This window comes from Paenibacillus sp. J22R3, assembly GCF_056269305.1.
The window spans coordinates 1-57,671 of sequence record NZ_JBWDNS010000012.1; the positions used below are offsets into that span (position 1 = coordinate 1).

Annotated in this window: 59 protein-coding genes, 1 pseudogene and 2 riboswitches (1 of these 62 running past the window's edge); of the genes and pseudogenes, 57 read left to right on the top strand and 3 right to left on the bottom strand. The window is 51.0% G+C overall.

What is annotated here, in order from left to right; translation table 11 throughout:
* Window positions 1-165: 165 nt before the first annotated feature.
* Complete coding sequence (locus AC0YN4_RS29875) at window positions 166-696, bottom strand: transposase (protein ID WP_475784641.1); 531 nt, start codon at window positions 694-696, stop codon at window positions 166-168.
* 222 nt (window positions 697-918) lie between these two features.
* Between AC0YN4_RS29875 and AC0YN4_RS29880 the strand changes: the two genes are divergently transcribed.
* The 10 genes from AC0YN4_RS29880 (at window position 919) to rsmI (ending at window position 8,344) form a co-directional block, all read left to right on the top strand.
* A complete protein-coding gene (locus tag AC0YN4_RS29880; protein ID WP_475784640.1) occupies window positions 919-1,107 on the top strand; it encodes a sigma factor G inhibitor Gin in 189 nt (62 codons plus the stop codon).
* Between the two features lie 177 nt (window positions 1,108-1,284).
* Complete coding sequence (locus AC0YN4_RS29885; RefSeq protein ID WP_475837514.1) at window positions 1,285-2,802, top strand: aminotransferase class I/II-fold pyridoxal phosphate-dependent enzyme; 1,518 nt, start codon at window positions 1,285-1,287, stop codon at window positions 2,800-2,802.
* Window positions 2,803-2,864: 62 nt separating this feature from the next.
* The gene (tmk, locus tag AC0YN4_RS29890; protein ID WP_475784638.1) at window positions 2,865-3,491 is read left to right on the top strand and encodes a dTMP kinase; all 627 of its coding nucleotides are present in this window, start codon (window positions 2,865-2,867) and stop codon (window positions 3,489-3,491) included.
* A 73-nt stretch (window positions 3,492-3,564) separates the two neighbouring features.
* Window positions 3,565-3,894 (top strand): cyclic-di-AMP receptor, encoded by a 330-nt coding sequence (locus tag AC0YN4_RS29895; protein ID WP_090985945.1) that lies wholly within the window; start codon window positions 3,565-3,567, stop codon window positions 3,892-3,894.
* A 16-nt stretch (window positions 3,895-3,910) separates the two neighbouring features.
* On the top strand, window positions 3,911-4,354 hold the full coding sequence (locus AC0YN4_RS29900) for a YaaR family protein (protein WP_475784637.1): 444 nt from the start codon (window positions 3,911-3,913) through the stop codon (window positions 4,352-4,354).
* A 19-nt stretch (window positions 4,355-4,373) separates the two neighbouring features.
* Window positions 4,374-5,351 (top strand): DNA polymerase III subunit delta', encoded by a 978-nt coding sequence (holB, locus tag AC0YN4_RS29905; protein ID WP_475837515.1) that lies wholly within the window; start codon window positions 4,374-4,376, stop codon window positions 5,349-5,351.
* 4 nt (window positions 5,352-5,355) lie between these two features.
* Complete coding sequence (locus tag AC0YN4_RS29910) at window positions 5,356-6,156, top strand: PSP1 domain-containing protein (protein WP_475784635.1); 801 nt, start codon at window positions 5,356-5,358, stop codon at window positions 6,154-6,156.
* Between the two features lie 84 nt (window positions 6,157-6,240).
* Window positions 6,241-6,588 (top strand): initiation-control protein YabA, encoded by a 348-nt coding sequence (locus AC0YN4_RS29915; RefSeq protein WP_475784646.1) that lies wholly within the window; start codon window positions 6,241-6,243, stop codon window positions 6,586-6,588.
* Window positions 6,589-6,662: 74 nt separating this feature from the next.
* A complete protein-coding gene (locus AC0YN4_RS29920) occupies window positions 6,663-7,436 on the top strand; it encodes a tRNA1(Val) (adenine(37)-N6)-methyltransferase (RefSeq protein ID WP_475837516.1) in 774 nt (257 codons plus the stop codon).
* Window positions 7,437-7,441: 5 nt separating this feature from the next.
* Window positions 7,442-8,344: a 16S rRNA (cytidine(1402)-2'-O)-methyltransferase gene (gene rsmI, locus AC0YN4_RS29925; RefSeq protein WP_475837517.1), complete on the top strand. Its 903-nt coding sequence runs from the start codon at window positions 7,442-7,444 to the stop codon at window positions 8,342-8,344.
* Window positions 8,345-8,473: 129 nt separating this feature from the next.
* Here the strand turns inward: rsmI and AC0YN4_RS29930 are convergent, their stop codons facing one another.
* Window positions 8,474-8,728 (bottom strand): AbrB/MazE/SpoVT family DNA-binding domain-containing protein, encoded by a 255-nt coding sequence (locus tag AC0YN4_RS29930; protein WP_090648939.1) that lies wholly within the window; start codon window positions 8,726-8,728, stop codon window positions 8,474-8,476.
* Between the two features lie 274 nt (window positions 8,729-9,002).
* Here AC0YN4_RS29930 and AC0YN4_RS29935 point away from each other — a divergent pair, with 274 nt between their 5' ends.
* The 14 genes and pseudogenes from AC0YN4_RS29935 to AC0YN4_RS30000 all read left to right on the top strand — a co-directional run bounded on the left by AC0YN4_RS29935 (window position 9,003) and on the right by AC0YN4_RS30000 (window position 21,555).
* Entirely contained in the window at window positions 9,003-10,319 is a 1,317-nt protein-coding gene (locus AC0YN4_RS29935; protein WP_475784632.1) for an HD domain-containing protein, read from the top strand.
* Window positions 10,320-10,340: 21 nt separating this feature from the next.
* Window positions 10,341-11,105, top strand: coding sequence for a TatD family hydrolase (locus AC0YN4_RS29940; protein WP_475784631.1), 765 nt, complete (start codon window positions 10,341-10,343; stop codon window positions 11,103-11,105).
* Between the two features lie 187 nt (window positions 11,106-11,292).
* Window positions 11,293-11,579, top strand: a riboswitch (cyclic di-AMP (ydaO/yuaA leader).
* A gap of 222 nt (window positions 11,580-11,801) precedes the next feature.
* Window positions 11,802-12,950 (top strand): G5 domain-containing protein, encoded by a 1,149-nt coding sequence (locus tag AC0YN4_RS29945; RefSeq protein WP_475784630.1) that lies wholly within the window; start codon window positions 11,802-11,804, stop codon window positions 12,948-12,950.
* A gap of 116 nt (window positions 12,951-13,066) precedes the next feature.
* A complete protein-coding gene (rnmV, locus tag AC0YN4_RS29950) occupies window positions 13,067-13,627 on the top strand; it encodes a ribonuclease M5 (protein WP_475837518.1) in 561 nt (186 codons plus the stop codon).
* Entirely contained in the window at window positions 13,627-14,529 is a 903-nt protein-coding gene (gene rsmA / locus AC0YN4_RS29955) for a 16S rRNA (adenine(1518)-N(6)/adenine(1519)-N(6))-dimethyltransferase RsmA (protein ID WP_475784628.1), read from the top strand. Before rnmV ends, rsmA begins: the two co-directional genes overlap by 1 nt.
* Window positions 14,530-14,599: 70 nt before the next feature.
* Window positions 14,600-15,478 (top strand): sporulation peptidase YabG, encoded by an 879-nt coding sequence (gene yabG, locus AC0YN4_RS29960; protein ID WP_475784627.1) that lies wholly within the window; start codon window positions 14,600-14,602, stop codon window positions 15,476-15,478.
* Window positions 15,479-15,629: 151 nt separating this feature from the next.
* On the top strand, window positions 15,630-15,902 hold the full coding sequence (gene veg, locus AC0YN4_RS29965) for a biofilm formation stimulator Veg (protein WP_090985921.1): 273 nt from the start codon (window positions 15,630-15,632) through the stop codon (window positions 15,900-15,902).
* A gap of 165 nt (window positions 15,903-16,067) precedes the next feature.
* A pseudogene (locus AC0YN4_RS29970) lies at window positions 16,068-16,241 on the top strand (small, acid-soluble spore protein, alpha/beta type); the annotation flags it as partial.
* A 343-nt stretch (window positions 16,242-16,584) separates the two neighbouring features.
* The gene (ispE, locus tag AC0YN4_RS29975) at window positions 16,585-17,439 is read left to right on the top strand and encodes a 4-(cytidine 5'-diphospho)-2-C-methyl-D-erythritol kinase (protein ID WP_475837519.1); all 855 of its coding nucleotides are present in this window, start codon (window positions 16,585-16,587) and stop codon (window positions 17,437-17,439) included.
* Between the two features lie 83 nt (window positions 17,440-17,522).
* Window positions 17,523-18,362 carry a pur operon repressor gene (gene purR, locus AC0YN4_RS29980; RefSeq protein WP_475784626.1) on the top strand — a complete coding sequence of 280 codons (840 nt, stop codon included), beginning with the start codon at window positions 17,523-17,525 and terminating at the stop codon, window positions 18,360-18,362.
* A gap of 27 nt (window positions 18,363-18,389) precedes the next feature.
* Entirely contained in the window at window positions 18,390-18,782 is a 393-nt protein-coding gene (locus tag AC0YN4_RS29985; RefSeq protein WP_475784625.1) for a RidA family protein, read from the top strand.
* 129 nt (window positions 18,783-18,911) lie between these two features.
* The gene (gene spoVG / locus AC0YN4_RS29990) at window positions 18,912-19,199 is read left to right on the top strand and encodes a septation regulator SpoVG (protein WP_090985913.1); all 288 of its coding nucleotides are present in this window, start codon (window positions 18,912-18,914) and stop codon (window positions 19,197-19,199) included.
* Between the two features lie 230 nt (window positions 19,200-19,429).
* Complete coding sequence (gene glmU / locus AC0YN4_RS29995) at window positions 19,430-20,821, top strand: bifunctional UDP-N-acetylglucosamine diphosphorylase/glucosamine-1-phosphate N-acetyltransferase GlmU (RefSeq protein ID WP_475784645.1); 1,392 nt, start codon at window positions 19,430-19,432, stop codon at window positions 20,819-20,821.
* An 83-nt stretch (window positions 20,822-20,904) separates the two neighbouring features.
* Window positions 20,905-21,555 carry a 50S ribosomal protein L25 gene (locus AC0YN4_RS30000; protein ID WP_475784624.1) on the top strand — a complete coding sequence of 217 codons (651 nt, stop codon included), beginning with the start codon at window positions 20,905-20,907 and terminating at the stop codon, window positions 21,553-21,555.
* A gap of 45 nt (window positions 21,556-21,600) precedes the next feature.
* Here AC0YN4_RS30000 and AC0YN4_RS30005 read toward each other — a convergent pair whose 3' ends face one another.
* Window positions 21,601-21,801, bottom strand: coding sequence for a hypothetical protein (locus AC0YN4_RS30005; RefSeq protein WP_475784623.1), 201 nt, complete (start codon window positions 21,799-21,801; stop codon window positions 21,601-21,603).
* Window positions 21,802-21,930: 129 nt separating this feature from the next.
* Here AC0YN4_RS30005 and pth point away from each other — a divergent pair, with 129 nt between their 5' ends.
* The 33 genes from pth to nadC form a co-directional block, all read left to right on the top strand.
* Window positions 21,931-22,491, top strand: a complete 561-nt coding sequence (gene pth, locus AC0YN4_RS30010) for an aminoacyl-tRNA hydrolase (RefSeq protein WP_475784622.1) — start codon at window positions 21,931-21,933, stop codon at window positions 22,489-22,491.
* 55 nt (window positions 22,492-22,546) lie between these two features.
* Window positions 22,547-22,777 carry an anti-sigma-F factor Fin family protein gene (locus AC0YN4_RS30015; protein WP_090985905.1) on the top strand — a complete coding sequence of 77 codons (231 nt, stop codon included), beginning with the start codon at window positions 22,547-22,549 and terminating at the stop codon, window positions 22,775-22,777.
* A gap of 159 nt (window positions 22,778-22,936) precedes the next feature.
* Entirely contained in the window at window positions 22,937-26,467 is a 3,531-nt protein-coding gene (gene mfd, locus AC0YN4_RS30020) for a transcription-repair coupling factor (RefSeq protein ID WP_475837520.1), read from the top strand.
* Window positions 26,454-27,548, top strand: coding sequence for a peptidylprolyl isomerase (locus tag AC0YN4_RS30025; protein ID WP_475837521.1), 1,095 nt, complete (start codon window positions 26,454-26,456; stop codon window positions 27,546-27,548). Before mfd ends, AC0YN4_RS30025 begins: the two co-directional genes overlap by 14 nt.
* A 74-nt stretch (window positions 27,549-27,622) precedes the next feature.
* On the top strand, window positions 27,623-28,672 hold the full coding sequence (locus AC0YN4_RS30030) for a lactonase family protein (protein WP_475837522.1): 1,050 nt from the start codon (window positions 27,623-27,625) through the stop codon (window positions 28,670-28,672).
* A gap of 360 nt (window positions 28,673-29,032) precedes the next feature.
* Window positions 29,033-30,280, top strand: coding sequence for an urea ABC transporter substrate-binding protein (gene urtA / locus AC0YN4_RS30035; RefSeq protein WP_475784618.1), 1,248 nt, complete (start codon window positions 29,033-29,035; stop codon window positions 30,278-30,280).
* Window positions 30,281-30,401: 121 nt separating this feature from the next.
* Window positions 30,402-31,310, top strand: a complete 909-nt coding sequence (gene urtB / locus AC0YN4_RS30040) for an urea ABC transporter permease subunit UrtB (protein WP_475837523.1) — start codon at window positions 30,402-30,404, stop codon at window positions 31,308-31,310.
* A gap of 35 nt (window positions 31,311-31,345) precedes the next feature.
* Complete coding sequence (gene urtC / locus AC0YN4_RS30045) at window positions 31,346-32,437, top strand: urea ABC transporter permease subunit UrtC (RefSeq protein WP_475837534.1); 1,092 nt, start codon at window positions 31,346-31,348, stop codon at window positions 32,435-32,437.
* A complete protein-coding gene (urtD, locus tag AC0YN4_RS30050; protein WP_475837524.1) occupies window positions 32,397-33,185 on the top strand; it encodes an urea ABC transporter ATP-binding protein UrtD in 789 nt (262 codons plus the stop codon). The genes urtC and urtD overlap by 41 nt, the downstream gene beginning before the upstream one ends.
* Window positions 33,163-33,858, top strand: coding sequence for an urea ABC transporter ATP-binding subunit UrtE (gene urtE, locus AC0YN4_RS30055; RefSeq protein ID WP_475784615.1), 696 nt, complete (start codon window positions 33,163-33,165; stop codon window positions 33,856-33,858). Before urtD ends, urtE begins: the two co-directional genes overlap by 23 nt.
* A 118-nt stretch (window positions 33,859-33,976) precedes the next feature.
* A riboswitch (guanidine-I (ykkC/yxkD leader) is annotated at window positions 33,977-34,102 on the top strand.
* Window positions 34,103-34,154: 52 nt separating this feature from the next.
* Entirely contained in the window at window positions 34,155-35,168 is a 1,014-nt protein-coding gene (locus AC0YN4_RS30060; protein WP_475784614.1) for an ABC transporter substrate-binding protein, read from the top strand.
* Between the two features lie 5 nt (window positions 35,169-35,173).
* Window positions 35,174-35,989 (top strand): ABC transporter permease, encoded by an 816-nt coding sequence (locus AC0YN4_RS30065; protein WP_090985887.1) that lies wholly within the window; start codon window positions 35,174-35,176, stop codon window positions 35,987-35,989.
* A 61-nt stretch (window positions 35,990-36,050) separates the two neighbouring features.
* Complete coding sequence (locus AC0YN4_RS30070) at window positions 36,051-36,899, top strand: ABC transporter ATP-binding protein (protein ID WP_475784613.1); 849 nt, start codon at window positions 36,051-36,053, stop codon at window positions 36,897-36,899.
* Between the two features lie 32 nt (window positions 36,900-36,931).
* The gene (locus AC0YN4_RS30075; protein ID WP_475784612.1) at window positions 36,932-37,087 is read left to right on the top strand and encodes a hypothetical protein; all 156 of its coding nucleotides are present in this window, start codon (window positions 36,932-36,934) and stop codon (window positions 37,085-37,087) included.
* A 243-nt stretch (window positions 37,088-37,330) separates the two neighbouring features.
* On the top strand, window positions 37,331-37,873 hold the full coding sequence (gene spoVT, locus AC0YN4_RS30080; protein ID WP_475784611.1) for a stage V sporulation protein T: 543 nt from the start codon (window positions 37,331-37,333) through the stop codon (window positions 37,871-37,873).
* 150 nt (window positions 37,874-38,023) lie between these two features.
* Window positions 38,024-39,856, top strand: a complete 1,833-nt coding sequence (locus AC0YN4_RS30085) for a polysaccharide biosynthesis protein (protein ID WP_475837525.1) — start codon at window positions 38,024-38,026, stop codon at window positions 39,854-39,856.
* Window positions 39,857-39,914: 58 nt separating this feature from the next.
* Window positions 39,915-41,396, top strand: coding sequence for a bifunctional methyltransferase/pyrophosphohydrolase YabN (gene yabN / locus AC0YN4_RS30090; protein ID WP_475784609.1), 1,482 nt, complete (start codon window positions 39,915-39,917; stop codon window positions 41,394-41,396).
* Window positions 41,397-41,574: 178 nt separating this feature from the next.
* Window positions 41,575-41,847 carry an HU family DNA-binding protein gene (locus tag AC0YN4_RS30095; protein ID WP_090985878.1) on the top strand — a complete coding sequence of 91 codons (273 nt, stop codon included), beginning with the start codon at window positions 41,575-41,577 and terminating at the stop codon, window positions 41,845-41,847.
* Between the two features lie 2 nt (window positions 41,848-41,849).
* Entirely contained in the window at window positions 41,850-42,134 is a 285-nt protein-coding gene (locus tag AC0YN4_RS30100) for an RNA-binding S4 domain-containing protein (RefSeq protein WP_090985876.1), read from the top strand.
* 496 nt (window positions 42,135-42,630) lie between these two features.
* Window positions 42,631-42,864: a hypothetical protein gene (locus AC0YN4_RS30105; protein WP_475837526.1), complete on the top strand. Its 234-nt coding sequence runs from the start codon at window positions 42,631-42,633 to the stop codon at window positions 42,862-42,864.
* A gap of 91 nt (window positions 42,865-42,955) precedes the next feature.
* On the top strand, window positions 42,956-43,240 hold the full coding sequence (yabP, locus tag AC0YN4_RS30110; protein WP_090985874.1) for a sporulation protein YabP: 285 nt from the start codon (window positions 42,956-42,958) through the stop codon (window positions 43,238-43,240).
* Window positions 43,237-43,878 carry a spore cortex biosynthesis protein YabQ gene (gene yabQ / locus AC0YN4_RS30115; protein ID WP_475837527.1) on the top strand — a complete coding sequence of 214 codons (642 nt, stop codon included), beginning with the start codon at window positions 43,237-43,239 and terminating at the stop codon, window positions 43,876-43,878. Before yabP ends, yabQ begins: the two co-directional genes overlap by 4 nt.
* A gap of 23 nt (window positions 43,879-43,901) precedes the next feature.
* Complete coding sequence (locus AC0YN4_RS30120; protein ID WP_475784606.1) at window positions 43,902-44,231, top strand: FtsB family cell division protein; 330 nt, start codon at window positions 43,902-43,904, stop codon at window positions 44,229-44,231.
* A 242-nt stretch (window positions 44,232-44,473) separates the two neighbouring features.
* Window positions 44,474-45,061, top strand: a complete 588-nt coding sequence (locus AC0YN4_RS30125; protein ID WP_475837528.1) for a S1 domain-containing RNA-binding protein — start codon at window positions 44,474-44,476, stop codon at window positions 45,059-45,061.
* Window positions 45,062-45,480: 419 nt separating this feature from the next.
* On the top strand, window positions 45,481-47,979 hold the full coding sequence (gene spoIIE / locus AC0YN4_RS30130) for a stage II sporulation protein E (protein WP_475784604.1): 2,499 nt from the start codon (window positions 45,481-45,483) through the stop codon (window positions 47,977-47,979).
* A gap of 650 nt (window positions 47,980-48,629) precedes the next feature.
* Window positions 48,630-49,355, top strand: coding sequence for a vWA domain-containing protein (locus tag AC0YN4_RS30135; RefSeq protein ID WP_475784603.1), 726 nt, complete (start codon window positions 48,630-48,632; stop codon window positions 49,353-49,355).
* A complete protein-coding gene (locus tag AC0YN4_RS30140) occupies window positions 49,339-50,277 on the top strand; it encodes a protein kinase domain-containing protein (protein ID WP_475837529.1) in 939 nt (312 codons plus the stop codon). Before AC0YN4_RS30135 ends, AC0YN4_RS30140 begins: the two co-directional genes overlap by 17 nt.
* Window positions 50,278-50,306: 29 nt before the next feature.
* A complete protein-coding gene (tilS, locus tag AC0YN4_RS30145) occupies window positions 50,307-51,755 on the top strand; it encodes a tRNA lysidine(34) synthetase TilS (protein WP_475837530.1) in 1,449 nt (482 codons plus the stop codon).
* Window positions 51,756-51,807: 52 nt separating this feature from the next.
* Window positions 51,808-52,347, top strand: a complete 540-nt coding sequence (hpt, locus tag AC0YN4_RS30150; RefSeq protein ID WP_090985860.1) for a hypoxanthine phosphoribosyltransferase — start codon at window positions 51,808-51,810, stop codon at window positions 52,345-52,347.
* A 106-nt stretch (window positions 52,348-52,453) separates the two neighbouring features.
* The gene (gene ftsH, locus AC0YN4_RS30155) at window positions 52,454-54,466 is read left to right on the top strand and encodes an ATP-dependent zinc metalloprotease FtsH (RefSeq protein WP_475784600.1); all 2,013 of its coding nucleotides are present in this window, start codon (window positions 52,454-52,456) and stop codon (window positions 54,464-54,466) included.
* Between the two features lie 375 nt (window positions 54,467-54,841).
* Window positions 54,842-55,780 carry a quinolinate synthase NadA gene (gene nadA / locus AC0YN4_RS30160; RefSeq protein ID WP_091225489.1) on the top strand — a complete coding sequence of 313 codons (939 nt, stop codon included), beginning with the start codon at window positions 54,842-54,844 and terminating at the stop codon, window positions 55,778-55,780.
* 41 nt (window positions 55,781-55,821) lie between these two features.
* On the top strand, window positions 55,822-57,438 hold the full coding sequence (gene nadB, locus AC0YN4_RS30165; RefSeq protein WP_475837531.1) for an L-aspartate oxidase: 1,617 nt from the start codon (window positions 55,822-55,824) through the stop codon (window positions 57,436-57,438).
* Between the two features lie 40 nt (window positions 57,439-57,478).
* Window positions 57,479-57,671 carry the beginning of a carboxylating nicotinate-nucleotide diphosphorylase gene (gene nadC, locus AC0YN4_RS30170; protein ID WP_475837535.1) on the top strand. Its footprint extends 659 nt past the window's final position, so 193 of the gene's 852 nt are visible here — the first part of the coding sequence; it begins with the start codon at window positions 57,479-57,481; the stop codon falls past the right edge of the window.

Genomic DNA, 57,671 nt, shown 5'->3' on the forward strand with positions numbered 1-57,671 from the left:
ACGACCGTTAAGCCCTCCAGCGCCGATGGTACTTGGACCGCAGGGTCCTGGGAGAGTAGGACGTCGCCAAGCACGATGAACCGACCGTAATTATACGGTCGGTTTTTTGTTGTCTCTAAATCACAAAGTCAGCTGCCATCATCATTCCGTTTCGTTCGAAACGGGTTAACGATGATAGTAGCTGACTTCAGATACAGCGATGCGAAGCACGCCGTTGCGTTTGGCTTTGCGAAGCTTGCGCATGATGACTAGCCGGGGTGCTAATATCCAAACATGGCACATAATTAGACTGATCATTGTAGCTTCATTAGCCCATGGATAGAAGACGCCAATGGCGCATAGACCAAGCCATAATAAATGACGATGCAATCTTCGGTACAAGGCAAGCTCGATGTGAGCTGTTGGAATGTAACCGATCCATGGCGGCATAATGCGCCAGCCCCATCTGCGATCATCCGGCTCGTCAACACGGATAAGCGTTAACCGCGTAATAATGAACTGGATTACGAAGGCGCTAATGAATCCGATTCCGAGTGCTTTCATTCCGTCCATTTGATACATGAGCCAGAGGAAGATAGCAAGAATGGCTAGTATACTGAGATGGCTTCGACGCAGCTCATCTCGTACGAGCACCTTTTGAATGAGTTGGTATTGATAGATTGTTGCTTTCTCTTGTTCAGCAAGTTTACCGCGCATGATGTTCACGCCTTTCTGCGTTCTACACCATGTATCGGTAAAAGGTTGATTAATTTGTAGACTTCCTGCCCGAAAGAAGTGCAAGCCCTTCGTCACCAATCTGGGCGCTTCAACATAAACTGTATTACTATTTGAAATGGGCTATGAAAGTCGTATAGTTTGCTAGACTTTGTGGCATACTAGAAGCAATGACATATTTTCACTTGGATGAGGTGAAACGAAATGATGGAAGAGACTGCGGGAAACTCATGCATTATTTGCGGTCATGAGAAGGAACAAGGCATTCGAATCATTGATGAGTTTATTTGCGAAACTTGCGAGATTGAGATGGTACGTACGGAAGTGCAGGATGCTAAATACCCTTTCTTTATACACCAACTAAAACGGATCTGGATGCAAAATAATGCCTAAACTTTCGTACTGCTACAGTGTAAGGAACAAGTAATCCCTATATCGTCTCGAGTTGTAGAAATACCCGAGAATGGTTAGGGGTTATTTTGTTTACTGGCTGTGTCTTCAGCAGGTTTATGTTGCCTTCATAATGGATTATGATGAGAGAAAGAAGAAGTTTAGCAGGGGGAAAGTTGCTTGGCAGATACTCAGAGCAAACAGTGGCATGCGCCTCTATTCGATACCTTAACAGCCTTGGAGCGGTCTAATCCTGTAAGCTTTCATGTGCCCGGCCATAAATACGGTCAATCTATCGCACATCTGACCGGTATGAACGACAATGCAGTACAGACCTTTCAATCCATAATGAGGATTGATGTGACCGAAATATCGGGGACCGACGACCTTCATGCACCATCGAGTATCATTCAGGAAGCACAGTCTTTAGCTGCTGAGGTGTTTGGAGCGGACCAGACCTTCTTCCTCGTTGGAGGAAGCACAGTCGGTAACTTAGCTATGTTATTAGCCGTATGTAGGCCAGGAGACCTAGTCATCGTGCAGCGTAACGCGCATAAATCGGTTTTAAACGGTTTAAAGCTTGCAGGGGCAAGTGCAGTGTTTATTATGCCTCAGAAGGACGTAGGGAGCAATTTGGACGTTCTCCCGGATATTTCGCAAATAGAAGAGGCTATGACTAAATACCCAGATGCGAAAGCTGTATTTCTGACGAACCCCAGCTACTATGGGTTGAGCATAGACTTGGAGCCATATGCAAAGCAGATTCATGCTCATGGAATGCTGCTGCTTGTTGACGAAGCGCATGGTGCCCATTACGGACTGCATCCGGCATTTCCGCGTTCCGCTATACAAGCAGGCGCGGATGCTGTGGTGCAATCGACACATAAAACATTACCGGCACTGACGATGGGCGCTATGCTGCATGTTCAAGGTCCACGTATCAATACGTTGGAGCTTGCAGATGCACTGCGAATGGTGCAGAGCTCAAGCCCATCGTATCCGATTATGGCTTCACTGGATATGACACGGGCCATGCTGCAAGCGTATGGCAGTGATCTTTTTGAACAAGGCATTCATGCTGCTCGTAGGTTTAGAGCTTGGATCAAAGACCAATCAGCATTTGAGACATTATTATTGGATGAGGAACAGGGGCGATCTTCAGCTGCTGCGATTAGGGTAGATCCGATTCGTGTTGTTTTGCGAGAAGCTTATGGTCGGTTGTCTGGCTTTGACCTGCAGCAACGTTTAGAGCAGTACGGCTGTTATGCCGAGATGGCTGACCTTCGATATGTAGTCTTGTTATTTGGGCTGGCGGCATCCGATTCAGATGTGGATAGACTTCAAGAAGCACTGATTGCGATCGCAGAAGAGATTGAGCGTGAAGGGTTGGAAGCTAAGGAAAACCTCTATATGCCAATCGAGCAACACCGAACATTGTCGGAACCGGTTGTATTCACGCGATCAGGCGTAAAACATGCTTCGAATGGGACAGAAACCATTCTATTGTCGAATTCGGCGGGACGTTACACCGTAGAAGCGGTCATCCCATATCCCCCCGGCATCCCACTGTTATATGAGGGTGAACGCATTACGGAGGAAACGATAAATTACATCCAACAGTTAATGGAGCATGGCGCAAGATGTCAGGGAGCGGCAGATCCAACGATGCAAACAATAACCGTACTACGGACGGGCTAGTCGTTTACGCCTATGATTGGCTTTGATATGATAAGGGTATTAACAGACAGAGGAGTACTGAAGTGGAAAAAGGGTTGTTTTTGACGATAGAAGGCGGCGAAGGAGCAGGTAAAACGACCCTTATAGAGGGCGTTGTACATGCACTTAGAGCCCAAGGCAGAAATGTCATGATGACGAGAGAACCAGGAGGCATCCCGATTGCCGAGCAGATTCGGAATGTGATACTGGATACAGCGAATACATCCATGGATGCACGAACAGAAGCACTACTCTACGCAGCGGCCAGGCGACAGCATCTTGTGGAGAAGGTACTGCCGGCGCTAGCTCAAGGCGATGTGGTCATATGTGACCGTTTTGTCGACAGCAGCCTAGCGTATCAAGGGTATGCGCGCGGACTTGGAATCGAGGAAGTATGGTCGATTAACCAATTTGCGATAGAAGGCTTCATGCCGCAATTGACGATATGGATGGATATCTCTGCGGAAGCGGGCTTAGCACGGATCAATGCTACTTCCGAAAGGGAGATCAACCGACTCGACCTAGAGAGTTTGGCCTTTCATGAGAAGGTGAGAGAAGGGTATCGCAGGTTGATGGCAGCCGATCCGGATCGAATTGTGCGTGTTAATGCCGAACAAACGCAAGAGAACGTGTTGAATGATGTCATTGCTATAATAAATAGACGATTTTAAAGGATTATTTACAAGGGATGTCAAATTAATAATAAGGTAACGATGTCTTTCGAAAATTTTAGGAGGGATATTGATGAAATTAGTTATTGCGATTGTACAGGATAAAGATAGCAACCGGTTGTCGAATGCACTTGTAAGAGAGGGATTCCGGGCAACGAAGCTGGCTAGTACCGGCGGGTTTCTGCGTGCAGGCAACACAACCTTCATGATCGGTATTGAGGATGAACGGGTTCATGAGGTTATGACGGTGATTCGTTCAAACTGTAAAGTCCGCGATCAGCTTGTTTCACCTGTATCTCCGATGGGAAGTACTACGGATGCCTACATTCCGTTCCCTGTTGAAGTGCAAGTTGGCGGCGCTGCCGTATTTGTCGTACCAGTAGAGCGGTTCGAACATTTCTGATTGGACGTGAACTTCAATGAAGATTAATCCGGGCTGGCGTCCTTTAGGGCAAGACCGAGCGCGGCCGGATCTCGGCTCCAAACCGATTGCGCCTAAGAACTTTGCAGATGTGATGAACTTTCAGGACGAACAACGTACGATTGAACAGCTGCAGGAGAAACTGCAGAATATTCATAATCAAGGCGAACGGCTCGCAAGATCGATGACCGTCAGAGAGCTGCGACTTTATCGCCAGATGGTAAAGCAATTCCTCGAGGATACCGTCAGACGGGGTATCGGAATGAAGGAAACGCGCGGATTTGACCGTCGCGGCCGTACGAAACGATATAAGTTATTAGAAGAAATAGATTCTTCCCTCGTATCGATGGGTGAAGAACTGCTTGAAAGTGAAGAAGGACGACTTGATCTGCTGCAAAAAGTCGGGGATATTCGCGGCATTCTCATTAATTTGTTTTTCTAGCATAGAGGGGATCTTTACCATGAGCATTGCACAGCTTGCCGGGCAACCGAAGGCGAAACGCATTTTGTTTTATGCGCTGACAAGCGGCAAAGTTTCACATGCCTATTTATTCAGTGGGCCGCCCGGAAGCGGGCGGATGAACATGGCGATGGCGTTTGCCAAAGCATTGTTCTGTACAGGCGAAGGCGATGACGCTTGCGGCGAATGCTTGGAGTGCCGGAAGTTCGAGCATGGCAACCAGCCTGATTTGCATCTGGTAGAACCAGATGGCAATTTCATTAAAATCGACCAAATTCGCGAGCTTCAAAGAGAGCTTGCCTATCGAAATATAAGCACGTCACGCAAAATCTATATCGTGCAGCGCGTTGAAACCATGACGCTGCAAGCCGCGAACAGCTTGCTAAAGTTTCTGGAGGAGCCGCAGTCGCCGGTTGTCGCGATTCTTCTGACGGAGAATGGACAAGCCGTACTGCCAACCATCCGTTCCCGAACGCAGTGGGTTCCGTTTATGCCGCTTGCACCCGATGACATGCTGCAAACATTGGCGAATGAAGGTGTTCCTCAGCTGCCTGCCCGTGCTGCCGTTCATCTCGCATCGGGATTAGATGCGTGCAGGGCGCTTATCCAGCAGAATGGGTTTGCAGAAATGAGAAACGTAGTGATACAATTAGGAAAGGACAGTCTCACGCGGTTTACTGCGGCGATGATGTCTGCGCAACAGCATATTTTTAAGACAGAGCTTGGTGAGCAGCCTCAGCTTCTGTTGTCATTACTCGTTTTATGGTATAAAGATATGATTCATTTTCAAGCAGGAAGACACGAGGCTCTTGTTTTTATAGATCAGCTTGATTGGATTGGTAAACATGCATTCTCACGTTCGGCTGAGGGCTGGGTGACATGTATGGAGTATACGCTTGAGGCAGGCAAACGCATGCGCGCGCATGTATCGCCGCAATTAGCGCTTGAGCAGCTGCTAATCCGTGTACAGGAGGGGTGAAACGTTGTATAACGTCGTTGGTGTCCGCTTTAAGAAGGCGGGCAAAATCTATTATTTTGACCCGGTTGATTTCCCAATTGATAAGGATCAGCATGTCATTGTTGAGACGGCAAGAGGGATTGAATACGGTAAAGTAGTGGTTGGACAGAAGCAAGTCGGAGAATCAGATGTTGTCCTGCCTCTTAAGAAAGTCATTCGGATCGCCGGTGACAACGACGCCAAAATTGTCGATGAGAACAAGGCGGCCGCACGCAATGCATTTGCGACCTGTCTTGAAAAAATAAGAGATCATCAGCTTAAGATGAAACTCGTTGATGTCGAATTTACGTTCGATCGCAACAAAATTATTTTTTACTTCACAGCTGAAGGCCGCGTCGATTTCCGTGAGCTCGTTAAGGATCTGGCCAGCGTATTCCGTACACGAATTGAACTTAGACAAATCGGTGTGCGGGATGAAGCGAAGATGCTTGGCGGCATTGGACCTTGCGGACGCGTACTATGCTGCTCGACTTGGCTCGGCGATTTTGAACCGGTGTCCATTAAGATGGCGAAGGATCAGAACTTATCGCTTAATCCAACCAAAATTTCCGGCTTGTGCGGACGTCTCATGTGCTGCTTGAAATATGAGCATGACAATTATGAGAGCGTTCGCGAAGAATTGCCGGCAGTAGGTAAGGTTGTTGTCACTTCTTATGGTGAAGGTAAAGTAACCGGAATTAATGCGGGCTCCAAATCGGTTTATGTACAGCTGTTTGATGGCGGCAAACCGAAGGAATTACCGCTTGATGATGTTGTAGTGAAATAAGTAAGCGAATCCGAAGCTGTATAGCCTTGGGGTGGAGACTTGAAAAAAGACATATTTAGTCAAATCAGCGAATTGGAATCCCATATGGGAAGCCTGCATCAGGAGCTGGGAGCGATGAAGCAGAAAATCAAGTCGCTCTTGGAAGAAAACAACCGGCTTAGCATAGAAAATCAGCAGTTGCGCAAAGTATTAAAGCGGGAAACGGCCAGTCAAATACCGAAGCCGGTACCGGCCGCTGCCGTGGAAGATGATTCTCATGCCATGCCAAACGATGAACCCGTGCTGGCAAGTGACGCGATAGGCGTTGGGCAAGGGTATGATAATTTGGCGAGATTGTATCATGAAGGTTTTCATATTTGTAATTTGTATTATGGACATTTGCGAACGGAAGGCGACTGTTTGTTCTGCCTTTCGTTTCTCAATAAGGAATAAGAGACAAGACCCTTCCATAGGGTCTTGTTTGCATATTCAAGCGGTTCGAATTTGGCAAACGTAAGGAGCAATTAATGATGACTAATGAAGTAACTCTGGAGCCGAATGAAAGGCTGGATGATTTACTAACGCATCAGCTGCATATTATCCAGAGCCGGGAAGTATTCAGCTTCTCCATGGATGCCGTATTGCTGGCTCGTTTCGCGGCTGTGCCGCCGCGCGGTAAAATCCTGGATCTGTGCGCGGGGAATGGCGTTATACCACTGCTCTTAACGACAAGGACGAAAGCCCAGATTGACGCTGTTGAAATTCAGCCTCGGCTTGCGGATATGGCAAGGCGAAGTGTGAAGGCGAATGGGCTCGAGGATCGCATTCATATTTATGAAGGCGACCTGCGTGATTTCTATAAACAAAGCGGACATGGAAATTATGATGTCATTACGGTTAATCCACCTTATATGCCTGCTGGAACAGGGGATCAGAATGAGAATGAGCATTTTGCTGCGGCTAGGCATGAGCGTAATGGGACGCTGGATGATATTGTAGCGGCATGTGCGCGACTCGTACGACCAGGCGGGAGGGTCGCCATGGTGCATCGTCCTAATCGGTTGGTTGAAATACTGGAAACGTTCCGTAAATGGAAGCTTGAACCGAAACGGATTCGCTTCGTACATCCGCATGCCGGCGCCGAAGCGAATATGGTACTGATTGAAGCGGCCAGAGATGGCAAACCGGATGTGAAGCTGCTGCCGCCGATGATCGTATATAATGAACAGCGACAATATAATGAAGAGTTAATGCGGATCTATTACGGCGATCAAGCGCCGGAAGCGGGAACGAGGGATTAGGCCAAATGATTGTACAGCGCAGTTTCAGCACAACAGAAGTCAGTAGTAATGGTATTGCAGCCGGAACATTGTATCTAGTTGGAACGCCGATTGGTAACTTAGAGGATATGACTTTTCGGGCGATTCGGATTCTCAAAGAAGTCGATATGATCGCAGCAGAAGATACACGCCAAACACGCAAACTGCTGGCACATTTTGAAATTTCGACTAGGCTTGTCAGTTACCATGAGCATAATAAGGAGAATAGCGGGCCAGAGCTTATCCGATTGCTGGCGAGCGGACAGTCCATTGCACTGGTCAGTGATGCAGGGCTTCCGGCTATATCCGATCCCGGAGCCGATCTTGTTGCAGCCGCCGCTGAAAGTGGAATAGCCATTGTACCGATCCCGGGGGCGAATGCAGCGTTGTCTGCATTAATCATCTCCGGTTTGTCGACAGAGAAGTTTCTGTTTACGGGATTCCCTCCGCGGGAGCGCAAGTCACTTACCGCATGGCTGCAGCAATTACAGAGGCAAGAGGCGACATTAATTTGTTACGAATCGCCGCATCGAATCGTAAAAACCCTTGCAGTGATGCTAGAGCAGCTAGGTGACCGGAAGATGGCGATGGTTCGTGAATTAACAAAACGTCATGAAGAAGCCGCCCGAGGAACAATTACCGAGTGCATCGCGTGGCTGGAAGAGAATCCGCCGCTTGGCGAGTATTGTTTGGTTATTGCAGGTATGAGCAAAGAAGAAGCAGCGCAATTGCAGCAGGATGATCCGGTATGGTGGAGCGGGCTAGAGCTGGAGGAGCATGTGAGCCGATACGAGGAGCAAGGTGAGGATCGGAAGGAAGCCATCAAACGAACAGCACTTGATCGAGGCCTGCAAAAACGAGATGTATATAATGAAGTAATGAAGAAATAGAAGCATGCCGGTAGACAAAAAAAAGACCTTCCTGACCGTTATGGCTCAGGAAGGCATCAAGGAGTATAAAAAGGTTAGAATTAACAGGTTTGATAAATGTATTATAACCTATAAAACTGAATTTGTCTCTTATTTTGTAACAGGAGTCGGCATTTCCGTTAAACAAACGTTACAAACGATTTTGCCTTTGAAATAAGCGACATTCTCTGCGTTGCCACAGAAGATACAAGCCGGCTCATATTTCTTCAGCATGATGCGCTCGCCATCTACGTAGATCTCAAGAGCATCCTTCTCACCGATTCCAAGCGTACGGCGCAATTCAATCGGAATTACTACACGTCCCAGCTCATCTACTTTACGCACAATTCCTGTAGATTTCATCATATCTATTATTCCCCTTCGCAATGGATTAACTCGTCATCATTCGACAAAATTCTATCATATAATGACTTAATAATACCAACGTTTCCCATAATAGTCAACCTGGTTTTAACGGTAATTGTGACCAGTAATAACCGATTACCGTTGTAAATAGGCATTTGTTCAATATATATATAGTACTGCAAACGAAGTCCGGTTGGAAATGATATTGCGACATTATTCGACATTAGTTCGACATTTGTGTCGAATGATTGAACTTTAAGGAGCGTGATTCGACATGAGTGCTGCTCATCGAGAGGATAAACTCGCGGAAGAGAAAGTATTTAAGGACCCTGTACATAAATATATTTACGTTCAGGATCAGCTGATTTGGCAGCTCATAAATACGCGGGAATTTCAACGGCTGCGTCGCATTCGCCAGCTTGGCACTTCGTATCTGACCTTTCATGGAGCAGAGCACAGTCGGTTCTCACATTCCCTGGGCGTCTACGAAATTACTCGCAAAATCATATCTCAGTTTGAGCGCAGCGGTTATACCGATTGGCCAAAGGAGGAGAAGCTCGTTGCCCTATGTGCTGCTTTGCTTCATGACATCGGACATGGCCCATTCTCTCATTCCATAGAGGATGTGTTCGACAGCCACCATGAGGAGTGGACATGCCGCATTTTGCTTGGAAATACGGAAATTAATGCAGTCTTACGCGAATTTGATTCGAGCTATCCGGAGCGCATTGCCGCCGTTATTTGCAAAACCTATCATCAGCCTATAGTGGTCAGTCTGGTCTCCAGTCAGATGGATGCCGATCGCATGGATTACTTGCTTAGAGATGCTTATTTTACGGGAGTGAATTACGGCACCTTTGATCTGGAGCGTATATTGCGAGTGCTGCGGCCTCATCAGGGCAGGATTGTGGTGAAGGAAAGCGGCATGCATGCCGTCGAAGACTATCTCATGTCTCGTTATCAAATGTACTGGCAGGTGTATTTTCACCCGGTCACGAGAAGCTCTGAAATTATATTAAGGCAAATCTTCCGAAGGGCGAAGGAGCTCTTCGCGAATGATTACAAATTTCATACATTAATGAAGCCTATAAAGATGCTGCTTGCGGGCACAATGGACATTGAAGGGTATTTGGATCTGGATGAAGCCCTTGTTCAAACGGCTTTTGCACAATGGGTCCATGAGCCTGATCCCGTGTTGTCGGACCTATGCCGTAGGTTTCTCAATCGCAAGCTGTACAAATATGTTACGATGGATCACCCTGATGAGAAGCTGTGGCAAGAAATCCGTGAGCAGCTGCAAGAAATCGGCCTTCATCCGGACTATCACCTAGAAATTGACTTTCCTTACGACATGCCCTACGATGTTTATCGTCCCGGCTCAACAACTGCTGCAGGCAAGGAAGAAAAACCTCCGATTCTGCTGCTGAGCAGTGATGAACGATTGTCGGAAATCTCAAGCCGCTCGGATATCATTCGTTCCATTACCGGTATCCATCAAGGCAAGTACCATCTTTATTACCCGGAGGAACCGCTTCGCGAATCAGCTCACAGGCTGCCTGCGAAACTCCGCGAATTATTTGCTTTAATGTAGAAAGGGGTTTCCATATCCATCATGTTAATCGACACGCATACGCATTTAGACTCGCCTAAATTCGACGAAGACCGAGCAGAAGTTATCGAAAGAGCGCAGGCTGCCGGCGTACATAAGCTCATCAATATCGGCTTTAACCGTGAGACCATCCCAACTACGATGGCGCTTGCCGAGCAGTATTCCTTTATCTATGCGGCTGTGGGCTGGCATCCGGTTGACAGTATTGATATGCGTCCCGAGGATCTGGATTGGATTGCATCGCTTTGTGACCATCCGAAGGTTGTGGCGATCGGCGAAATTGGTCTGGATTACCACTGGGACACCTCGCCTAAAGATGTTCAGCAGCGAGTATTCCGCGAACAAATCCAATTAGCCAAGCAGAAACGGATGCCAATCGTTATTCATAATCGGGATGCCCACGAGGATGTCGTCCGTTTGCTTCGAGAAGAGGATGCCAAGGACGTTGGCGGGGTCATGCACTGCTTCTCCGGTAGTTGGGAAACGGCGAAACAATGTCTCGATATGAACTTCTATATTTCGTTCGGTGGACCGCTTACATTCACCAATGCAAGGGTGCCAAAGGAAGTGCTTTCACAAGTGCCTCTGGACCGAATTTTGATCGAAACGGATGCTCCTTATTTGGCTCCTCACCCCCATCGCGGAAAACGAAATGAGTCTGCATTCGTCCGTCTTGTAGCAAACACGATCTCGGAGATAACGGGTAAAAGTGTGGAGGAAGTCGGCGAAATAACCACGGAAAACGCAAGGAAATGTTTTGGAATCTGATGAAAACGGCTTTGAAAGCAAGGATTTGGGACTATTCTCGTGATAAAACTGATTTTGATTGAAGAAATTGCTTGCTTTTCGTCTATTTTTCCTTGAAATTCGTTAAAATCGTCATTAATCAGTTCTTTACAATGTGGCGCGGTAGACGGTATGATTCATTTCAGAGCAACAAAACTTGTATTCCTTTTCCAATAAAACGCTTAATCTCCGGAATTCGGAGAGCGGGGGAACCAATTGTTGAAACTGTTTGTATCACGGAGAAACAGCTTGTTCGTTTCTTCTCCTTAAAACGTGTTCGTCGACTAAAGGGCGACACTGTTTTGTACAAGGCAGACAGCGATAGACATGAAATTCTTCTTGGGGTGAATTTTGCGACCGGCACAGCAGCAATTGTTCGAACGTGCCATTAGCGAATAGGGCGACTCTCACGTCCGAATCCGACAGCTAACCTCGTAAGCGTCAATAAGAGAGATCAACCTCGTGCATGCAATTCCATGCTACCATTGTCTAATGGGAAGCCACGAAACAGATCCTCTGTCGTCGGGCTTCTTTTTGTTTGAAAGAAGCATAAACTGACGACAAAAGCTGTATTATGGAAGTGGTCCGGGGCTGAATTTGGAAAGAAAATCTCTATAGTCGCGTCTATGTAATCATGCGTAACAAAGGCGGCGGGGCTATGTAAGGAGGACCGATGAAATGGGAGCACTCCAGCTTAAGGACACCCATGGGAAACGATCATCCAGCATGTCTTTCGCATTGCGATGGAAGCATGAGAACATGCGTTTAATTGTACTAAGCGCTATGATCTCAATCGCTATGACTTTCATGTTTCTGGTGTTGTTGTACGGAACGGCTGACAAGCGCGTGTCCGTAGTAGTGAATGGACGAGAAACCATTGTCTCTACGAAGCAATGGGTCCTTCAACGCCTACTGGATGAACAAGCTATTGCAGTTGGCACTTATGATAAAGTGTCGATGCCGCTGGATGGCGGTATTAAAGACGGTGACCGAATTGTTATTAATCAAGCGGTGCCTCTTATTGTAAAAGCTGACGGCAAAGCAAGAACGTTGTACACGACAGAAAGAACCGTACAGGCGGCGATCGATCAGGCTCATATATCGATACGCAGTCAAGATAAGGTAGTACCTTCGTTATCCTCGGGACTTAAACCGAATATGATTATTTCAATCACTCGGATTGATACGAAGATCTCGGAGAGTACCCACCCCGTTCCCTTCTCCACTGTGAAGAAGGATGATCCCAAGCTAGCGCAAGGGAAAGAACAGCTTGTCCAAACGGGTAAACAAGGCACGGTCGTTAAACGTTATGAAAAGACTTTCGAAGACGGAGTTCTAGTCTCGCAGACATTAGTCGAGAAGTTGACCAAGTCACCTTCTGTCGATCAAATCGTGTCGGTCGGGACGAAGAAACCTGAACCGAAGGTAACGATGCTGCGGGCGAATTCGCCGAGCATATCTACCATGACGAAGCGAGGCGTTACGTTCAGTGCAAAGAAAGTAATAAAGAATGTAACCCTTACGGCTTATTCTGCCGGCTTGGCTTCGACGGGTAAAGGCAAGAACCATCCACAGTACGGTATTACCGCATCGGGAGCACGCGTTCAAGAAGGCCGTACCATTGCGGTCGACCCGAAAGTCATTCCGATCGGCTGGTGGGTGTATATCGAAGGAATCGGTTTCCGCCGAGCTGAGGATACGGGCAGTGCAGTCAAAGGCAACAAGATTGATGTTTACTTTGACAGCGAGTCGTATGCCGATAAATTTGGGCGGAAGCGGGGCTATACGGTTTATGTGCTGGGTCCGAAGAAACCATCAGCAGTGTAGGCAGTATTCCTCGGTATGAACATGCGTATCGTATTTCGCGCGTAAATATGCCATCATAAGAAGAGGCGATGCCTCTTCTTTTTGCATGTTGTACGGAAGGGAAGGAATGGAGTCCCATGATTAAAGAAATCATTGTAGTAGAAGGTAAAGACGATACTGTCGCCATCAAACGCGCCGTTGAAGCAGAAACCATTGAGACCGGTGGGTCGGCGATTGGCGAAGGGGTAATCCGCCGAGTCATGCTGGCGCAGGAGCGCAGAGGCGTTATTATTTTCACCGACCCTGATCATGCAGGCGAGCGAATCCGCAAGATCGTGGCGCAGCGTGTACCAGGCTGCAAGCATGCTTTTCTCCCTCAGGAGGAGGCGCTTTACAAAGGAGACATAGGCGTCGAGAACGCATCACCGGAAGCAATTAAGCGAGCACTCGCTAATTTGCGGACGGAAGCGACGTCTGACACTGCCGGCCTTGCTGAGGTCACGATGGAAGATTTAATGCAAGCAGGTCTGCTCGTACATCCGCAAGCTTCGGATAGACGGCTGAAGATGGGCAATCTGCTCGGAATCGGCTATGCGAATGGCAAGCAGTTCTATAAGCGCTGTTCGATGTTTCGAATTACGCGTGAGGAATTTATGCGGGCTCTAACCACGATGGAGCAGGCGAGCGAAGGAGATTAATGATGACAGAGGGAATGAAGGCAGGTGTCGATGTTGCTTCACCGAAGCGCACGAAAGACATTATCGCCAGATACGGTTTCACATTTAAGAAGAGCCTCGGTCAGAACTTTCTGATCGATCAAAATATTTTGCGTAACATTGTCAGCGCCGCTGAGCTGGATGAGACGAAAGGCGCGCTTGAGATCGGGCCGGGTATCGGCGCATTGACGCAGAAGCTGGCAGACGCTGCAGGACGCGTAGCCGCAGTGGAGATCGACAATCGGCTTATTCCGATTCTTAAGGATGTATTGGCGGATACGCCGAATGTGCACGTCGTACATGGCGACGTGCTGAAGCTCGACCTTGCCCAGCTGCTGAAGGAGCAGTTTGCCGGGCTCTCCGGCGTGAGTGTTGTTGCGAACCTGCCTTATTACGTGACGACTCCGATTCTGATGAAGCTTCTGGAAGAGAAACTGCCGCTTGAGAATATCGTCGTCATGATCCAGAAGGAAGTCGCGCAGCGGATGGCGGCCAAGCCCGGTGGCAAGGAGTACGGCAGCCTTAGCGTTGCTGTGCAGTACTATTGTGTGCCTGAGCTGGTTTGCATTGTCCCGCATACCGTCTTCATTCCGCAGCCGAATGTTGATTCCGCGGTTATAAAGCTTTCGCTGCGGGACAAGCCGGCTGTTGAAGTCGAGAACGAAGCGCATTTCTTCCAAACGGTACAGGCTTGTTTCGCGCAGCGCCGCAAGACCATTGCGAACAATTTGACCGCTTATGTAGGCAAAGTGAATCGCGAGAAGCTCGGACCGCTGCTTGAAGGCATCGGCATAGATCCGTCCCGGCGTGGGGAGACGCTGTCTCTTGAGGAGTTTGCCGCATTGAGCCGTGCACTCCTGGCTGCGGACTTACACAGCAGCTAGACGAAAAAATAAAAGTGAGCGCACCATCAGGGGCGTCTCCCCATAGGATAGACGAAGAGGTGATTTGCCCATGAAGCAAGGGGACCTGGTCGTCCGCAAATCCTATGGCGGGGACGTCCTTTTTCGTGTTGCGACAATTCTAGAAGAACAGACAGCCATCCTAAAGGGCACCGACTATCGTCTGCTTGCAGACGCGCCAATTGTCGATTTGTCCGTTATGAGCGATCCGGAATCTTCCGGCGCAGCGAGGCAGGCACGCATTAAGGCCAGTGAGTCCACGCTAAGGATGCAGGAACAACGCGAGCAGCAGATAATTGAACGTGAACTGCAGCGCGCGCAAAGCCAATCCCAGCCGTACTTTGAGGTGCCCGGAAAAGTACTTCATTTGGACGGGGACAGCAACTATATGAGAAAAAGCATGCAGCTGTATACGCAAATGCGCGTCCCTGCCCACGGGGTATACGTACATGAATCCCAAATGGCCGACGTGGTTTACCGACTGCTTCCACAGATTAAACCGGATATTGTCGTGATAACCGGCCATGACGGCGTGCTGAAGACTCGGAACCAGGATGATCTGCATAACCTGGCCAGCTACAAAAACTCGCAAAATTTCGTTAATGCAGTACGGATAGCGCGTCAGTATGAGAAAAGCAAAGACAGCTTAATTGTCGTAGCCGGCGCATGCCAATCGCATTATGAAGCGCTGCTGCAGAATGGATCGAACTTCGCCAGTTCTCCGGGCCGGGTGCTCATCCATGCGCTGGATCCGGTGTATGTCGCCATTAAAGCCAGCTATACCTCGATACGAGAGACGATCAATTTATCGGATGTCATTCACGGCACAATCAGCGGAATCGATGGAGTCGGGGGCATTGAAACATTAGGGAAGTTCCGGGTTGGTTTGCCTAAGCCTAAAACGCTGACCGGTGTAAAGCCAACTGTATAATATGGCTGCTTCGGGCTAAAATATACGTACCGGAGAAAAAAGTACCCTTTTTTATATTGACACCAAAGTGACTCCACTGTTATAATTATAATTTTTTGACAAACCACCTCCTTTTGGTTATAATGGACAAGGAAAGAGGTGGTAGTGCACAATGGCAAAAAATGCGCTATTGGAAATCAAACGCAGTTTGGAAACCCATGTCGGCTCCAAAATCCGTCTTCGTGCTAACGGTGGTCGTCGAAAGACGATTGAACGGACCGGTGTGTTAGAAGAAATCTACCCTTCTGTATTTATTGTCAGGCTCGACCAGGAGCAGCATGCGTTTAAGCGCGTCTCTTACAGCTACGCCGATATATTAACGGAGTCCGTTGAAGTTACGGTGGACAGTGACGATGGTCAAGTACGCATTACGTATATACAATGAGATAAATAGGAATCGAACATGTGCAGATTTGCGGACGCGGCGAGAGCAGCGTAGGCAGAATCTGCACTTTTTTTGTGCCGATATGGCCGTACCTTTTACTCCGTATGAGAACGACAAAAACAACCATACTAACGGTACTACCCGTTTCAAAGGAGGAGAGTGTATATGTCACGCAGACGCCGCGGTACGATGAGTGAAGAGCTGAAGAAAGAGCTGGCGAAGGATCTGGGCTTCTATGATACCGTGCAGAAGGAAGGCTGGGGAGGCATTAAAGCAAAGGATGCCGGCAATATGGTAAAACGTGCGATTCAAATCGCTGAGCAGGCCGCTGCTAAGCAATATGCCGCGCAGCAGGCGCAATCCCAGCCCTATCAGCCGCAAACGTATCAGTCGGCACAAACTACCTACAGGCCTCAGCCTGCCCGCAGTCCATTCGTGCAGCCGCAAACGCAGCCTAATTATGCGCCACAGCGCCAGCAGGCATCCGGTACGGTTCCGGCTTATATGCATCAAGCCATGCAGGCCGCACAGCAGCAAGCGTCCCAATATCAACCACACTAAGGGGTTATTTCAAGCTAAGGTGTTGAGCAGGCCCGTAGACTGCTCAAAGCATCTTAGCTTTTCTTATGACCTTTTGTTATAATATGTGAAGTTTAACGATAACGGACGGGTGAGCCTACATATGAAGATTTATGAGAAAGCGCCGGCAAAAATCAACCTGCTGCTGGACGTCATGCGTAAGCGTGAGGATGGATTCCACGAGGTTGAAATGATTATGACAATGGTGGATTTAGCAGATCGGCTTGAGATGGAAGAGCTTCCGCGGGACACCATCATTATCTCGAGTCAGGCGGGATATATTCCGCTAGACGAGAAGAATTTAGCCTTTCAGGCAGCAAGACTGATTAAGGATCGCTACAATGTCCGTAAAGGCGTCTATATTCATCTGGATAAGAAGATACCGGTTGCCGCAGGGCTTGCCGGCGGAAGCAGTGATGCAGCCGCTACGCTGCGGGGGCTCAATCGGCTGTGGGGGCTGGGCATCTCCGAAGAAGAGCTGTGTACGCTCGGTGCGGAGCTTGGCTCCGATGTACCGTTCTGTGTAACCGGCGGTACTGCAATCGCACGCGGCCGCGGAGAGAAGCTGGAGCGAATCAGCAACCCGCCGCAATGCTGGGTCATTCTGGCGAAGCCGCCAATCAACGTTTCCACGGCAGACGTGTACGGGAAGCTGCGCGCTTCTGAGCTGAAGCAGCATCCATCAACAGCGGACATGCTGTCCGCAATCTCAAGCGGCTCATTCGGCGGCGTTTGCACGTATCTGGGCAATGTGCTGGAAACGGTAACGCTTCAGCTTCACCCCGAGGTGCTGCAGCTTAAGGAAATTATGCAGCGACTGGGCGCAGATGGCGTGTTAATGTCAGGCAGCGGACCGACGGTTTTTGGCCTTGTAAGCAAGGAAGCGAAGGTCTCGCGCATCTACAATGGACTCCGTGGATTTTGCAAAGAAGTCTATGTGGTAAGAATGCTGACATGAACCCTACGTGCGTCTTGATTAAATCCGTATGAAAATGGTATTATGTCATTATAATATTCGGATTTGGCTGGGGGGAGTACACGTTGAAGAAGTTAAAACGGAGTGCAAGGTTAGTAGAAATGACGCAGTACTTACTTACACGCCCCCATACGTTAATTTCTCTGACAGCATTCGCTGATCGCTACCAATCTGCCAAGTCATCTATTAGTGAGGATCTGGCGATTATTAAAGAGGTATTCGAAGAAGAAGGACTCGGTGAGCTGCATACGTTGGCAGGAGCCGCCGGAGGCGTGAAATATACGCCGAAGATGGGTCAGGCCGAGGCACTTGGCATCATGAACGGCATTTGTCGTCAATTGGAGCAATCGGAGCGGGTACTTGCCGGAGGCTACTTGTACATGACGGATATGCTGGGACAGCCAGGGCTGCTCGCAGATGTTGGACGAATGTTTGCAACCGCATTCGCAGCTTCGGATATCGATGTCATCATGACGGTCGAGACGAAAGGGATCCCTCTTGCTTATGCAACGGCAGCTTGCATGAATTTGCCTGTTGTCATTGTGCGTCGCGACAATAAAGTGACGGAAGGCTCTGCTGTGAGCATCAATTACGTATCGGGCTCCAATAAGCGTATTCAGACGATGTCGCTTGCACGTCGTGCATTGAAGGAACATGCACGCGTATTAATCATTGATGATTTTATGAAGGCCGGCGGAACGATTCAAGGCATGATGGATTTGCTGTTCGAGTTCAACGCAAAGGTAGCCGGTGTCGGCGTATTCGTGGAATCCGGGGAATTGGAAACCGAGGATCGATTGCTAGAGGATTATGTGTCGTTGGCGAAGCTGACGGCTGTAGATATGAAGACCAAACACACAACCGTTGTACCGGGCAACTATTTCACGTCCCGGACATCTGTTTAGCATCTAATCGAGGAGGATTACTTGTTCATGAAAGCACAACCTCAAATCGTGGCGACAACACAAGCGCCAGCTGCAATCGGACCTTACTCCCAAGCTATAAAGATTGGCAACCTGCTGTTTACCTCCGGTCAAATTCCGCTGACAGCGGAAGGCGTTCTTATTGAAGGTGGAATTGAAGAGCAGACGCATCAAGTATTCCGTAATCTACAAGCTGTCCTGGCTGAAGCGGGAGCAACGTTCGCTGACGTGGCGAAGGCGACGGTATTCATTAAAGATATGAATCAGTTCGCAGCGCTCAATGCCATTTATGCATCCTACTTCGGCGACCATAAGCCGGCTCGCTCTACCGTTGAGGTTGCGCGCCTGCCCAAAGACGTTCTTGTCGAAATTGAGCTGATCGTGGCGATTGAAGTCGAATAGAAACGGATAATATTCCGATTTAAAAAATATTTTCAAACTATACAGATATTTTCCAGAATCATGAAGGAATTCGCATTGAAACGTGGAAGTATACACCAAGTCCTTGATAGGCAAAGGTGGTGAACACAGATGCAAATTACCGATGTTAGACTCCGCCGAGTAAATTCCGAAGGCCGGATGAAGGCAATCGCCTCAATTACCATTGACAATGAGTTTGTCGTTCACGATATTCGCGTGATTGACGGTAACAATGGAATGTTTGTGGCAATGCCAAGCAAGCGTACTCCTGATGGAGAATTCCGCGATATCGCACACCCTATTTCTTCGACGACACGGGAGAAAATCCAAGCTGCCGTCCTAGCAGAATACGAACGTGCAGCGACGGAAGAAGATGTAGCAATCGAAGAAGGCGCCTAAATCAAGGTGTTAAGACGTCTAGCAAAGAGAGCCCAACCGGGCTCTCTTTTCTTTTGCCCACAGATACGCTATATTCAGTAGAGCATTTAAGCAAGGTGAATCGGCTGCGGCTATCCGATATGGTGGCGCCGGCGAGGTTCATTTCGGAGAAATATAAGCTGTGTCTATGGTTTATATTTTGAATAACATAGGGATATAGAAGCTGGGAGGGACATCCTTTGAAGAAAGTAATGGCGATCGTATTGGCAGCTGGACAAGGAAAACGAATGAAGTCCAAACTATATAAAGTGTTGCATCCGGTTTGTGGGAAGCCAATGGTGGCGCATGTGCTGCAGACGGTACAAGATGCGGCTTGTGAGCGCACAGTCGTCGTTCTTGGTCATGGCGCGGAAACGGTCCGCACGTATCTCGGAGATGGCGTGGAGTTTGTTCTGCAGGAGCAGCAGCTTGGTACGGGCCATGCCGTACAGCAAGCAGAGCCGCTGCTTGGCGAGGAAGCGGGAACGACGGTCATTCTGTACGGAGATACGCCTCTGGTGACTTCAGAAACGATTGCAGCGCTGCTTGCGCTTCATACGAAGACAGAATCAGCGGCTACCGTGCTGACGGCCATTGTGCCTAATCCACAAGGACTTGGTCGTATCATCCGCGATGAAGCCGGCAATGTACTGCGGATCGTGGAGCAGAAGGACTGTGCGCCTGAGCAAGCGACGATTACGGAGATCAATACAGGCATGTATTGTTTCGACAATAAGAAGCTGTTCCAGGCGCTGAAGAAGGTAACGAATAACAATGCACAAGGTGAGTTCTACCTCACTGACGTGATGGAAATATTGAAGAACGCAGGCGAGACCGTCGGCGCGTATTGCACGCCGGATTATGCCGAAGGCATTGGCGTTAACGACCGTGTCGGCCTTGGAGAAGCGGAAGCGCTCATGCGTGCCCGAATTAACCGGAAGCATCAAATTAACGGCGTGACGATTATCGATCCTGCTGCGACTTACATTGAAGCAGATGTGGTTATCGGCTCGGATACGATTGTTTACCCAGGCACCGTATTGCGCGGTCGTACTGTGATCGGAGAAGACTGCGTGATTGGTCCTCATGCGGATATTACGGATACGGAGATCGGAAACGGTGTAACAGTGAAGCATTCCAACGCTGTGGAGTCGGTTATTGGCGACGAATGTGCAGTAGGACCATATGCCTACTTGCGTCCGGGTGCGAAGCTTGGTGCAGGCTGCAAAATCGGCGATTTCGTCGAGATCAAGAACGCTGAGCTAGGCGAAGGCACGAAGGTTTCCCACCTGAGCTATGTTGGGGACGCGAAAGTAGGTAAAGACGTGAATATCGGCTGCGGCGCGATTACCGTTAATTATGACGGCTATAACAAGTCACTGACCGAAATCGGCGACCGTGCTTTCGTAGGCAGCAACGTGAATTTGATTGCGCCTGTTAAGATCGGTGACGGTGCTTATGTCGTTGCAGGATCTACCATTACGCAGGACGTGCCGGACAATGATGTAGCGATCGCTCGCGAGCGCCAGGTCAACAAACCGGGTTATGCGGAGAAGCTGCGCGGACGCGCCAAAGCGAAGAAGGATAGCAAGGCGAAAGGCTGATTGTGAGAAGTTGTTCGTTTATTTCCGGGGCGGAATGGGTATGAATATATGGAAATCACTACACTCTCAGGAGGTTTCCGACTATGGCGATACCATTTCGAGCAGAAGCACGGACGACAGCCACGCAAGGCCAATTGAGACAAATGAGACAGCAGGGCAACATACCCGGCGTCGTATACGGCACGAAGCTAAGCAAATCGATTTCGATCTCGGTCAATGAGAAGGAGCTGACGCATTTGCTTCGCTCCCATCCCCATGCCTTGCTTGAACTTGATATTCCGGGAGAAGGCAAGCAGCCCGTCATGCTGACGCAAGTGCAGCGCGAGCCGCTGACACGCGAGCTGCTCCATATTGATTTCCATCAGGTGAACATGAATGAAACCATCAAAACGCCGGTTCGGCTGGAGATGGTCGGTGACTCTACCGGGGTGCGCGAAGGCGGAATTCTGCAGGCGATGCTGCATGAGCTTGAGGTGCATTGTTTGCCGGATCGTATACCGGAGGTCATTGAGGTGGATGTGTCCTCACTCGGCATCGGGGAGAACCTGTTAGTCAGTGATTTGAAGCTTCCATCCGGTGTAACGACCAAGCTGGACGCAGACCAAGTCATTGTAACGATTCTGACTCCTCAGAAAGATCTGACGGCGGAAGAAGCAGAGGATGCGGCGGTAGAAACGAAGGAAGCGGAGCAGCGTGCACATGAAGCGGAGATGCATGCGGTTAAGTTCGAATAAAAGAACGATCAGGGCTGCGGGTAAGAGGCAGCCCTTTACTTTTTTTCAATAGCCGGGTCTGGAAACAAAGGTAAACTGCTTGCGGCTGTAGAAAATATTATTCATCTTGATGTACGATGGGCTGAAATATTCGACGTAGCCAATATCATGATGTTCTTGGCCCCAATAGACTTGGACAGGAACTTGATGCTCATGGTGATCCTGGAAATGATAATCGTCGAAGATAGGCTGGCCGTTTACATACATCGAAAGATACGCTCCTTTATGAACGAAGTTCGGCTTTTCTGCCGAATCTATATGTATGACAATTGAAGGCGAAGATTCGTTGCATAAAGAAAAAAGAAATTTGGTTGTAGCAGGAGTTGAGGATTCAGCATGAAATGGATAGTCGGATTAGGCAACCCCGGCACCGCGTATCAAGGGACGCGGCATAATGTGGGCTTTATGGTCGTCGATGCGCTGGCTAAGCGTTGGGGGATTAGCGTTACGCAGAGCAAATGCAAGGGACTTATTGGCGAAGGCAATGTGGCGGGAACGAAAGTTGCACTCATTAAACCGATGACCTTTATGAATTTATCCGGTGAAACGGTAAGAGGCTTCATGGATTATTTTAAAGCGAATTTGGAAGATGCCATTATCGTTTACGATGATATGGATACGGAAACGGGCAAAATCCGTCTGCGTTATCAAGGCAGCGCCGGCGGTCATAATGGGATTAAGTCCATTATTCAGCATACAGGGACCCAGACGTTCGACCGGATTCGAATTGGTATCTCTCGTCCGCAGCCGGGCATGAGCATTTCGGACTATGTGCTCTCGAATTTCCCGAAGAGCGAGCAGGATCTGCTGAAGGTGATGGTGGAAGATAGCTGCGATGCGGCCGAGTTCGCCCTAACGAATCCATTTGAACGCACGATGGCCAAATATAACCGTTAAATTTCAGCTGATGCGGGCATACTGAGGGTATAACGAATACTCAGGAGGCATACATATGGCTGTAAATTATATTTGCCGGCATTGCAAATCGCAGATTGGGTCGATCGACAACGCCCAAATTTCAGAAACACAGCTCGGTTTCCATTTCTTGACCCCCGAAGAGCGCAGCGATATAATAGCGTATAATCCGAACGGCGACGTTACGGTTAACGTGGTTTGCGACTATTGCCGCGAGGCAATCGACAGCAACCCTGAGCTGCTGCTTGTTTCGAACCCGCTGCAATAAGCGGGCTGCAGGAAATGAATGAAGAGCCTTGGCGTACGGCTGAGGCTTCTTTTTGTAGTGATCTCGAATGGAAAATGTGAATTGTACCTTTGCTAGAGGACGGCAGGTGCCGGTTCTTATAGATTGTCTGGTGTGGAAAGAAACGAGGTGCCGCTAACGTTGAAAGCATTACTGGAAGCTTACGCTGCGGATACGGATTTTCAATCTATCGTATCCGGAATCAAGAAAGGGATGCAGGAGCAGCTGATATCGGGGCTCGCCGGTTCTTCGAGGCAGGTCATGATCGCTGCTCTGAAACAGGAGTTTGACAGACCGATGCTGGTGGTCACTCACAATATGTTCGCCGCGCAGAAGATTGCGGAGGATCTGGTGGAGTGCTTGTCCGAGAACGAGGTCCTGCTGTATCCCGCCAATGAATTAGTCGCTGCAGAAGCAGCAATATCGAGCCCGGAAACGCTGGCGCAACGGATGGATGTGCTTATCCGACTGTCGCAAGGGTTTCGCGGGATTGTTGTCGTGCCGTTCTCCGGCGTACGGCGTTTCCTGCCGATAAGCAGCGTGATGGCCGGTGCTCGCATCGAGCTGCGCGTAGGCGAGACGCTATCGTTGGAAGCGTTCTTACGCCAAATGGTAGAGCTTGGCTTTGTGCGCGTCGATAAGGTAGAGGGCAAAGGTGAAATGAGTGTGAGGGGCGGAATCGTCGACTTCTTCCCGCTTACTTCAGCGCATCCGTATCGGGTGGAATGGTTCGACGACGAGATCGATTCGATTCGTTCCTTTGATCAGTCCGATCAACGCTCCATTGAGAAGATGGAGACGTATACCGTACCGCCTTGTCAGGAAATTCTGGCTGATGCGAGAAGGTTTGAGAATGCGGCTCAGCATGCCGCAGAGCTGCTGGAGCAGCAGCTGCTGAAGATGACAGACCGCACAGCGAAGGATCGTCTGCGTTCGGAGATCGGTTCGGAGCTTGAGAAGCTGCGGGAGCATGTGTATTTTCCGGAAATCTATAAATATATTTCGCTGCTCTATCCGGAGCGGCATACGTTATTTGACTATGTACCTAAGGATACGCTGCTTATTTATGACGAGCCGACAAGGCTGATTGAAACCGGTCGCCAGCTGGAGCGGGATGAATCGGAGTGGGCGCTGCATCTCTTAACGAACGGCAAAGCGCTGCCTTCGCTGGCCCTTGCGCGTCCTTCTGACGACGTGCTCTTCCATCGTCCGTTCCCGACGCTGTTTCTTTCCCTTTTCTTAAGGCAAATTCCGCATACGCAGCCGCAAAATATTTTGAACGTAGTGTGCCGCTCCATGCAGAACTTCCACGGTCAAATGAACGTGCTGAAAGCGGAGATGGAACGTTGGCGCAAGACAGGCGCCACGGTTATGATGCTGGCCGGAAACGCGGAGCGGATGGACCGCATGCGCCGGGTGCTGCATGACTATGGCATTGAACCGCCTGTTATCATGGAAGGCAATCTGCAAACGGGCTTCGAGCTGCCTTCGATTCATCTCATCGTAATTACCGAAGGCGAGATGTTCTCGCAGAAGCAGCGCAAGGCGCGCCGCCTCGATAAGAAGATGGACAATGCGGAGCGGATTAAGAGCTATACGGAGCTGAAGGTAGGCGATTACGTCGTCCATCAGAATCATGGTATCGGCAAGTACATGGGGATCGGTACGCTTGAAATTGCCGGTATCCATAAGGACTATATGCATATTTTGTACGCGGGCGGCGACAAGCTGTCTGTACCGATCGAGCAGATTGACCTGATTCAGAAATATGTCGGCTCCGAAGAGAAAGAGCCGAAGGTGTATAAACTTGGCGGCAGCGAATGGACGCGGGTGAAGAGCAAAGCGCAATCGTCGGTCAAAGACATTGCCGATGAGCTCATTAAGCTGTATGCCGAGCGGCAGTCCACGACCGGCTTCGCATTCGGCGCAGATACTTCGTATCAGCAGGATTTCGAGGCGATGTTCCCTTATGACGAAACAGTCGATCAGCTGCGGGCCATAGCCGAAATCAAGAAGGATATGCAAATCGCGCGTCCGATGGATCGCCTGCTCTGCGGAGATGTCGGCTACGGTAAAACCGAGGTAGCAGTAAGGGCAGCATTCAAGTCCGCTATTGAGGGTAAGCAGGTCGCTATTCTGGTACCAACAACGATTCTGGCGCAGCAGCACTATGAAACCTTCCGGGAGCGTTTCTCGGGATTCCCATTCAATGTGCAGGTGCTCAGCCGTTTCCGTTCGAAGAAGGATCAAACAGCCACAATGAAAGGGCTGAAGGCGGGCACGGTCGATGTCGTCATCGGCACACATCGTCTGCTTTCGCAGGATATTATTTTCAAAGACCTGGGACTGCTTATCGTGGATGAGGAGCAGCGTTTCGGCGTGTCGCATAAAGAGAAGCTGAAGCGGCTCAAAACAAACGTCGACGTGCTGACGCTGACGGCAACGCCGATTCCGCGCACGCTTCATATGTCGATGCTCGGTGTGCGGGACTTGTCCGTCATTGAGACGCCGCCGGAGAATCGTTTCCCGGTTCAAACCTATGTGGTGGAATACAGTCCATCGCTTGTGCGGGAGTCCATCGAGCGGGAGCTTGCGCGCGGCGGCCAAGTGTACTATCTATATAATCGCGTACAGGGAATCCACCAGATGGCAGAGCAAATCCATGCGCTTGTGCCGGATGCACGGGTGGCGGTCGGTCATGGCCAAATGTCGGAGCAGGAGCTGGAGAAGACGATTCTGGACTTCCTTGACGGGGAATCCGACGTGCTTGTCAGCACCAGCATCATTGAGACAGGCGTTGATATTCCGAACGTCAATACACTTATCGTCCACGACGCGGACAAGATGGGGCTTTCTCAGCTGTATCAGCTGCGCGGCAGGGTAGGACGATCCAACCGGATCGCTTATGCATACTTCACCTACCAACGTGATAAAGTACTGACAGAAGTGGCCGAGAAGCGGCTGCAGTCGATCAAAGAATTTACGGAGCTCGGCTCCGGATTCAAGATTGCGATGCGCGACTTGTCGATCCGCGGAGCGGGGAACCTGCTTGGTGCGGAGCAGCACGGGTTCATTGCCTCTGTTGGCTTTGATCTGTATTCGCAAATGCTGGCTGATGAGATTAAGAAGCGTAAAGCAGACATGGGCGGCGGCGAAGTCGAGGAGCCTGTGAAAGAAGTCAGCACGATCATAGATATGAGCATCGATGCCTACTTGCCGTCTTCCTATATTTACGATAGCATACAGAAGATAGAGATTTATAAGAAAGTGGCCTCGGTTCGCACCTTCGAGGAAGTGGAAGATTTGCGTGAGGAGTTGATTGACCGGTTTGGCGATCTGCCGCAAGCGGTCGACAACCTGCTTTCTGTAGCTCGTTTGAAGGTGTACGGCGCGATCTGCGGCATTGAGCAAATCGGCGGAAAAGGCGAGGATATCGCCTTGCGTTTCGCGGAACGTGAGAAGCAGCGGTTCGACACGAAGAAGGTTGACCTGTTATGCCTGCAGCTGGAAAACCGGTTCAAGCGTTCGGCCGGACAAGAGCCTTATCCGCTTATGCAATTAAGAGGCAAAGGATTGTCGGTGGAGCAGAAGCTTGAGCTGCTGGAACGTTTTTTGATGCACTATAAAGACACCATTCAATCGAAAGGGGAACTACAGAATGTTACGCACTAACTATTGGAGAAAAGCGACTCTGCTCGCGCTGGCTGCTGTGCTGGTTGTTGTATTGGCAGCAGGCTGCGGCAAGAAGAAAGAGGAGGGCGCGGCTCCGGGTACGGGCGAAGGCAAGACGATCGCTACGTATACAGACGGCACGGTAACGGATAAGGAATTTAAGAAGTACTCGACATTCTTTGGCATCGTACAGCCTCAAACAGAGATGTACCTCAGCATTCCACAGCTGCAGGAACAATTTCTGCGTGAATATATCGGCTACAAAGTGTTGTACAAGCGTCTAGGCGACGTTAAGCAAGATGATGCAACGAAGAAAGAAGTCGACAATTTCTACACGCAAATGAAGCAGCAAATCGACGGTACACCGGAAATCAAGAAGAAAGCCGATGACGCTGGTTTGACTGAAGACGATATTAAATACTTCTACTCCATGATCTCTACGATTATGAAGGAGCAAGAGAAGAAAGTAACCGACGATCAAGTAAAGAAAGAATTCGAAACGACAAAAGCTGATTATAACGTGATTAGCGTTCGTCACATTCTCATTGGCACTGTAGATCCTGCGACAGGCGAAGAGAAGCGTAAAGACGAAGAAGCGCTAAAAATCGCGAAAGAAGTAAAAGCGAAGCTGGATGCAGGCGGCGACTGGAAAGAGCTTGCGAAGAAGTACTCCGACGATACAGGCTCCAAAGAAAACGGCGGTCTGTACGAAGCGCAGCAAGCTAAAGGCTGGGTTGCGGAATTTAAAGACGCAGCCAACAAGCAAGAAATCGGCAAAGTCGGCGAACCGGTTAAATCCCAATTCGGTTACCATGTCATGAAGGTTGAGAAACGCGAAGCTACAGCATTCGATAAATTAACCGCAGAAGACAAGACGCTGCTGAAGCAAGCTGTTGCCTCGGCAAACCTGAATAAATTTATGACGGACGAGCTTCCGAAGCTGATTACGAAGATTGATCTGCCTAAAGCGGAAACGCCTGCTGCAGATGATTCCAAGACGGATGATTCGAAGACGAATGATTCGAAATCAGACAACACGGACAAAGCAACAGACGATAAAGCAACAAACGACAAGAAGTAAGAAGCAACACAACAAGCTCAGCCTCATGGCTGGGCTTGTTTTGAACATATCAGCGAAAAATGGGAGGCGTTTCAATGGGACAGCAGCTATTTTTTGTGGGATCTTATTCAGCGAAAGAGCAAGAAGGCATCTCTGGCATGGTCTTACATACGGAGGACGGCGCAATTACGCGACTTTCAGGTCAAGCAGGCATTCTTAATCCATCCTTTCTAAGAAGCAATGAAGCAGGCACAAGACTCTATGTGGTCAGTGAGACAGGGGCAGAGCCGGGTAGTGTGCACAGCTTTGCCATCCATGCCGATAACGGGGAACTGAAGGCGATCAATGAAGTAACCACTCAAGGCGGTTCACCTTGCCATATTGAATCCGATGCTACAGGGAAGCTGCTTGTGGTGACGAACTATACAGGAGGCAATTTGGCTGTATACGGAATCGAGAGTGAGGATGGTGCGCTCGTGCCGGCGGATTCCGCTGTTCACGAGGGAAGCGGGCCGCGAAAGGATCGCCAGGAAGCGCCGCATCCGCATTCCGCTATTATTGATCCGGCCAACCGTTACGTGTTGATTGCAGACCTCGGTATTGATCAACTCGTTCATTATGAAATCGATCATGCCGCGCAGAAGCTGGTTAGACTAAAGGAGACGGAGATGCCGGCCGGCGCGGGTCCGCGTCACATGGCATTCCACCCGCAGTCGCCTGTGCTGTATGTGATTAATGAGCTGGACAGCACGGTAGGCGTTTACGGCTATGAGGCAGATCAGTCTCAGCTTACGTTGAAGCAAATTATTAGTACGCTGCCGGAAGGATATGACGGAGCGACGACATGTGCCGACATTCATGTGACGGCGGATGGCCGCTTCTTGTATGGCTCCAACAGAGGGCATGATAGTATTGCGGTTTATCGCATAGTTGCCGAAGGGAAGCTGGAGCTTGTCGAGATTACGCCGAGCGGCGGCAGAACACCGCGAAATTTTGCGATCTCGCCGGATGGACAGTACCTGCTGGCAGCTAACCAAGATTCGGATAACATCGTAACTTTCCGAATCGATGAAGCGACAGGCGGACTGACGCCTACGGGCAACGTCATCGAGACGAGCAAGCCGGTTTGTATTTCTTTTGCATAAGTAGGCGAGGTAGAAAGTCGGATGGGCACATGATGCCTGTCCGGCTTTTTTTGTTGTATTCAGGGATGGCTCGTGGGAGTAGTGATAGGGACGAGGATGAAGTTTATGCGTTAAGTAAATGTAATATATATGGCACATACAAACGTGGTTTTTGAATAATTCAATCATAAGAGTGAGTAAATATAACATAAATTCGATCAATTTCGGAGTGTATGCGCTACCACATAAATATTTCCATCATTTATGTAATCTTTGTTGACATCAAACTTGGGCTGATCTTATAATGAAACCACGAACGATGGAAGTTCAATCCAGTAAAACGTTCGGATTAGAGATAAAAAGTGGATAGGGAGTGGGAGAATGAGGAAGAACGTTTGGAAAAGTGGGGTTTTCATTCTGTTTGCCTGTTGTTTGGTGCTGGCAGGCTGCAGCAAGAACGACAATAAGGCCGCATCGACGAATGCAGCCGGTTCCGGCGACAGTGCAAGCGAAATTAAAGTCGGCATTCTTCATTCTCTTAGCGGCACGATGGCAATCAGCGAAGTATCGGTTAAAGATTCGGAAATGATGGCGATTGACGAAATAAACGCTAAAGGCGGTGTATTAGGGAAGAAGATCGTTCCTGTCGTCGAGGATGGCGCGTCCGACTGGCCGACATTCGCGGAGAAAGCGCGGAAGCTGATTTCGGAGGATGAGGTAGCGACTGTTTTTGGCGGATGGACATCTTCCAGCCGTAAAGCGATGCTTCCGGTGTTCGAGGAGCTGAAAGGCTTACTCTGGTATCCGGTTCAGTATGAAGGCTTAGAGCAATCCCCGAACATCATGTACACCGGCGCTACGACCAACCAACAAATCGTTCCGGCCGTCACTTGGCTGCTTGAAAACCACGGCAAGAAATTCTTCCTCCTAGGCTCTGACTACGTATTCCCGCGCACCGCTAACAAAATCATCAAAGAACAGCTGAAAGTTGAAGGCGGCGAGCTCGCCGGTGAAGAATATACCCCTCTTGGACATACCGACTATGCAACAGTCATTGCCAAAATCAAAGAAGCGAAGCCGGATGTGGTGTTCAATACGCTTAACGGCGACAGTAACGTGGCGTTCTTCAAACAATTGAAGGATGCAGGCATCTCCTCAAAAGACCTGACGACCTTATCCGTATCCGTAGCTGAAGAAGAAATTCGCGGTATTGGCGTCGATGTACTGGCTGGTACATATGCCGCTTGGAACTACTACCAAACAACAGATACCCCGGCGAACAAAACCTTCGTTGAAAACTATAAGAAAAAATACGGCGAAGACCGTGTTACGGCCGACCCGATTGAAGCGGGCTATGATGCTGTTTACCTCTGGGCGGCAGCAGTTGAGAAAGCAGGCTCCGCGGACGTAGAGAAAGTGAAAGAAGCGGCCAAAGAGCTGGAGTGGGATGCGCCGGAAGGCAAAGTGAAAATCGACGGCGAAACACAGCATCTGTACAAAACGGTTCGGATCGGCGAGGTTCAAACGGATGGCCAATTCAAGGAAGTATGGAACTCCGGAGAGCCGGTTAAGCCAGACCCTTACCTCAAAGGCTACTCATGGGCTGCCAGCTTGAGCGAAAGCAAATAACAAATCAATAGTCCGGTACTAACGTGAACTGCGCCGCCGCCAGACACAGCAAGGCCCAGCAATTGGGCAGCGCTTGATGTGTTTAGGACGGCGCAGTTTGCATAAGGGGTGAATGCGATCGATGGATGTTATCATAGTGCAGTTGTTTAACGGGATCAGCGTAAGCTCGATTCTGCTGCTTATCGCGCTTGGTCTGGCGATTACTTTTGGCCTGATGAAAGTTATTAATATGGCGCATGGCGAGCTTATTATGATCGGTGCCTACACCGCATACGTCGTGCAAAATCTCTTTACCTCTTATATGCCTGAATCGGCATTCGGCTGGTATTTCGTGCTTGCCATACCGGTAAGCTTCTGCGTTGCTTTCGCGTTTGGCATGATGCTGGAGATGACGCTTATCCGATTTCTCTATGGGCGGCCGCTCGATAGTCTGCTTGCCACCTGGGGTGTCGGACTCATGCTGCAGCAGATCGCACGGAGCATCTTCGGTGCACCGAATGTCGGCGTAACAAGTCCCGAATGGCTCAATGGCGGTGTAACTGCATTGGGCGGCGTTGTATTCCCGTACAAGCGACTATTCATCATTGGTCTGGTGTTGGTCTGTTTGTTCGTCATGTATCTGTACATCTATCGGAGTCACTCCGGACGCAGAATGAGAGCCGTTATGCAAAATCGTGAAATGGCTGCCTGCCTCGGCATTTCAACGCGCAGAGTAGATGCGATGACTTTCGCGATTGGCTCTGGCATTGCGGGTATCGCAGGCTGTGCGCTTACGCTCATTGGTCCGATTGGTCCTTCGATTGGGACGTACTACATCGTGGATGCGTTTATGGTCGTTGTACTCGGTGGTGTAGGGAAGCTGGTAGGAACGGTGTTCGGTGCGCTTGGCATCGGGATGTCGAATACGATCTTTGAATATTGGACGACGGCTTCGCTTGGCAAAGTGCTTGTGTTCCTGTGTATCGTTGCTTTCCTGCAGTGGAAGCCGATGGGGCTTGTGGCGATGCGCTCACGTTCGCTTGATAACTAGACGGGATAGAGTTGCCCTTGAAAGGTGGAGTCATGATGCAGCTTCGAACGATGACGCCTGAGCGGATATGGCTTTTGGCGGGTTATGCGGTTGCCGCTGCTGCGTTATTCTGTGCACCGCTTGTGTTGAGTGATTTTCGTTTAAATTTGCTGGCGAAGTTTCTGGCCTATGCCATTGTAGCGCTGGGGCTTGATTTGATATGGGGGTATACCGGCATTCTCAGCCTGGGACACGGCGTGTTCTTCGGCTTAGGCGGCTATGCGATGGCAATGTATCTGAAGCTTGATGCAAATGGAGGGAAACTGCCCGACTTTATGGATTGGAGCGGCCTAATGGCGCTTCCTTGGTTCTGGAAGCCGTTCGGATCGCTGCCCTTTGCCGTGCTGGCAGGTATATTAATACCGGCGCTGCTGGCTCTGATACTAGGTTACTTTACGTTCCGCAATCGAATTCGCGGCGTGTACTTCACGATTCTAACGCAGGCGCTCGTCATCATTACCGTCACGCTGTTCATTGGGCAGCAGGCGTATACCGGCGGCACGAACGGAGTGACCGGCTACAGTAAGCTGCTCGGGTTCTCGCTGGCGTCGCCGGACACGAAACGCTACCTATACTGGTTGACAGTCGTGCTGCTAATCGGGGCCTTTATACTCTGCCGATTTATAGTGAAAAGCCGCTTCGGTAAGGTGCTGCGAGCAATAAGGGATGGCGAGAATCGGGTACGGTTCATCGGGTATAACCCTGCTGTCTATCAGATGGTCGCCTTCAGCATCTCGGCAGGGCTTGCCGGACTCGCAGGCATGCTGTTCGTACTGCATGTCGGCATTATTTCTCCCTCTATGATGGGCATTGTACCTTCCATCGAGATGGTGCTCTGGGTAGCAATCGGAGGCCGTGGAACATTGGTCGGCGCGGTGCTTGGCGCAGTGCTGCTGAATTCTGCTAAGAGTGCTTTCAGCGAATCTTACCCGGATATATGGATTCTGTTCATGGGCGCATTGTTCGTCGTTGTCGTGGTCTTCTTACCGAAAGGAGCGGCGGGCCTGTTTGGGCAATTCAAGTGGTTTAGAAGGAGGAAGGCAGCTGATGAAGGAGCAAAAGGAGTCCCTAGTAGTCCTGCAGTGTGACGAGGTAACGGTCGACTTTGACGGGTTTAAAGCGGTACAGGGGATGAATTTCTCCCTTGCCCGGGGGGAGCTGCGATTTCTGATAGGCCCCAACGGAGCGGGTAAGACGACGATGCTTGATGTCATATGCGGCAAGGTGAAGCCGGCTGACGGGAAGGTGATGTTCAGCGGAAGCGTTGATATTACGCGGAAGAAGGAGCATCAGATCGCGGAGCTTGGCATCGGCCGCAAATTTCAAACGCCGTCTATATTCGCGTCCCTTACCGTGATGGAGAACTTTGAAATTGCAATGAAGCAGAAACGGGGCGTATTTGCCGCGATGCGAGCGAAGATGCGGGCTGAGGATCGAGAGCGAATTCATGCTCAGCTTGAGCTGGTTGGACTGTCGGGAAAAGCGGACTGGCGAGCTGGCGGACTCTCGCACGGGGAGAAGCAGTGGCTCGAAATCGGGATGATGCTGCTGCAGGAGCCGGAGATTCTGCTGCTGGATGAGCCTGTTGCCGGGATGACCGATGGGGAGACCGAGAAAACCGGCGAGCTGCTGCAGCATATTCGCAAGACGCAGTCGATTGTCGTCGTGGAGCATGACATGGAATTTGTGCGCAGCTTCGCGAGCAAGGTGACGGTGATGCATGAGGGGAAGCTGCTGAAGGAAGGATCCATGGAAGAAGTGCAGCGCGATGACCGCGTAGCGGAAGTGTATCTGGGGAAAAGGCGGGATGTCGATGCTAGCCGTTCAACAGCTTGAAGCGGGTTATGGGGAGAGCGTTATTTTGCGGCAGGTTACGCTTCAGGTGCGGCCGGGGCAGGTCGTCTGTTTGCTAGGGCGTAACGGGGTCGGCAAGACGACGCTGATGAAGAGCATTATGGGGGTGCTGAAGGCGCGAAAAGGTACGGTGACCTACAAAGGAACCGATCTGACGAAGCGGGCGCCCGGCGAGCGTGCGAAGAAGGGGATCGGATACGTGCCGCAAGGGCGCGAAATCTTCCCGCAGCTGACCGTATTTGAGAATGTGCTGCTCGGATTGGAAGCGTGCAAAGAGAAAAAACGCGCCATTCCGGAGTCGGCCGTTGCCAAATTTCCCGTATTGCCTTCGATGTATGGTCGCAGAGGCGGTGATTTGAGCGGCGGACAGCAGCAGCAGCTGGCTTTTGCCAGAGCGCTTGCCTCCGAGCCGGAATTGCTGCTGCTCGATGAACCGTGTGAAGGCATTCAGCCATCGATTGTCGATGATATCCGCGATGTGATTCGATCGATTAAGGCAGGAGGCGAGACCGCTATTCTGCTGGCGGAGCAAAGTTTGGAGTTTGTGAAGAGTGTCGGAGACTACTTCTACATCCTCGAGAAAGGCTCGATCGCATGGGAAGGCGGCTTGTCCGATTTGAACGATGAAGTCATCCGTCATTATTTGACCGTCTAGCATTCATGTAATAAAACCTAACATAGACATTGACACATTAGCTATTTCACTCTTACAATACAGATAAATGTAAGGTTGGTTAACAATAGAATATCGGTTCTCGGCAATTTACGGGAACGAAAAAGCTGTCTAGGGTTCCGTGGTGTCACAACCAGCTGGTCCGAGAGGCGGCGTATGGAGAATGGCTCACATGAACTTGGGCCGCGATCTCCGTATAACACGGAAGGACAAAAGCCTGGGAGATCTCTCCTGAGGCTTTTTCTATTCTTATAGAGAATCGATAGGAGTGGGGAGAAATGAAGAGAACGAAACGGACGACGGTTACACTGTTACTGCTAGCTGCAATGCTGACGGCGCTCACCGGCTGCGGAGGTTCCAAGGAAGCTTCATCCAGTTCGGACGATTCGCCGATTACAATTGCGCTTAGTCCTTGGCCGGGCTGGTTCTTCTGGTACCTCGTCGACGAGAAGGGCTTCTTCGAGAAACATGACGTCAAAGTCGATCTGAAATGGTTCCCGGTTTACAGTGATTCTCTTCAAGCACTCGCTACGGGCAAAGTGGATGCCAATAGCCAAACGCTCAGCGATACACTTGCTCCCGCATCCAAAGGAATCGGCTTGAAAGCCGTTCTTGTCAATGACAACTCCTATGGCGGTGACGCGATTGTCAGCAAGTCGAACATCGGCTCCATTGCCGAGTTGAAAGGCAAAACCGTTGCAACGGAGCTCGGAACCGTCGATCATCTGCTGCTGCTGACCGCGCTGGATCAGAACGGACTGACAGAGAAGGATGTCAATTACGTCAATATGACGGTCAACGATGCAGGACCTGCATTTATATCCGGCAAAACAGATGCATCCGTGCTATGGGAGCCGTTCCAAACGAAAGCAGTTAAAGAAGGCAAGGGCAAGGTGCTCTTCTCTTCCAAAGATACACCGGGCCTCATTCCCGATCTGCTCGTCTTCCGCGATGATGTCGTGAAGAACCGTCCGGATGATATTCAGAAGATCGTAGATGCATGGTTCGATGCGCTGAATTATTTTAAATCCCATCAGGATGAAGCCATTAAGCTTATGGCGGAGAAAGCAGAAACGACGCCGGAGGATTTCAAGCTTGGTCTTGACAGCATTAAGCTGTTCACACCGTCGGATAACGTGAACGCATTCGGTAAACGCGATGATTACACGTCGTTGCCTTATACCGCTCAGAAAACGGCCGACTTCTTGAAAAAGCTCGATATGGTGGATGAAATCAAAGACTTCGACGTCCTCTTCGACTCATCGTTTGTAGAAAAAGCAGCTAAGGAGTGATCACGATGAAGGCAAACGAGCTTAAACCCGGGCATAAGAAGCGGCCGAATCGGTTTCAAATCTTTAAGGATATCGGCGGGAGGCCGTTTGCCTTCACCGCAGGATTCTCTTTTGCACTCTTGTTCATCGTCTGGTCGGCGCTTAGTTACACGGAATCGGTAAATCCGGTCTTCCTGCCAACGCCGGATAAAGTATTTGTCGAGATGTTCAAGATGCTGGGCACCGGTGAGTACTGGCATCATATCGGGATTAGCGTGTTCCGTGTATCGGCAGGGTTCTTGCTCGCCTGTATCGTTGGCATTCCGCTCGGCATCTTCGCAGGTACATTCAAGTACGGTGAAGCCTTCGTAGAACCGCCGATGGAATTCATCCGCTACATGCCGGCAGTTGCCTTTATTCCACTCATTATGGTGTGGGCCGGCATTGGGGAATGGGCGAAAATCCTGCTTATCTTCCTCGGCTGCTTCTTCCAGCTCGTCTTAATGGTGGCGGACAATACGCGCCGCGTCTCTCATGATCTGCTTCAAGCGTCCTTCACGCTTGGGGCAGGCCGCTGGAAGGCGATCGAGACGGTGCTTATTCCAGCCATTCAGCCGCAATTGATGAACACACTTCGCCTCATTCTAGGCTGGGCATGGACGTACCTCGTCGTTGCCGAGCTCGTAGCGGTCAACAGCGGACTCGGTTACGCCATTATGAAGGCACAGCGGTTCCTGAATACGGATCAAATTTTTGTCGGCATTATCGTCATCGGTCTTCTTGGACTCATTAGCGATCGGATCTTCGCTTTCTTAAACCGCAGGTTGTTCCCTTGGGCGTGATGATTGGATGGTTCGCAGGCAGTAGACATTGCAATGAAATCAGTACAGGGAGTTGATCGCGATGGAAGCCGTTAAACGTGAAGCTAACTATGAAGAGCAATCGGCAAACGCGAAAGGAAATACTCGAGCCAGTGCGAAGGATTTAGCGGTGGTGCAGCGCGGTGAGATCGTAATTCGAGGCCTGCAGAAGGTGTACGAGACGAAGAAAAGCCAATTCGAAGCCCTCAAAAATATCGATATGAGCATTGGCACCAATGAGTTTGTCACCATCGTAGGCCCTTCCGGCTGCGGGAAATCGACGCTGCTTCGTATCGTTGCGGGACTTGATGAGCTGACGGACGGATCGGTTACGTTGGATGGCGAAGAAGTGATCGGGCCGGGTGCTGAGCGAGGCATGGTCTTCCAAGGATATACGCTGTTTCCGTGGCTCACGGTGCGTGAGAATATTGAGTACGGCCCGAAGCTGAAAGGGATTTCGACGCTGGAGCGCCGTGCGATCAGCAATCATTTTCTGAAAGTGATTAAGCTCGAAGCGTTTGCTAGCGCCTATCCAAAGCAGCTCTCGGGCGGGATGAAGCAGCGGGTGGCGATTGCGAGGGCGCTTGCGAACCGTCCGAAGGTACTGCTCATGGATGAACCGTTCGGAGCACTTGATGCGCAGACGAAGCTGGAGATGCAAGAGATGCTGCTTGAGGTGTGGGAGAAGGAGAAGACGACTGTTCTCTTCATCACGCATGATATCGACGAAGCGATTTTCCTGTCGCAGCGCATCGTAGTGATGGGTGCAGGCCCGGGCCGCATTCTGAAAACCTTCGATGTGGGACTGCCGGATAAACGGACTCCTGAAGTACGCGAGCTGCCGGAATTTCTGGCGCTCAAGCGAGAGCTTGGACAGCTGCTGAAGCATTAAGCAAGGCAATCTTGGACGAGGAGTGATCCGGCATGGTGAGGCGTGATTCGAATGACCCTTCCGCGGGAAGCGGCAAGGCGGGCAGTGCAGGCGGTGCTGATGCGAAGCGCTTCAATAGAAAGCTGCTGGCGGCACTTGGTTTTATCGTTAGAATGATGTTCTTTCGGCATCCCGAAGCTCTTCGTTAGAGCTGCGGGGTGCTTTTTTTCTATGTTCTGGGGATCTTTGTGGAAGATACCTCCAACAGCGGTGATTCAAGGCTTTTGTCCCTTTTCCACGTGCATAAGAAAATGGGAGGGGATGAATACTATGGTCAGATCGATAATCACCTTTTTCAAGGATCCTCTCCTCTTGAACGATAGAAAAATTGCAATTTGCAGCTTGCGTCCAGTCCAATTCAAAACCTTCAAGGAAAGTGGGGCAACTAGAACATGAAAGCAACTGGAATTGTCCGTCGTATCGATGATCTCGGCCGGGTCGTCATCCCTAAGGAAATCCGCCGAACACTGCGCATACGCGAGGGCGACCCGCTGGAAATATTCGTTGATCGCGATGGCGAAGTTATTTTGAAGAAGTATTCCCCGATTGGTGAGCTTGGCGATTTCGCCAAAGAGTATGCGGAATCTTTAGCTGAAAGCACAGGCCATATTACGTTGATCACGGATAGGGACAATATTATTGCGGTCGCGGGAGCATCCAAGAAAGATTATTTGGAGAAGCAGATCGGCTCCATGCTGGAGAGCTGTATGGAGAACCGCAAAACCGTTGTGGAAGCCGGCGGCGGCTCTTACGAGGTCGTCAAAGATATTGGAGAGGCATTCAGTTCTTTCGTGGCGGCTCCGATTGTAGCCGGCGGCGATCCTATCGGCACCGTTGTGCTGCTAAGTAAGGACGAAAGCGTCAAGATGGCGCAAATGGAGACCAAAATGGCAGAAACCGCAGCGGGGTTCCTCGCCAAGCAAATGGAGCAATAGCAGCGTAGAAGCTTCCTTGAAGAGCATGTCTTCATGGGAGCTTTTTTCTGTAGAGGTCCATTCTGCGCGGCCGTTTGGGGTATAATGGGAGCAGGAGAAGAGAGTAGGGCAGGTGCACAGGTTTTGAAAATAGGGCAAGAGGAGCATGCTGTGACTGCGGATGTGGATGGGCAGCGTGTGGAGCAGGGCGTGGGGACAACGGAGAAACGCGCGGGCACGGGGAAGATGGAGCGTGCAGGCACAGAGATAACGGAGAAGAGTACGAGCATGGGGGAAACGGAAAAAAATACGCGCACAGGCGGAACGGTGAAGAGTACAGGCACGGGGTATAAGCCTCTACTGCTGCGCGGTGCGGCTCTAATGGGCGTTGCCATGCTTATCAGTAAGACGCTTGGCACGATGCAGAAAATTCCGCTGCAAAATATAGCCGGTGATCGCGTATTCGGGATCTATAACGCGGTATATCCCCTGTATCAACTGCTGCTGGTGATGGTAACGGCAGGATTCCCTGTTGCGGTTTCGCTGCTCGTAGCCGAGCGCGAGGCACGCGGGGATTCAGGCGGTGCAAGGCGTGTGCTTGGCGCCAGCGCTTGGTTATTGTTTATGAGCGGCGCTGTGGGATTTGTACTGCTATGGCTCGGGGCCGATAGAATCGCCGTCTGGATAGGCGACGCGGCCACTGCATCTGCGGTGCGAACCGTCTCGCTCGCGCTTTGGTTCGCGCCTGTCATGGCGGCGCTTCGCGGTTACTATCAAGGGCGGGGACAGATGCTGCCTTCGGCCGTGTCCCAGCTATCGGAACAGACGGTCCGCGTGGCGGGTATGTTGATTCTGCTCGCGGTCGGCTGGCATTACAATTGGTCTGATGCTAAGCTTGCTGCCGGCGCAACTGCCGGTTCAGCCATCGGCGGCGCGGCGGGTCTTGCGGTAATTGCGGCGTTCTGGCTGCGGGAGCGGGGATGGCGGGAGCAAGAGCAAGACCGGAAAGAGAAGTGGAAGCTGGGCGTTACGGTTGAACGTAACTTTTCGCAGGAAGTGGGTAAAGAAAGAATAGTGACGTTGATGCGCAAACTGGCTCTGCTTGCGATTCCGGTTACGCTAGGGGCGCTTGCCGTACCGGCGCTTGGCGTTGTGGATGCATTCACGGTTCCGCGCTTGCTTCGCGGAACCGGTGTGTCGCAGGCCGAAGCGATGTCGCTCTTCGGCCTGTACAGCCGGGGCCAGCCGCTTGTGCAGCTGGTCGTCATGGTTGCGGGCGCGATGGGAGCCGCGCTGGTTCCCGCGCTCGCGGCCGCGCGCGTGCGCGGAGACGAAGCCGCCGTGCGTCAGCAGGCGGCTCTCGTGCTGCGGGCTGCGTGGGGCATCGGCGCAGCCGCGGCTTTAGGGCTCGCGCTGCTGGCCGAGCCCGTTAATGTGATGTTGTACGCGGACGATGCCGGATCGCGTACGTTTGCCCTTGTCGGGTGCACGGCGCTCGCGGGCACCGTTAGCGCCATCGCGGCTGCGACGCTGCAGGGGCTGGGGGCTGTCCGTGCCCCTGCGCTGTTCATGCTGGCCGCGGCCGCGCTGAAGGCGGCGTTCAACGCCGCCCTCGTGCCGGCGTTCGGCACGGCCGGCGCAGCCTGCGCCGGCATCGCTGCGCTCACGGCGGCCGCCCTGCTCGGCACGGGCGCCGTCCGCCGCGCCTCCGGCGCGGCTATGCCCGCGCGGCGCGCCGCGGGCATCGGACTCGCACTCGCGGTCATGGCCGCGGTGCTCGTCCTGATCGAGCGCGGCGGTGCCCCGCTGCTCGACCTTGCGCTGCCGCCGAGGGCGGCAGCTTGCGCGCTCGCGCTCGGGGGAACCGCCCTCGGCGGAGCGCTCTTCGCCGCCGCCGTGCTGCGCTTCGGCGGCGTGACCGCGCGCGAGCTGCGCGCGCTTCCGGGCGGCGATGCGCTTGCCGCCCGATTACAGCGTTGGCGGCTGCTACCCGCCGCCAACTAACTCGCCTCGGCGGAACACTTCGCCGACAATTGCATTCCCAAAGGAGGAACATACATACATGTCACAACCAACAATAACCGTGGTCGGACTAGGCTCCGGCGACGAAGACCAGCTTACGCTTGGCGTTTGGCGCAGACTGCAAGAAGCGTCCAATCGCTATGTCCGGACGGACAAGCACCCCATGATGAAGGTATTCAGCGATCATCAGTTAGCATACGAGTCCTTCGATTTTCTATACGAGGAGATGGAATCGTTCCCGGATGTATATGAAGCAATTGCAGAACAGCTCATTGCGAACGCCGGCACCAAAGGCAGCTTAATTTTCGCCGTTCCCGGCCATCCCATGGTGGCGGAGCGGACCGTACAGCTGCTGCGCGAGCGCTGCCCGGAGCGGGGCATTGAGCTGAGCATCCTTGGCGGCGAGAGCTTCCTGGATCAAGCTTTTACGCGGCTCGGCTTCGATCCTATTGAAGGCTTCCAGCTGCTGGATGCAGCGGAATTGAAGCCGTCCTTGATCCGCACGGAGCTGCATACCGTTATCGGCCAAGTCTATGACGAGTTTACGGCTTCGGATGTGAAGCTGACGCTTATGGAGCTGCTGCCTGATGACTACCCGATCACGATCGGTCATGCACTCGGTGTACCCGGCGAGGAGCAGATCATTACCGTTCCGCTCTATGAGTTGGACCGGACGCCTGGCTACGGCAACCTCTCGCTGATTTGGCTGCCGCGTTCCACGGACGATATGCTGCGCAACCGCTCCTTCGAGCGTCTGCATGAAATCGTTGCTATATTACGAAGCCCTGAAGGCTGCCCGTGGGATCGGGAACAAACGCATCAATCGATTCGTAATAATTTCATCGAGGAAACTTATGAAGCGATTGAAGCACTGGATAACGATGATCCGGACGGCATGCGCGAAGAGTTCGGGGATGTCATTTTGCAAGTGATGCTGCATAGCCAGATGGAAGAAGAGGTTGGCACGTTCTCCGTCTATGATGTCATTCAATCTCTTAACGAGAAGCTGCTGTTCCGTCATCCGCATGTATTTGGCGATACGAGTGCCGGCAATTCCGAAGAGGCGCTGCGCAATTGGGAGCAGATGAAAGCCGAGGAGAAACGCCGCAAAGGCATCGATCCTGCCGCAGCCTCGCAGCTCGATGGCATTCCGCCGGATCTGCCCGCTCTGATGAAAGCTTACAAGATTCAGAAGAAAGCGGCCAAAGTCGGCTTCGACTGGGATCATATCGGCCCGGCGCTCGACAAGGTAGGCGAGGAGCTTGGTGAGCTTCGCGAAGCGATCCAATCAAAGGATGCGGAGCAGCAAGCGGACGAGCTGGGAGATTTGTTGTTCGCGGCGGTCAACGTATCGCGTTTCATCCATGCCGATCCGGAAGAGTCGCTTTCTCGCACCAATTCGAAATTTAAGAAACGATTTTCATATATTGAGGAGCAGCTTCGTATAAGCGGCCGAACCTTTGACCAAACTGATTTAACAGAGATGGATCGTTACTGGGAGGATGCGAAGAAGCTTCCCTAGTAAAAAGGATTGTAGATTCGTCAAAATTCGGCTTGTTTCCTCACAAAACGTGAAAATAATTTTCCAATCAGCAGGATTTATTTGCTAATAGGCAGAAGTAGTAGCTGAGGAACCTAAGCTATGCGGCAGTCTAAACACTGCCTACAAGTATAATTGAACTTTTAGGAGGCCATTTACCATGAACAAAACAGACTTGATCAACAACATCTCGGCAAAAAGCGGTTTGACCAAGCGTGATGTAGAATCCGTATTGAACGGCTTTCTGGGCGAAGTAACAGATGCCCTGGCAGGCGGAGACAAAGTACAATTGATCGGCTTCGGTACATTCGAAACGCGTAAGCGTTCCGGCCGTACAGGTCGCAACCCGCAAACGGGCAACCCGATCACAATTGCAGAATCCAAAGTTCCAGCGTTTAAAGCCGGCAATAAATTGAAAGACGCGATCAAGTAATCATGCGTCTGGATAAGTTCCTCAAAGTATCGCGTTTAATCAAGCGGCGTACTGTCGCAAAGGACGTGTCCGAACAAGGCCGCGTCTGGATTAACGATCGTGAAGCCAAAGCGAGCAGCACCGTCAAAGCCGGCGACGAGCTCAAGATTCAATACGGCCAGAAGATCGTCACCGTCCGCGTCGAGCGGATCTTGGAGACGACCAAGAAGGACGAGGCTAGCGGGATGTATACTTTGTTGAAAGAAGAAGCGCGCCAGCAAGAGAACAAACTCGACTGGCAAGCATAAGCAGTTTGAAGCGACAGCCTCAACCGGGGTCATACCTGGGGGAGGCTGTTTTTCTTATGCGCCCATTCAGCTCCATTCTCACATGAATCCCCGTTTGGCATGAACGACGCTGTCCCTCAAGTGAGGGGAGCGACTTATGGGGCAGTTTTTTTGGCCAAGTAGTTAATGATGCCGAATAAGCAACATTTCAACCTCCCAATGATCAAATAAAGCGAAATGATGCATAATCTGCAACATTGCTAAACGAATTGGCCCAAAACCAGTCTGTTGGCGCAGGAATGCTGCATAAAAAGCAACATTAACGCCTACGAGACTCCAAAACTCCGAAAGTGTTGCACAAATGTCAGCATTATAACCAGTGAGAGGAAGTGTAGGCTCGCCCGGTCTAGCAATCCCGCCCCTATAAAATAAAAACACCCCGTATCCATATTTTTTATTAAAGTGCTATAATCTCACAAGCGGCGATTTCTGTTGCAGTAGCGAGGTGAACAGAACGATGAGGGTACATCAAAACTATGTATTTGGTATTCTGGCCGGGCTGGCTCTGCTTTGCATGAATGATTCGATGTTTGGTTCCGTCTTGTTGACACTGGCAGAGTCTTCGGGCTGCTACCTATTCATCCGAACGGCTATGCGAATCATCAGTGCCATCGGCGCGATTTGTGTCTTGTTCTTTGCCTTCGCCTTACTCGTCCAAGTCATCAAATCTATGATCCTGCCAAAACCCTAACCCTCTAATCTCGCAGTTTGCAGTTCTAAAACCTGTCCCTGCCCCATAGGCTAGTCTCAGTGAAAGATGTGCTGAAGGAGGGGGACGAGCAATGATCGAGCAAGCTAAGGGACAGAAGCGCCAGGAAATCAAAATGCTTAACCGTAAGATCCTTGAGATTACCGGCGTGATGAATGTAGAGAGCTTCGACAATGAAGAGTTTCTGCTGGAGACGGAGCTGGGCTTTCTGGCGATCCGCGGGCAGAACCTGCATATGAAGCATCTCAGTCTGGAGCAGGGACTGGTCGCCATTGAAGGGCTGGTTCATTCGCTCACTTACCTGGATGGCAATACGGGCAGCAAGTCGAAGGGCTTGTTCGGGAAGATATTCAAGTGAGTCTGACCGTTCAGTGGTGGACCATGATAACGATGCTGCTCTCTGGGATCGGGATGGGTGTCGTTTTCGATGGGTATCGTGTCGTATCGGACGAGCTGCGGATCAGCCGGTTATGGATTCCGATCTTCGACTTGCTCTACTGGATTGCGGCTACATTGGTTGTCTTTCAGGTGCTCTCTGCGAGCAATGAAGGGGAAGTGCGGGCATATGTGTTCATCGGGCTGCTGCTTGGCATCGGCTGTTACTACTGGCTGTTTAGCAAAATCACGATGCAGCTCGTGCATATTCTGATACGCACCGTCCGCGCGGTTACGAGATTCATCATCCGTGCTTTTGATCTGTTGATTATTCGTCCTCTGCTGCTGCTCTATCGAATTGGGAAACTGCTCTTTGCGTTTTTGAGAGCATTTGCTATGTTCCTTTTCAAAATTGTGGTACAATTGGTACGTCCATTTTGGTTATTGTCTAGATGGATGACCAAGCCGATTTGGAAGCCGCTGCTTCGTTCTTGGAAACGGTGGGTAAATCCCATTATAACCAAGTGGCGAATACCGGAACGAGTCACTGCACTTCGTACCGGATTGAATAAGCTATGGCAGCGCTGGAAGAATCGGAAGCAAGAGAAGAAAGACGATTAATCTAACGTCAGGAGGTCCGTGATATGGCGACATCTACAACAAGCTCTCATTCATCCGCTGCGGCGCAATATGCAGGAACGAAACGTCGGTTGAAGATCTGGGTTGTTTTTATCGTTCTTTTCATGGGCTGGGCGCTATATACGCTGATCTCTCAGCTTGATCGACAAGGACAAGCGGAGATCAAGCTGGCGAATGCCTCCCAGAAAATCGACGCAGCAGCTAAGCAGGTTGAAGAGCTGAAGCTTGCAGTCGCGCGATTGAGCGATAAGGAGTACATTGGACAGCTGGCAACGAAGGAACAAGGTATGGTTCGCAAAGGTGAGAAGCGGATTGAGGTCGTTACTCAGCCGTAGATGATTGGTTTGAACGGACCTCCGGTCTGTTCGGCATTCCTCTCGCATCCATCAAGGATGGGCGTAACAACGGGTGTCCGTCCTGTTGCCTTGCTTCTCCCATTGGAGTATAATCAGCTTAGTAACCATATTTTTAAAACGGCTTACCGTAGTCATATTTTATTTTTATGCTCGCAGCCTCAGGCTGAGAGAACTCGAAGCTAATGGCTTCGCATAACGGTTAGGGAGGAACATTTTTACCTATGGCAATTGAAGTGGGCGCCAAGTTAGAGGGCAAGGTGACAGGCATTACGCATTTCGGAGCATTCGTCGATTTGTCGGGAGGTGTCACAGGGCTAGTTCACATCTCAGAGATTGCCGATAACTACGTCAAAGATGTTAAAGACCATTTGAAACTGGAAGATGTCGTTACAGTCAAGGTCATTAATGTAGATAAAGACGGGAAAATCGGGCTTTCCATTAAGCAAGCAATCGACCGGCCAGAAGGCTCTGCACCTCCTCAGCGTGAACGCAGTGGAGATCGCGGACCAGGCGGCAGCTTCAACCGGGCAGGTGCCGGTGGTGGCGGTGGAGGCTTCAATCGTACAGGCGGACCGGGCGGCGGTGGAGATCGCGGACCAAGCGGTGGCGGAGGCGGTTTTAATCGTCAAGGCGGCGGCGGTGGTGGCGGACGTCCATTCAACAAAGCTGGCGGCGGCAAACCTGCTTACGGCAAACCGTCCTTCGAGGACAAAATGTCACGTTTCCTGAAAGATAGCGAAGAGCGTATGTCTTCGCTCAAGAAGAACACGGAATCCAAACGCGGTGGCCGTGGTGCTAAGCGCGATTAATAGCATAGTAGTAGGAGAAGAAGGCAGTGCCCCTTGAGGCGCTGCCTTTTTTTGATGCTTTTTTAAGGCGTGAAGGGGCTGTCAACGGCTTGATATGCAGCATATTTAACAAATATACCCGCCCACCTCAAAAACTTTTCTCTTGTTCTCACGTTATCCCGACAGGTTCGGACGGCGGTTCGCCACGCGCCGGCTTGGCGGAAGGAACATTTTTTGTTGAAACGATGGGTGACGGGAAGGCGCATAAGGATGTCGACCCCTTGATAGCGCTAGGATGCCGCAATCCCGACAGGGGGGCGCCCACGGCGCGTGAAAATGTCGGAAAAAACTTTTGCATGACAACGCTTTCTGACAAACATTTCTATATTCGTAATCCTATAATGGGGATACAAATTTGGAATAAGGCGGTGTCATCAGGCATGGTGGACAAACCTAAAGTTGTCATGTTCCCAGGTGTACAGAAAACTAGCTTCGTCCAATCAACCTTTAGGAAAGGAATGGAACGAACCGGGTTGCTTCGCATAGCAGGGATGCTGACCTCGCGAAAATGGACGTTTGCGCTGATGGCCGTCGGGTTTCTGCTCGGACGAGCTGTCATCTTGGAGTCATTGACTCCGTTTGCAGTTGCTTACTTTACAGTAATCTTCTTTCTGCGCCGAGACCTGCTGCTTCCGGTTGCGGCTGCCATTGTAGCTGGGAGTTGGCTTGCTATAGCGCCGGAACCGATGTGGATCGCGATGGAGCTGGCCGTCGTTTACTTATTGCTGAGGGGCCTTGAAGCATATGAACGAGCGGAACTGTCCTACGCGCCGCTGCTTGTATTCCTGGCTACCATGCTGGTCCGACTGTTCGGCGTAGTGACGACAGACACGTTGAACTGGTATCAGCTGATGATGGTTGGCGTGGAGGCATCACTTGCCTTTGTCCTGACCTTGGTATTCGTCCAAGCGATACCGGTGCTGACGTTGACGAAGAAATCTTCGGCACTTAAGAACGAAGAGATTATCTGTTTAATGATCATGCTTGCCTCCATTATGACGGGGGCTGTGGGCTGGACGATATATGGCTTGTCCGTTGAGCATATCATGTCGAGGTTTATGCTTCTGCTCTTTGCGCTTGTAGGCGGCGCACCCCTTGGCGCTTCTGTGGGTGTTGTCGCCGGTCTCATACTTAGTTTGGCAGATACCAATGCGATTGTGCAGATGAGCTTGTTAGCTTTCGCCGGCTTGCTTGCCGGACTGCTTCGTGAAGGCGGCAAAATGGCCGTAGCCTTCGGGATGCTGCTCGGTTCGTCCATACTTTCCATCTATGTCGGTAATCAAGCCGATGTGATGGCGTCGACGTGGGAGTCGGTGATCGCTGCCTCTATGCTTATGCTTACCCCAAAATCGATAATTCGTATCATTTCGAAATATGTGCCCGGCACGCAGGAGCATGTGAAATCGCAGCATGAATACGCAAGGCGCGTCCGAGACGTCACGGCACAGCGCGTAACCCAGTTCTCCGAAGTGTTTCGCCAGCTTTCCCGGAGTTTTGGTCAGCTTGGCCATGAGGCCACGGAGAAAGAAAGGCGAGAAGAAGCTGCCGGCCACTTCATGAATGCGGCCGCAGAGCGAACATGCAATGCCTGCCACAAGCGGGAACTTTGCTGGGAGGGGCGATTCTATGATACGTACAAGATGATGACGAGCATGATGATAACCGTAGAGGAAGGGCGCCGTTTGGGGCCGAAGGAGGTGCCGAGGGAGTGGAGCGTGCATTGCGTGAAGCCGCATCAAGTGCTTAACGTCATGCAGCAGCAGCATGAGTTATATCAGCATGATCGGCATTGGCGGAAGCAGCTGAACGATTCTCGGCAGCTTGTCGCAGAACAGTTGTCCGGCGTTTCCCAGGTCATGGAAGACTTGGCTCGCGAAATTCAGCGAGAAGGGCAGCAGCTGCATTTGCAGGAAGAACAAATCCGGGAGGCGCTGGAAGGGCTCGGTTTATCGATACAAGGCATTGAAATTATTAACTTGGAGGAGGGAAACGTAGAGATTGAGGTGTATCATACGTTTGGCCGCGGTTATGATGAATGCCGCAAAATCATCGCGCCGCTGTTATCCGATATCCTAGGCGAGCCAATTGCCGTTATGTCGGAGACTTATCCGGAGAAGAAGGGAAGTGCTGCGCAGGTTGTTTTCGGGACGGCCAAAGCGTATGAGATTGAAACGGGTGTCGCCGGACTCGCCAAGGGAGGCGATCTGCTGTCGGGAGACAGCTTTAGTACGGTGGAGCTCGGCAATGGCAAATTTGCTGTCGCCATCAGCGATGGTATGGGGAATGGGGAGCGTGCAAAGCAGGAGAGCAGCACTGCTTTGACGATTTTACAGCAGCTTCTGCAATCCGGCATGGATGAGAAGCTTGCGATCAAGTCGGTTAACTCCATTCTGCTGCTGCGTTCTTCGGATGAGATATTTGCAACCGTCGATGTCGCACTCATCGACATGTACTCCGCGAAGACGACTTTTATGAAAATCGGATCAACGCCCAGCTTCATTAAGCGCGGGAACGAAGTGATTCCGATCTCGGCCAACAATTTGCCGGTAGGGATTTTGCAGGACATTGACATAGATCTTATTCGCGTGCAGCTGCAGCCTGGAGATACGCTCATTATGATGACCGACGGCATCTATGACGCGCCGGGGCATGCCGTGAATAAGGAAATGTGGATGAAACGGGTCATCCAAGAAATTCGATCCGATGATCCACAGGAAATTGCCGATGGACTGCTGGACACAGTCGTGAGGTACCACAAAGGCGACATTGTGGATGATATGACGGTTGTCGTTGCGAGAGTAGACAAACATCAGCCCGAGTGGGCTACATTCCGCTGGCCTGGCGTGACCAAGGTCGAGCGACCAAGGACGGTGAGCTAACCATGAACATGAAATGGATCCAGCAACTACTCCAAAGGCGCAAGCAGCGGAAACGCATTCGGCACCCTTCTTTAATGAAGCGTGCACCGGCATTTATTAATGATCAATAAGAGGGTCGATAGCCTTAGATGGATTGTCATCACTAGAATGAGCAGACATCAGCCTAGGCGGGCTGCACTCCGCCAATCTGGTATAGCCGGGTTGAGCACAATAGGGACGGTGAGCCGATTTGATGAACATCAGCATACGAAACGGACAGTTTACCCGAGGGCGGCAACGGCAGAAACGCGTACTGGCATTGAGGCAGCATAAACGTGGGACGGCGATTATTAAAGATCCATAGCTTTATATAGAAGAAGAGGAATGGAAGCCTGTCCGGCCGGCAGGCTTCTTTTTCGTGTGTACCCATTCCCCTGCAATTTACCCGTATCTTGCAAACTCCCATCCGATCTCCTCCGCCCGTTCTCTCTGTATTCGCACGCTCCACGCCGCCTGCCCAACCCCGCGCCTGAGCCAAACAGGGTTATCCCCTCTCATAATTGGCAATGCTGATAGAGCTAGTACTAGGGAGGAAACCTGCTTGGACGATAGTTGCAGGCTAGTTTCCTCGAGCAGTAGATTCAGATTCCAAGGTTTTGGGGGAATGAACGATGAGGCAGATTCTATTAGTAACGGACGGCTGCTCCAATGTTGGGGTGAGCCCGGTTATTGCGGCTGCTCAGGCGCACGCAGTTGGGATCACAGTGAATGTTGTCGGTGTGGTGGATCAAGGCGATCTCGCCGAATTTGGAACAACCGAAATTGAAGAGATTGCACGGGCGGGCGGCGGTCTGAGCCGGTTATCGCATACACGGCAGCTCTCGCAAACGGTTCAAATGCTGACGCGCAAGACCGTCGTGCAGACGATACAGCAAGCCGTTCAACGGGAGCTGAAGCAGGTGCTTGGCACGTCGTCCATCGAAGAGCTTCCGCCGGAGAAGCGGGGTGAAGTCGTACGCGTCATTGATGAGTTAAGCGAGACGAGTAAGCTGCGCGTTGCTCTGTTAATTGATGCCAGTGCCAGTATGAAACCGAAGCTGCAAGCGGTAGAAGAGGCCATTCGCGATCTGGCGATCAGCTTGCAATCGAGGCAGGGAGGCAGCGAGCTTGCGGTGTTTCATTTTCCCGGCTCCGCCTACGGAGAGGACTGCAAGCTTGACCTTGATTGGACGAGCAATATAAGCGGCGTTCATTCCTTATTCCCGCGGCTGCAGATGCGAGGGACGACGCCGACAGGTCCTGCGATCGTGCATGTCATTGATTTTTATCAGAAAGCCGATTATGGTAGTAGGAAGAATGATGAAACGGACGGGATGATGAGTGACTACGTCGTTTGAATGGACGCTTCCGCGTGGTACGATCATTCGCGGCAAGTGGAAGCAGGGCAGTTATCGTGTGGAACGAATGCTTGGTGAAGGCGCCAATGGCAAAGTATTTCTGGTCGAGCGGCAGCGTGAGCTGTACGCGCTTAAGATCGGTTCGGATACCGTAGATTTGCAGTCGGAAGTGAATGTATTGCAAACGATTTCGAAGCAGAAACAGAAGCGAGGCGCTAAGGGAGGACTATTCCTTGTCGATGTGGATGATTTCCGCGGAGTAGATGGCAAAGAGCATCCGTTCTATGTCATGCGATATATTAAAGGGATGACGCTTGCCGATTATTTGGGTAAACAAGGGAAGGAATGGTTTCCTGTTGTTGCTTTTAATCTATTAGGCAAACTAGCAGAGCTCAATGAAGCCGGGTGGACGTTTGGCGACTTGAAGGTAGAGAACGTCCTTGTCGGCGATTACGGTCGACCGGAGCTCGTAGACTACGGCGGCGCTACTGCTTTCGGCAAAGGCGTACGGCAGTTTACGGAAGTCTACGACCGCGGCTACTGGAATGCGGGCACGCGAACGGCGGATGCACGGTATGACTTGTTCTCGTTTGCGGTCCTTTGCATCCAGCTGCACGAAAGCCGCAGACTTGCGCAGCTTTGTGCCGGACTGCTGCCGCAAACGCGAACGCCGGACGAGCTGGCGAAGCTCGCCGCGACCAGCACCGTGCTCAAGCCGCTCAGCGGTTGGCTGCGCAAGGCGCTCTACGGCGAGTTTGCAAGCGCCCGCGAAGCGGCTGCTGCTTGGCAGCAGTGGATGCACCGATCAGGAGCGGGTAAGTCCGTTTCCGCGCCGGCACCTCGCTGGATGAAGGGATTGTTCGCCGCTTCGGCGGCCGTGCTGGCCACCACAATCTATTGGCTGCTGCGCGGCGCATCATAAGAATACGCAACTTGGGAAGGATGAGGGAAGTGGATGATTGGCTAAGCGAGCTGTCCGCACTAGCCCGGGATGAGCAGCTGTGGCTGCCGGGAGAGACGATCGTCGTTGCGGTATCCGGCGGACCGGATTCCATGGCTTTACTCCATCTGCTTCACCGGCTGTCCGGGCAAGAGCGGCTTAATTTGGTTGCCGCTCACGTGGACCATGGCTTTCGCGGCGAGGAATCGGCGCGTGAAGCTGAATCTGTGAGACAATACGCGGCGCTGCTCGGCATCCCTTGCGAAACGGCGCTTTTTAATTTGCCTGCTTATATAGAAGAAACAAGAATGAACGCGCAGGCGGCGGCCCGCCAGAAGCGGTATGCATTCTTGCATCAGGTCGCTCATACATACGGCGCTGCGCGCATTGCGCTCGCCCACCATGCCGATGATCAAGCCGAAACGGTATTGATGCGAGTGGTTCGCGGAACAGGACCCGGAGGGCTTGCAGGAATAGCAATTCGGCGAAAAGAAAAAAACGTGGAACTTATTCGGCCGCTTCTGCGTACATACAAGGCAGACATCCTGCGTTACTGTGAACAGTGGGCGATCCCGTTCAGTCAAGATAGCAGCAATGGGCAGAAGTATTATTTTCGCAATGTGGTCCGTTTGGACGTTCTGCCTTACTTGGCTTCGTTTAACCCGCAGTTTTCCCAGTCGCTAGTCCGATTGGCGGAGCTTGCATCGGCTGAAGACGATTGGCTGGAGCAAGAAACTAAGGCAATTTTTGAGCGCCATATCGCGCCTCACAGCGAAGGATGCCAATTGACCCGCAAAGCGCTGCTTGGCCTGCATGTCGCTTTACAAAGGAGATTGATTAAACTAATATTGAGTTATATTGGCTTGGAAACGGAAACCACTTCATTCGAAAGCATAGAAACGATAAGGATTGCGGCCTCTGATGGCGCAGCTGCAACGTGGAGCTTCGATGTTGGCAGCGGAGTTCGATTTCTGCGTGAGTACGACAATTTAGTGTTCACCCGTGCGAATAAGGGGAGAATGACCCCCGAGCGCAGCGGATATGCTTATATAGTGAACCGAGGTGCGGTACGCCTGGCTTTGCCGGAGGCGGAAGCGGAATTGTCGCTTGAGGAACGGGCTGCAGATCATGCGCTCAGACCGAATAATCGACATGAAGCACTGTTTGATGCCGACTCGCTCGAATTCCCGCTCACGGTCCGAAATCGCCGTCCAGGTGACCGAATGCAAGTGCTTGGTTTAAATGGCACCAAAAAGGTACAAGATATGTTCGTTGATGAACGTGTCGCACCCTCACGTCGTGAGGTGCTGCCGATCGTTGTCGACGCTAACGGAACCGTGCTTTGGATCCCGGGCATTCGAAGATCAAGACATGCTCAGGTGATGGAAACGACGAGCCGTGTTATCAGAATGATGATGCGGGTAAACCTTGATGCTTCCGCACTGAACCAACTTGAATAAGATGCACTGATCCATTCATAGTATAGGCAAGAACCATTTAGGAGGGCCCGTGTTGCTGAACGACATTCAAGAAGTACTTTACGACGCAGACCAAATTCAGCAGAAAGTGAAAGAGCTGGGCGATACCATTAGCCGCGAATTCGAGGGGCGTAATCCACTCGTTATCTGCGTTCTTAAAGGCGCTTTTATTTTTATGGCTGACTTGGTTAAGACCATCACAATTCCGGTCGAACTCGACTTTATGGCGGTGTCCAGCTACGGACAATCGACCAAAACAAGCGGTGTTGTGAAAATTATCAAGGACCTTGACACATCGGTGCAAGGCCGAGACGTACTCATTGTTGAAGATATTATCGACAGTGGTCTTACGCTCAGCTACCTCATCGATGTGCTGGAGCGCCGCAACGCCAAGTCCATCACGCTTGTTACGCTGTTTGATAAGCCGACAGGCCGCAAGGTGGAATTGGAAGCGGACTATAAAGGATTTGTATTGCCGGACGCATTTGTCGTCGGGTACGGGCTTGATTATGCGGAGCAATACCGCAACCTGCCGTTTATCGGCATTCTGAAGCCCGAGGTTTACGAGAAGTAAGGTTGTAAGACAGTCCATGCAATCAGCCATGTATCGAGGGCTCCCGCACACGGGAGCTTACCGAGCAAGGTCATCTTATTTTTTGCGTCTTGAGAGGAGGTAGGGGATGAACCGGATCATCCGTAACACTGGCTTTTATTTGATTATTTTTTTGGTGACCGTCGGGATCTTCCAATTTATCAGCAGCCAAAATGACTCCACCACTGAAATCCGTTACGATCAATTTAGGCAGGAACTAGCTAATGACAATGTGAAGCAAGTTGAGCTTCAGTTCGACGGCTACTCTTACTTGATCACCGGTGAGTACAAGAACAAACCGGAAAGTTCGGATTCAGCCCAATTCTACACCCATACCAGCGTTGAGGAATACGTCGTTAAAGAAGTGACCGATGCGCAGCTAAAAAACAAATTCGCAATGGAAGTTAAGCCGATGGAAGGACAGAGCATCTGGCTCACCTTCTTGACCTCAATCATTCCATTCGTGATCATCTTTATTTTGTTCTTCTTCCTAATCAATCAGGCGCAAGGCGGCGGCGGCAAAGTGATGAACTTTGGCAAGAGCCGTGCCAGATTGTACAACGAAGAGAAGAAACGTGTCACATTCGAGGATGTGGCAGGCGCAGACGAGGAGAAGCAAGAGCTTGTCGAGGTTGTCGAGTTCTTGAAGGATCCGCGTAAATTCGCAGCCGTAGGCGCTCGTATTCCGAAAGGGGTACTGCTTGTAGGCCCTCCGGGTACTGGTAAAACGTTGCTTGCTCGTGCTGTTGCAGGCGAAGCGGGCACGCCGTTCTTCAGCATTTCCGGTTCGGACTTTGTTGAAATGTTCGTCGGTGTCGGTGCTTCCCGTGTTCGTGACTTGTTCGAGAATGCGAAGAAGAACGCACCATGTATCATCTTTATCGATGAAATCGATGCCGTTGGACGTCAGCGCGGCGCCGGTCTCGGCGGCGGACATGATGAGCGCGAACAAACGCTCAATCAGCTCCTCGTTGAAATGGACGGCTTCGGTGCGAACGAAGGTATCATTATCGTGGCGGCTACCAACCGTCCGGATATTCTCGATCCTGCACTTCTTCGTCCGGGTCGTTTCGACCGTCAAATTACGGTTGACCGTCCGGATGTGAAAGGCCGCGAAGCTGTACTGAAAGTACATGCTCGCAATAAGCCGCTTGCCAAAGACGTGAAACTTGATGTAATCGCGAAGCGGACAACGGGCTTTACCGGTGCGGATCTGGAGAACCTGCTTAACGAAGCAGCCCTTCTAGCCGCTCGCCGCAACAAGAAAGACATCGCGATGACAGAAGTGGACGAAGCGATTGACCGTGTTATCGTCGGTACGGAGAAACGCAGCCGCGTTATCAGTGACCGTGAGAAACGCATTGTTGCTTACCATGAAGCGGGCCATACAATTGCAGGCTACTTCCTGGAGCATGCGGATCAGGTTCATAAAGTAACGATTATCCCGCGCGGACGCGCAGGCGGCTATGTCATCATGCTTCCTAAAGATGGCGATCGCATGCTGACGACCAAGCAGGAATTGCTTGATAAAGTGACGGGTTTGCTTGCCGGCCGGGTAGCCGAAGAGATCTACATCGGCGAAATCGGCACTGGCGCATACAGTGACTTCAAATCGGCGACGAGCATTGTTCGTGCGATGATTATGGAATACGGAATGAGCGACAAGCTTGGACCGATGCAATTCGGCAGCAGCTCGCAAGGCCAAGTATTCTTAGGCCGTGACATTGGACATGAGCAGAACTACTCCGATGCCATCGCTTATGAAATTGACCAAGAGATGCAGAGCTTCATTCAAGACTGCTATGCTCGTGCGAAACAGCTTCTTACGGAGAAGAGCAAAGAGATGCATCTTATTGCTCAAACGCTCCTTACCGAAGAAACGTTGGAGATTGAACAAATCAAACGTCTGATCGAAGGCGGATCGGCAGAAGGCGGCGAAGGCAGTTCGAACATCGTTTCCGCAGAGCCGAAAGCAGAGCCGATTATCGATACGATTGGCGGCGTGAAGGTTCGTATTGGTTCGAAGGAGCCAGGCGAATTAACACCTCCGGTTGATCCAGACAGCGGTAACGAAGACGACGACGGTACGCCGAAGTCCTAATGAAATAGAAGTTGATAGTCCTCAAAGGCTGTCCGATTGCAGGCAACTGCACGGGCAGCCTTTTGTGCAGGAAGGCGCTTTAGCGCTATAGTGGAAGGACGAGTAAGCATAGAGGCTTGGTAACTTCTTTACTTGCGTAAACCTTCCGTAGATCGGTTAAAACGGCCTCTTTTGTCTGTTGACAGCGCACACTACCTTGTGTAAATTTAAGGTTAATCCCTTGTAAAGGCTCTTGCGAATCAAGCGGCTTATGACGTGGGCATGATAGATGATGAATACACAGCGGAATAACAGCATTTTCGATAAATCATGGTGAACGAACAGCCAAGTTTGTGCATCAGTTCACAAAGTTAGTGAAAAGAGGGGAATTTAGCTATGGAAGCATTAGCTCTCGAAAGGAAAGCGGAACAAAACCGCGAACTACGGGAACGATTGTTGCAATTGAAGAAAGAGCGTAACGCCATTATACTTGCGCATTATTATCAGCGTGATGAAATTCAAGAAGTGGCCGATTTCCGTGGCGACTCCTTCCTGCTTGCGCAGAAGGCAGCGGAAACGGATGCAGATGTAATCGTGTTCTGCGGCGTTCATTTTATGGGCGAAAGTGCGAAGATCCTGGCTCCGAACAAGACTGTTATCATTCCCGATGAGCGCGCCGGCTGTCCGATGGCTGACATGGTCAACGTCGATGGCTTGCGGAAGCTGAAAGCACAGCATCCGAATGCGAAAGTAGTCACCTATATCAACTCCTCCGCCGAAATCAAAGCGGAAACGGATATTTGCTGTACCTCTGCTAATGCCGTGCGTGTCGTGAATTCGGTCGATTCAGACGAAATTATTTGGGTGCCGGATAAGAACCTTGGCCATTACGTGCAGCAGAAAACAGACAAGAAGATGATTATCTGGGAAGGCTATTGCAACACGCATGACATGCTGACCGTCAAAGATGTAGAAGAAATGAAAGCCAAATATCCAAATGCGCAGTTCGTCGTTCACCCTGAATGCCGTCCTGAAGTAGTAGCGCTTGGCGATTTCGTCGGCAGTACAACCGCTATTATAAAATATTGTAAAGAATCGGATTGCCAGGAGTTTATCGTCGGAACGGAAGATGGCACAGGGTATCAGCTTCGTCTGGACAGCCCGAATAAGACCTTCCATTTTGCTACGAAATATTTGGTTTGCCCGAACATGAAAGTAAACAACCTGAAGAAGCTTGTGAAATGTCTGGAAACGATGCAGCCGCAAATTTACGTACCGGAGCAGGTTGCCAATCAAGCCCGTCTATCCCTGGAGCGCATGTTACAAGTGAAGTAGCATGCGCTACTCTCTTTCCATGAGAAAGGAAAGTTGCACTTATGATTCCACGTTATCTCGTAGATGTTGAACTCGAAGGGCTTCCAGTCATATATAAAGATGTCATTGTAATCGGGGCCGGCATTGCCGGTCTTTTTACCGCAATTAAAGCCAGTGAAACGAATGATGTGCTCATGATTACGAAGAAGTCGCTGATGGACAGCAATACGCGTTATGCCCAAGGCGGCATTGCAGCTGTTATCTCCGAGGACGACTCCCCGGCTTATCATCGTCAGGATACGCTTATTGCCGGAGCCGGACTTTGCTCGCATAAAGCTGTCGATGTGCTCGTGCATGAGGGAACGAAAGGCGTAGAGGACTTAGTCCGCATGGGTACGCAGTTTGACCAAGAGAACGGCGAGTTTGCGCTCACCAAGGAAGGTGCGCACAGTCAGCGTCGTATTTTGCATGCCAATGGAGATGCGACCGGTTTCGAAATCGTTCGTGCGTTGTCGGAGAAAGCGATTGCGAACCCGCGGATTGAGGTTTGGGATGATCATTTCGTGATCGATCTGATTACCGATGACGGTGTTTGCGTCGGTGCTTTGGTACAGAAACCGGATGGACAGCGATTGTTCGTACGCGGCAAAGCAACGATTCTTTGCTCCGGCGGAGCAGGGCAGCTGTACCGTTATACGACGAATCCCGAAGTAGCTACCGGAGATGGCATTGCTATGGCTTATCGTGCAGGTGCTTACATACAAGATGTAGAGTTTATTCAATTTCATCCAACATCGCTTTGTTACCCGGGTGCGCCTCGTTTTCTGATTTCGGAAGCGGTGCGTGGTGAAGGTGCGGTGCTTCGTAACATCCGGGGCGAACGGTTTATGGAGAAATACCATGAGCAGCTTGAGCTGGCTCCTCGGGATGTCGTGGCGCGGGCGATCGTCAGCGAGATGGAAGCGACCAAATCCACCTTCGTTTATATTGACGTGACACATGAATCCGCGGATATGGTGAGACACCGGTTTCCGAACATTTATGAGTTCTGTTTGAATTTCGGACTTGATTTGACGTCGGATTGGATTCCCGTTGCCCCTGCGGCGCATTATATGATGGGCGGCGTAAAAACCGACTTGAACGGCGAAACTAATTTGCGGCGGTTGTTCGCCTGCGGGGAATGTTCGTCGACCGGCGTTCATGGTGCGAATCGATTGGCGAGCAATTCGTTATCCGAAGCGATTGTGTTCGGACGGCGAATTGTAGAGCGTATTAACACGCTGCCTCCGCTTGAAGGCCATACGGATGTTCACATGGATTCACTGAAACGGAGCGAAGCGCCGATCCAGGCGGTGGTTGAGAAGCGATTGAAGCTGCAGAAGACAATGGTGCGGTATGTCGGGTTGAATCGTGATGCTAACGGGCTGAACAAAGGGCTTGAAGAGTTGAAGAAGCTGCGTTCGATTTTTCATTCCGTTATTACGAAACGAGAAGAATATGAGTTTGCGAATCTGCTGACCTGCGCGATGCTCACGGCAGAGTCTGCCCTGACACGGGAAGAAAGCCGAGGCGCGCATAGTCGGGAAGATTTTCCGGAGCGTAATGATGTGCTCTGGCGCAAGCATACCGTTCTCCACCGGGAGAACGGGATAACAGAGGAGCGAATTGAAGATGTATGAAGCACAATTTGCGGCGGCATTCGGGAACAGTGCGACTGATATGCTGCGGGCTCAAATAAAGGCGTGGCTTGCTGAAGATATCGGGACAGGGGATATTTCAAGCTGGGCGACGATTCCGGCAGGAACGCGTTCGATGGCTGTCATTCATGTGAAGGAGGATGGCATACTGGCAGGTGTGCCGGTTGCTCGGCTTGTTTTCGAGGTGGTTGACCCCACGTTGGAATTCCGTCCAT

Coding starts and splice junctions, on each gene's coding strand:
- AC0YN4_RS29875 (WP_475784641.1), bottom strand. CDS start 696: ATGCGCGGTAAACTTGCTGAACAAGAGAAAGCAACAATCTATCAATAC.
- AC0YN4_RS29880 (WP_475784640.1), top strand. CDS start 919: ATGATGGAAGAGACTGCGGGAAACTCATGCATTATTTGCGGTCATGAG.
- AC0YN4_RS29895 (WP_090985945.1), top strand. CDS start 3,565: ATGAAATTAGTTATTGCGATTGTACAGGATAAAGATAGCAACCGGTTG.
- AC0YN4_RS29900 (WP_475784637.1), top strand. CDS start 3,911: ATGAAGATTAATCCGGGCTGGCGTCCTTTAGGGCAAGACCGAGCGCGG.
- holB (WP_475837515.1), top strand. CDS start 4,374: ATGAGCATTGCACAGCTTGCCGGGCAACCGAAGGCGAAACGCATTTTG.
- AC0YN4_RS29915 (WP_475784646.1), top strand. CDS start 6,241: ATGGGAAGCCTGCATCAGGAGCTGGGAGCGATGAAGCAGAAAATCAAG.
- AC0YN4_RS29920 (WP_475837516.1), top strand. CDS start 6,663: ATGATGACTAATGAAGTAACTCTGGAGCCGAATGAAAGGCTGGATGAT.
- rsmI (WP_475837517.1), top strand. CDS start 7,442: ATGATTGTACAGCGCAGTTTCAGCACAACAGAAGTCAGTAGTAATGGT.
- AC0YN4_RS29930 (WP_090648939.1), bottom strand. CDS start 8,728: ATGATGAAATCTACAGGAATTGTGCGTAAAGTAGATGAGCTGGGACGT.
- AC0YN4_RS29935 (WP_475784632.1), top strand. CDS start 9,003: ATGAGTGCTGCTCATCGAGAGGATAAACTCGCGGAAGAGAAAGTATTT.
- AC0YN4_RS29940 (WP_475784631.1), top strand. CDS start 10,341: ATGTTAATCGACACGCATACGCATTTAGACTCGCCTAAATTCGACGAA.
- AC0YN4_RS29945 (WP_475784630.1), top strand. CDS start 11,802: ATGGGAGCACTCCAGCTTAAGGACACCCATGGGAAACGATCATCCAGC.
- rnmV (WP_475837518.1), top strand. CDS start 13,067: ATGATTAAAGAAATCATTGTAGTAGAAGGTAAAGACGATACTGTCGCC.
- rsmA (WP_475784628.1), top strand. CDS start 13,627: ATGATGACAGAGGGAATGAAGGCAGGTGTCGATGTTGCTTCACCGAAG.
- yabG (WP_475784627.1), top strand. CDS start 14,600: ATGAAGCAAGGGGACCTGGTCGTCCGCAAATCCTATGGCGGGGACGTC.
- veg (WP_090985921.1), top strand. CDS start 15,630: ATGGCAAAAAATGCGCTATTGGAAATCAAACGCAGTTTGGAAACCCAT.
- ispE (WP_475837519.1), top strand. CDS start 16,585: ATGAAGATTTATGAGAAAGCGCCGGCAAAAATCAACCTGCTGCTGGAC.
- AC0YN4_RS29985 (WP_475784625.1), top strand. CDS start 18,390: ATGAAAGCACAACCTCAAATCGTGGCGACAACACAAGCGCCAGCTGCA.
- spoVG (WP_090985913.1), top strand. CDS start 18,912: ATGCAAATTACCGATGTTAGACTCCGCCGAGTAAATTCCGAAGGCCGG.
- glmU (WP_475784645.1), top strand. CDS start 19,430: ATGGCGATCGTATTGGCAGCTGGACAAGGAAAACGAATGAAGTCCAAA.
- AC0YN4_RS30000 (WP_475784624.1), top strand. CDS start 20,905: ATGGCGATACCATTTCGAGCAGAAGCACGGACGACAGCCACGCAAGGC.
- AC0YN4_RS30005 (WP_475784623.1), bottom strand. CDS start 21,801: ATGTATGTAAACGGCCAGCCTATCTTCGACGATTATCATTTCCAGGAT.
- pth (WP_475784622.1), top strand. CDS start 21,931: ATGAAATGGATAGTCGGATTAGGCAACCCCGGCACCGCGTATCAAGGG.
- AC0YN4_RS30015 (WP_090985905.1), top strand. CDS start 22,547: ATGGCTGTAAATTATATTTGCCGGCATTGCAAATCGCAGATTGGGTCG.
- AC0YN4_RS30025 (WP_475837521.1), top strand. CDS start 26,454: ATGTTACGCACTAACTATTGGAGAAAAGCGACTCTGCTCGCGCTGGCT.
- AC0YN4_RS30030 (WP_475837522.1), top strand. CDS start 27,623: ATGGGACAGCAGCTATTTTTTGTGGGATCTTATTCAGCGAAAGAGCAA.
- urtA (WP_475784618.1), top strand. CDS start 29,033: ATGAGGAAGAACGTTTGGAAAAGTGGGGTTTTCATTCTGTTTGCCTGT.
- urtB (WP_475837523.1), top strand. CDS start 30,402: ATGGATGTTATCATAGTGCAGTTGTTTAACGGGATCAGCGTAAGCTCG.
- urtC (WP_475837534.1), top strand. CDS start 31,346: ATGCAGCTTCGAACGATGACGCCTGAGCGGATATGGCTTTTGGCGGGT.
- urtD (WP_475837524.1), top strand. CDS start 32,397: ATGAAGGAGCAAAAGGAGTCCCTAGTAGTCCTGCAGTGTGACGAGGTA.
- urtE (WP_475784615.1), top strand. CDS start 33,163: ATGCTAGCCGTTCAACAGCTTGAAGCGGGTTATGGGGAGAGCGTTATT.
- AC0YN4_RS30060 (WP_475784614.1), top strand. CDS start 34,155: ATGAAGAGAACGAAACGGACGACGGTTACACTGTTACTGCTAGCTGCA.
- AC0YN4_RS30065 (WP_090985887.1), top strand. CDS start 35,174: ATGAAGGCAAACGAGCTTAAACCCGGGCATAAGAAGCGGCCGAATCGG.
- AC0YN4_RS30070 (WP_475784613.1), top strand. CDS start 36,051: ATGGAAGCCGTTAAACGTGAAGCTAACTATGAAGAGCAATCGGCAAAC.
- AC0YN4_RS30075 (WP_475784612.1), top strand. CDS start 36,932: ATGGTGAGGCGTGATTCGAATGACCCTTCCGCGGGAAGCGGCAAGGCG.
- spoVT (WP_475784611.1), top strand. CDS start 37,331: ATGAAAGCAACTGGAATTGTCCGTCGTATCGATGATCTCGGCCGGGTC.
- yabN (WP_475784609.1), top strand. CDS start 39,915: ATGTCACAACCAACAATAACCGTGGTCGGACTAGGCTCCGGCGACGAA.
- AC0YN4_RS30095 (WP_090985878.1), top strand. CDS start 41,575: ATGAACAAAACAGACTTGATCAACAACATCTCGGCAAAAAGCGGTTTG.
- AC0YN4_RS30100 (WP_090985876.1), top strand. CDS start 41,850: ATGCGTCTGGATAAGTTCCTCAAAGTATCGCGTTTAATCAAGCGGCGT.
- AC0YN4_RS30105 (WP_475837526.1), top strand. CDS start 42,631: ATGAGGGTACATCAAAACTATGTATTTGGTATTCTGGCCGGGCTGGCT.
- yabP (WP_090985874.1), top strand. CDS start 42,956: ATGATCGAGCAAGCTAAGGGACAGAAGCGCCAGGAAATCAAAATGCTT.
- AC0YN4_RS30120 (WP_475784606.1), top strand. CDS start 43,902: ATGGCGACATCTACAACAAGCTCTCATTCATCCGCTGCGGCGCAATAT.
- AC0YN4_RS30125 (WP_475837528.1), top strand. CDS start 44,474: ATGGCAATTGAAGTGGGCGCCAAGTTAGAGGGCAAGGTGACAGGCATT.
- spoIIE (WP_475784604.1), top strand. CDS start 45,481: ATGGTGGACAAACCTAAAGTTGTCATGTTCCCAGGTGTACAGAAAACT.
- AC0YN4_RS30135 (WP_475784603.1), top strand. CDS start 48,630: ATGAGGCAGATTCTATTAGTAACGGACGGCTGCTCCAATGTTGGGGTG.
- ftsH (WP_475784600.1), top strand. CDS start 52,454: ATGAACCGGATCATCCGTAACACTGGCTTTTATTTGATTATTTTTTTG.
- nadA (WP_091225489.1), top strand. CDS start 54,842: ATGGAAGCATTAGCTCTCGAAAGGAAAGCGGAACAAAACCGCGAACTA.
- nadB (WP_475837531.1), top strand. CDS start 55,822: ATGATTCCACGTTATCTCGTAGATGTTGAACTCGAAGGGCTTCCAGTC.